Source organism: Burkholderia sp. MSMB1459WGS (genome assembly GCF_001534535.1).
In the GTDB taxonomy this organism is placed as follows: domain Bacteria; phylum Pseudomonadota; class Gammaproteobacteria; order Burkholderiales; family Burkholderiaceae; genus Burkholderia.
Window position 1 is genome coordinate 1 of the sequence record NZ_LPMU01000059.1, and the last position, 57,671, is coordinate 57,671.

Below are 57,671 nucleotides of genomic sequence, written 5' to 3' on the forward strand. Positions count from 1 at the left end.
CGCCCTCAGGAAATTTGAACAATAACGCGTGGAAAACCCGAACACCAATCCCGATTGACAGCGGGAGTCATATCAGCCGTTCAGCACGTACGGCTGCGTCATCACTTCGAGGAAGTGACCGTCCGGATCGTCGAAGTACACGCCGCGTCCGCCGTTGTGGCGGTAGATGTCATCGGCTTGCCGCTTCGCCGGATCGGCCCAGTGCGGCAACCCGCGTTCGCGGATGCGTGCGAGCACGCGATCGAAGCCGGCTTCGTCGATCAGGAACGCGTAATGCTGCGACCGGATCTCCCCCGCCTGTTCGTAAAAATCGAGCGACACGCCATTGTCGAGCGCGACGACCAGCATCGCGCCAAACGGCGTCGGCGGCGGCAATTCCAGCAGTTCGGTGAGGAAGCGGCTCGACGCATGCTTGTCGCGGCACCAGACGATCGTGTGGTTGAGCTGGACGTTCATGGCGGGTTCCCGGGAAGGGCGCGGCCGTGGGCATGCACACACGATAGCTGATTGCTGCCGGTGTTCAAGCGCGGAAAGCGCCCGCCTGGGCGGCGGCCGCTTTCCGTCACTCGCCGGCGACCGCCGGCCCGCCGGTATTGCCGCGGCGGTTGCGGCGCTTCTCGGCCCACACGCGCAGCCGGTCCATGTACAGGTAGACGACCGGCGTCGTATAGAGCGTCAGCACCTGCGACACGATCAGGCCGCCGGCGATCGCGATCCCGAGCGGCGCGCGCAGCTCGGCGCCGTCGCCGCTGCCGAACGCGAGCGGCAGCGCGCCGAGCAGCGCCGCCATCGTCGTCATCATGATCGGCCGGAAGCGCAGCAGGCACGCCTCGTGGATCGCATCGAACGACGACTTCCGGTTGTTGCGCGTCTGGTCGATCGCGAAGTCGACCATCATGATCGCGTTCTTCTTCACGATGCCGATCAGCAGGATCACACCGATCAGCGCGATGATGCTGAACTCGGTCTTGAACAGCAGCAGCGCGAGCAGCGCGCCGACGCCGGCCGACGGCAGCGTCGACAGGATCGTGATCGGGTGGATGTAGCTCTCGTACAGGATCCCGAGCACGATGTAGACGGCCAGGAGTGCCGCGAGGATCAGGATCGGCTGATCGTTCATCGATTGCTGGAACGCCTGCGCGGTGCCCTGGAAGCTGCCGACGATCGTCGGCGGCACGCCGATCTGCGCCATCGTCTGATAGATCACCTGGGTCGCCTGCGACAGCGACACGCCCGGCGGCAGGTTGAACGAGATCGTCGTCGCGACGAACAGCCCCTGGTGGTTGACCGACAGCGGCGTCGTGCTCGGCCCGAACGTCGCGATCGCCGACAGCGGGATCATCGTCGACTTCGACGTCGACACCGACGCGCCCGACGACGCGCTCGACTTGCCGCTCGCCGCGATCGCGTTGAGCGCCTGATTGCGCGCGGAATCGGATGCGATCGCCGCGGCGCTCTGCGTGGCCGTGCCCGCGCTCGACGTGCCGGCCGAGGTCGCGACGAAGGTGCCGGCGGCCGCGTTGGTGGTCTGCGAGCCGTTCGCGCTGCCGCCCGACGTGCTGATCCACACCTGGTTCAGCATCTCCGGGCTCTGCCAGTACTTCGGCGCGACTTCCATCACGACGTGGTACTGGTTCAGCGGGTTGTAGATCGTCGAGACCTGGCGCTGGCCGAACGCGTCGTACAGTGTGTTGTCGATCTGTGCGGGCTTGATGCCGAACCGTGCGGCCGTCGCGCGGTCGATCGTCACCATGGCCTCCATGCCGCCTTGCTGCTGGTCGGAGTTCACGTCGGTCAGCTCGGGGCGCTTCTGCAGCGCCTCGGTCAGGATCGGCCCCCACTTGTACAGGTCGGCGCTCGAATCGCCGAGCAGCGTGAACTGGTACTGCGCGTTGCTCTGCCGGCCGCCCACGCGAATGTCCTGCGCGGCCTGCAGGAACGTGCTCGCGCCTGCCACGTCCGCCAGCCGCGGGCGCAGTTGCTGGATCACCTGGTCGGCCGACAGCTTGCGCTCGGTGCGGCCCTTCAGCGTGACGAACATGAAGCCGGAGTTGGTCTGCGTGCCGCCGGTGAAGCCCGCGACGCTCTTCACGTTCGGGTTGGCCTGCACGATCCGCATCATCTCGGAGAACTTCAGCTTCATCGCCTGGAACGACGTCGACTGGTCGGCCCGAATGCCGCCGATCATCAACCCGGTGTCCTGCTGCGGGAAGAAGCCCTTCGGCACGACGACGTACAGGTAGACGTTCAGCCCGATCGTCGCGAACAGCGTCAGCAGGATCAGCAGCGGCCGGCGCAGCGCCCACGACAGCGAGCGCTCGTAGCCGCGCTGCATGCGCGCGAAGCCCCGTTCGAGGAAGCGCCCGAAGCGGCCCTCGTCGCGCGGGTCGTGCTTGTCGGGCAGCAGGCGCGCGCACATCATCGGCGTGACCGTGAGCGACACCGCGAGCGACACGGCGATCGCGAGCGACAGCGTCAGCGCGAACTCGCGGAACAGCCGCCCGACGATCCCGCCCATCAGCAGGATCGGCAGGAAAACCGCGACGAGCGAGATGCTCATCGACAGCACCGTGAAGCCGACTTCGCGCGCGCCGTCGAGCGCCGCCTGCATCCGCGACTTGCCGTTCTCGATGTGCCGCGCGATGTTCTCGAGCACGACGATCGCGTCGTCGACGACGAAGCCGGTCGCGACGATCAACGCCATCAGCGACAGGTTGTCGATGGAAAAGCCGAGCAGGTACATCGCGCCGAACGTGCCGACGATCGAGATCGGCACCGCGACGCTCGGGATCAGCGTCGCGCGCCAGTTGCGCAGGAACAGGAACACGACCATCACGACGAGGCTGATCGCGATCAGCAGCGTGTGTTCGGTGTCCTTCAGCGACGCGCGGATGGTGGTCGAGCGGTCGAGCACCGGCGTGACCGTGATGTCGGCCGGCAGCGACGCGGTGAGCTGCGGCAGCGCCGCGCGCACGCGATCGAGCGTCTCGATGATGTTCGCGCCGGGCGAACGGTAGAGGATCACGAGCACCGCGCGCTTGCCGTTCGACAGGCCGAGGTTGCGCAGGTCCTCGACCGAATCGACGACGTCGGACAGATCGGACAGCCGCACGGCCGAGCCGTTGCGGTACGCGACGACGAGGTCGCGGTATTGCGACGCCTGGGACGCCTGGTCGTTCGTATAGAGCTGGAAGCGCTGCGGGCCGAACTCGATCGCGCCCTTCGGCGCGTTGGCGTTCGCGGAAGCCAGCGCCGCGCGCACGTCCTCGAGGCCGATCCCGTAGTGGAACAGCGATTGCGGTTCGAGCTCGACGCGCACGGCCGGGTTCGCGGAGCCGCTCACGGTGACCTGGCCGATCCCGTCGATCTGCGACAGCGACTGCTGCAGCACCGTCGACGCCGCGTCGTACACCTTCGCCGGCGACGCCGTCTCCGACGTCAGCGACACGACCATGATCGGCGAATCGGCCGGGTTGACCTTGCGGTAGGTCGGATTGCTCTTCAGCGCGGCGGGCAGGTCGGCGCGCGCCGCGTTGATCGCGGCCTGCACGTCGCGCGCGGCGCCGTCGATGTCGCGGTTCAGGCCGAACTGCAGGATGATCCGTGCGTTGCCGACCGTGCTCGTCGACGTCATTTCGGAGACGTCCGCGATCGATCCGAGGTGCCGTTCGAGCGGGCTCGTCACGCTGGTCGCGACCGTTTCCGGGCTCGCGCCCGGCAGCGACGCCTGCACCGAGATCGTCGGGAAGTCGACCTGCGGCAGCGGCGACACCGGCAGCTTGATGAACGCGAACAGGCCCGCGAGCGCGACGCCGAGCGCGAGCAGCGTCGTCGCGACGGGGCGGTTGATGAAGGGGCGCGACAGGTTCATGTCGGCACTCGCTGGGCCGCCGCGTGTTCCGACGGATGCGTTTTCGGGAGATGGGGGGGCTGCGCCCCCCCACGCGAACGAAGTGAGCGTGGGGGTTGTTTCATTTACGCACCCGTGTGCTTGCCTGCATCGGCGCCCGGCCCGTGGCGTTCGAACCAGCCGCGCACGCGGCGCGCGAGCGAGTCGAAGCCGAGGTAGATCACCGGCGTCGTGAACAGCGTCAGCACCTGCGACACGATCAGGCCGCCGGCGATCGCGATCCCGAGCGGCTGGCGCAGCTCGGAGCCCGCGCCCGAGCCGACGATTAGCGGCACCGCGCCGAGCAGCGCGGCGAGCGTCGTCATCAGGATCGGCCGGAACCGCAGCAGGCACGCCTGGTAGATCGCCTCGCGCGGCGGCTTGCCTTCGACGCGTTCAGCCTCGAGCGCGAAGTCGATCATCATGATCGCGTTCTTCTTCACGATGCCGATCAGCAGCACGATGCCGATGATCCCGATGATGTCGAGGTCGTGCCCGGTGATCATCAGCGCGAGCAGCGCGCCGACGCCGGCCGACGGCAGCGTCGACAGGATCGTGATCGGATGGATGTAGCTCTCGTACAGCACGCCGAGCACGATGTACATCGTGACGACCGCCGCGAGGATCAGGAACAGCTGGTTCGACAGCGACGCCTGGAACGCGAGCGCCGCGCCCTGGAAGCGCGTCTGGAACGAGCCGGGTAGGCCGATGTCCTTCTCGGCGGCCTCGATCGCCTTGACCGCTTCGCCGAGCGACGCGCCTGGCGCGAGGTTGAACGAGATCGTCGTCGACGGGAACTGCGACAGGTGCGCGACCAGCAGCGGCGACGGCCGCTCGTGGAACGACGCGATCGACGACAGCGGCACCTGGCCGCCGCCGGCCGACGGCAGGTAGATGTCGTTCAGCGATTGCGCGTAGTGCTGCTCCTTCGGCTCCGACTCGAGAATCACGCGGTACTGGTTCGATTGCGTGAAGATCGTCGACACGATGCGCTGGCCGAATGCGTCGTACAGCGCGTTGTCGACGGTCGCCGGCGTGATGCCGAAGCGCGCGGCGCTCGCGCGGTCGATCTCGATGTACACCGACTGCCCGTTGCTCTGCAGGTCGGTCGCGACGTCGGCGAGCGACGGCTCCTGCTGCAGCCGCGCGACGAGTTTAGGCACCCAGGTCGCGAATTCGTCGGCGTTCGGGCTCGTCAGCATGAACTGGTACTGCGTGGGGCTGACAGTCGAGTCGATCGTCAGATCCTGCACCGGCTGCATGAACAGCGAAATGCCGGTGATGTTCGACACGCGCTGCTGCAGGTCGCGGATGATCTGCGCGGCGGTTTCGTTGCGTTCGTCGCGTGCCTTCAGGTTGATCAGCATCCGGCCGCTGTTCAGCGTGATGTTGCTGCCGTCGACGCCGATGAACGACGTGAGGCTGTCGACGTTCGGATCCTTCAGGATCTCGGCCGCGAGCGCCTGCTGGCGTTCGGCCATCGCGCCGTACGAGATCGACTGCGGCGCCTGCGTGATCGCCTGGATCACGCCGGTGTCCTGCGCGGGGAAGAAGCCCTTCGGCACGTAGACATAGAGCAGGGCGGTCAGCCCGAGCGTCAGCAGTGCGACGACGAGCGTCGAGCGCTGCCGGTTCAGCACCCATTCGAGCGCCACCGCGTAGCGCGCGATCACCCAGTCGATCGCGCGGTGCACGCGCGCCTCGAAGCGATGGCTCTCCGGCGGCGGCGAATGGCGCAGCAGCTTCGCGCACATCATCGGCACGAGCGTGAGCGACACGATCGCCGAGATCACGATCGTCACCGCGAGCGTGATCGCGAATTCGTGGAAGAGGCGCCCGACCACGTCACCCATGAACAGCAGCGGGATCAGCACCGCGATCAGCGAGACCGTCAGCGAGATGATCGTGAAGCCGATCTGCCGCGAGCCCTTCAGCGCGGCCTCGAGCCCCGATTCGCCTTCCTCGACGTAGCGCGCGATGTTCTCGATCATCACGATCGCATCGTCGACGACGAAGCCGGTCGCGATAGTGAGCGCCATCAGCGACAGGTTGTTCAGCGAGAAGCCGGCCATGTACATCACCGCGAGCGTGCCGATCAGCGACAGCGGCACCGACAGGCTCGGGATGATCGTCGCGTAGACGTTCGCGAGGAACAGGTACATCACCAGCACGACGAGCGCGACCGCGAGCAGCAGCTCGAACTGCACGTCGCGCACGGCCGCGCGGATCATCGTCGTGCGATCGGTGACGATCTCGACGTCGAGCGCGGCCGGCAGCGTCTCCTGCAGCTTCGGCAACTGCGCCTTGATCGCGTCGACAGTCGCGATCACGTTCGCGCCCGGCTGGCGCTGCACGTTGAGGATGATCGCGGGGTCCGAATTCACCCACGCGCCGAGCTTGGTGTTCTCCGAGCCGGCGACGACCGTCGCGACGTCGGTCAGCATCACCGGACGGCCGTTCTTGTACGCGACGACCGCGCTGTTGTACTGGTCGGCGCTCGTCAACTGGTCGTTCGCGTTGATCGTGTACGCGCGCGTCGGGCCGTCGAAGTTGCCCTTCGGCGTGTTGACGTTCAGGTTCGAGATCGTCGTGCGCAGGTCGTCGAGGTTCATCCCGTACTTCGCGAGCGCGGTCGGGTTCGCCTGGATCCGCACGGCCGGCCGGTTGCCGCCCGACAGGCTGACGAGGCCGACGCCGGCGATCTGCGAGATCTTCATCGCGAGGCGCGTGTCGGCCAGGTCCTGCACCTGCGTGAGCGGCAGCGTCTTCGACTTGACGGCGAGCGTCAGCACCGGCGCATCGGCCGGGTTCACCTTCGCGTAGATCGGCGGGGCCGGCAGATCGGACGGCAGCAGGTTGCCGGCCGCGTTGATTGCGGCCTGCACTTCCTGTTCGGCGATGTCGAGCGGCAGGTCGAGCGAGAACTGCAGCGTGATCACCGATGCACCGGCCGAGCTTTGCGACGACATCTGGTTCAGCGACGGCATCTGCCCGAACTGGCGTTCGAGCGGCGCGGTGACCGACGACGTCATCACTTCCGGGCTCGCGCCCGGATAGAAGGTCTGGACCTGGATCGTCGGGTAGTCGACCTCGGGCAGCGCGGCGAGCGGCAGGAACCGCAACGCGACGAGACCGGCCAGCATGATCGCCGCCATCAGGAGAGCGGTGCCGACCGGCCGGAGAATGAAGAGGCGGGATGGATTCATCGAGCGGCCCGCGCGTTACTGGGCCGCGGGGGCCGCTGCCTGCGACGCGCCGTGCCGGTGTCCGCCGCGATGACCGCCGGCGCCCGATGCGCCCGATGCCGCACCTGCGGCGTGCGCGCCCGACGCGCCTTTCGGCTTGTCGGCCGGAATCGAGATCTTCGCGCCTTCGCGCAGGCGATCCGAGCCGTCGGTCACCACGCGCTCGCCGAGCGCGACGCCGCTGACGATGCTCGTGCGTTCGCCGTCGACCGGGCCGACCGTGACCTTGCGCACCGTCACCGTGTTGTCGGGTTTCACGACGTAGACGAACTGGCCGATCGAGCCCGTCAGCACGGCGGAGGTCGGCACGATCGTCGCGTTGCGTATCACGTCGACGAGCAGCCGCGTGTTCACGAACTGATTCGGGAACAGCATGCCTTCCTTGTTATCGAAGTTCGCGCGCAGCTTGACCGTGCCGGTGCTCGTGTCGATCTGGTTGTCGAGCGTCGCGAGCGAGCCCGTCTCGAGCGGCACCGTGTTGTTGCGGTTGTAGGCGGTGACCGACAGCTTCCGGCCCGCGTTCACCTGCTTGAGAATCTGCGGCAGATTGTCTTCCGACGTCGTGAAGATCACGCTCATCGGCTGCAACTGCGTGATCACGACGATGCCGTTGGTGTCGCCCGGCGTCACGTAGTTGCCCGGGTCGACCTGGCGCAGGCCGACGCGACCGGAGACGGGCGCCGTGATGCGCGCATACGTGAGATTGAGTTTCGCGGAATCGATCGCGGCCTGGTCGGTTTTCACCGCGCCTTCGTACTGCTTGACGAGCGACGCCTGCGTATCGACGGTTTGCGACGCGATCGAGTCCTGCGACAGCAGCGTCTGGTAGCGCTTCAGGTCGAGGCGGGCCGTCGCGAGCAGCGCCGCGTCGCGGGCATGCGTGCCTTCGGCGTTCTCGAGCGCGACCTGGTACGGGCGCGGATCGATCTGCGCGAGCACGTCGCCCTTCCTGACGATCTGACCTTCCTGGAACGACACCGACTGCAGGTAGCCCGACAGTTGCGTCTTCACCGTCACGTTCGCGAGCGGCGTGACGGTGCCGAGCGCGGACAACACGATCGGCATCTCGCCCTGCGTCGCGGTGGCGACCTGCACCGGCTGCGGCACGTTCGCCATCGCAGCAGGGCCGCCGCGGCCGCGATGGCTGCCCGCAGCGGCGCTGGCGCCCGCGCCTTTCGCGGTGTTGCCTGCCGCCGGCGTGCGGTTCCACGGGTGCCACCACAACAGGCAGCCGATGACGACGACCGCGACGGTCCCGAGCAGCAGCGTGCGGCGCGGGCGGCGTGCGACGGTGGGTGCGGGGTCTTTCGAAGGGGGCGTGGGCTTTTGTTCGTTATCCATCGTGTTCTGTCAGGAAGACGGCGCGGCGGCCCGGAAATCGGGCTGCTCGGCTGCGCGTGGGGCGACGCGGCGGGGCGGCCCGGCTCGGTCCGGGGCCCCGCCGATCCGCGCGGGAAAAGAGCGGTGCACACCGCGAATGCGGTGCGACGATGGGCATGATCCTACGTGCCGTCCCCGTTACAGTCCAGCGGTCTATCTTTCAACGGGTTACGGTCGTTACACAACGCGACACGCCGATGACGAAACGATTACGAGCCGACACGCCGGGCCGGCGCGCCGCCGATTTCGCGGGTGATTTTCGCGATGCATTCGTGCAGCGCGGGCACGACGTGTTCCTGCAGCCATTCGGGCGGACACTGGTGCGACGCGCCGCCGCAATTCACCGAATAGCGCTGGCCCGACGGGCCGACGAAACCGGCCGCGACCGCGTTCAGGCCTTCGCGCCATTCGCCGATCGCGATCGCGTGGCCGTCGCGCATCGCATCGTCGAGCGCGGGCGTCAGGCGGGCGGACACGTGCGGCCAGTCGTCGCCGGCGGTGGTGCGCAGCGACTCGAGCAACTGGCGGCGCTCGTCGTCCTCGAGCGCGGCGAGATACGCGCGGCCCACGGCCGTACGTGCGATGTCCATCCGCGAGCCGATTTCGAGGCGCGTGACGAGCACGGCCGAACGCGGGCGGATCACGTCGATCGCGACCATGTCGAGCCGGTCGCGCACCGCGAGGTGCACGGACAGCGACGTGCGTTCGGCCAGCTCGATCATGAACGGCCGGGAACGCGCGCGGATGTCGAAGTTGCGCAGGAAGCCGTGGCTGAGTTCGAGCACCGACGCGGTCAGCACGAAGCGCTCGCTGTCGGGCAACTGGAACAGGAAGCCGGCGCTGACGAGCGTCGCGGTGATGCGCGAGACGGTCGGCTTCGGGATGCCGGTCAATTCGGTCAGTTCGCGGTTGCTGACGGGGGCGTCGGCAGCCGCGATGCGGCGCAGCACGGCGAGACCGCGGGCGAGGGCGGTGATCTCGTCGGGCGACGATTCACGGTCCCGCGACGCGGGAGAGGTTACAGTGGTCGACACGAGGGATTCTCTCTAATTCCGAAACTCGATTTCAATTTTGTTGGTATTGTAGGACTATTGCCAAAAGATGCATGTTCCGCGGGTGAATCGGTCATTGGATGAGATTTTACGGGTTCACCCTTGGTTTATTGGGAAAACACTCAAATGAGCGTTGTCGGAAAGTGCATGAACCGGTGCAAATACCGCTTGACTTGTCGGGCGGAAACGGAAAGAATGTCTCACGTTTTCGAAACATCGTTTCAAGAGTTTAACCGGCAACGATGTTTCGCGCAGTCTCTCAGGTTCTAGCACGGCCCTCGGAATGGCTAGAACTTTTTTAGCGCCACGGTCTCCGTGGCGCTTTTTTTTGCCCGTTTCCGACTGTCCGCCCGGACGCGTCAGGCCCGTATTATCCCCCGATCGCCGTAAACGCCCGTCTGGGCCAATTTCGTGGCTGCTTGCACGCGGGATTGACGTCGCTTGCACGAGATCCCCACGCGCAAAAAAAAGCGCGATGCCCGCAATGGGCATCGCGCGTGAAACGGCGTGGAGCGCCGACGAATGAACGGTGATGAAGAAAAGAAGCTTGCCCAGGGGCGCCCGGCCAGGCGCCCTGCAAGGAGCAACGCCCCTCGCGCGCGGCCCGTCAGCCCTTCGCGAGCTTGATGCTGGTCTGCTCCGCAGTCAGGTAGCCGACGCTCGCGCCGAAGCGATCCTTGTAGTTCGCGCGCACGAGCGGGTCGAGGGTCGGCTTGACCTTGTCGTGCAGCGGCGATTCCCAGTCGCCCGCGTGCTGGAAGTTGCTCATGATGTAAGTCCAGCCGTTGATCTCGTCGACCGCGTGCAGGCCTGTCGATTCGGCGCCCGCCGGGCACGACAGCACGCGCGCGAGCGACTTCGTGTCGACGTTGTAGGCCCACAGGAAGTTGTTCACGTGCATGCCCGAGTCTTCGCCGATGAACAGCGTGCGCAGCTTTTCGGAGAACTTCAGGTTGTCCGGGTTCGCGATCTTGTCCGGGTTCGCGAGGTTGCCGAGCGCGTCGGCCGCGGCGAGATCCTCGCCGACGAGCGCGGCGGGCGCGCCCATGTCGACCGGCACCCATTCGCTGTCGATCGCGCCGCCCGTCGTGTCGCGTTGGCCGCCCTTCAGGTTCAGCGCATAGACGGCGCCCGCGGCGATCTTCTTGTCGACCGCGACGTCGCGCGACACCGCGTTGCCCTTGACCATCGACGTTTCGATCCGCGACATCGCCGTGTAGACGATCTTGTCCTTCGCGTTCACGGTCGTGCCTTCGAGCTTCGTGAACGCCATGCTGCCGCCGAGCAGCGCCGCGTAGCGGTGCGTCTCGAGGAACGCGGCGGCCTTTTCCATCCCCGGCTTCACGCGTATCCAGTTGAACTTGCCGCCGAAGTGGATCTTCGTGTAGCTCGCATCGTTCGGATCGGCGGTCACCAGGTCCATGATGTCCGACGCCTTCAGCGTGTTCGCGAGCGTTTCGATTTCGCTGCTGGTCGCGTGGCCGATCTTGATCCACGTGAGCGTCGCGGTGCCCGCGCCCGCGGACGACGTCTGCGTCCACTTCGCGACGTACAGCGTGCCGGCCGACAGGTCGGCCGCCTTGTCCGCGACGAACATGAACAGGCCGCCGTTGGTCGCATCGTCGCCCATCATCACCGTGCGCTGGTCCGGCATCACCTGGATCAGCTCGTGCGAGATGCGGCCGAGGCAGTAGTGCTTCTTCACCGTGCCGGTGCCGTCCGGATTCACGGTGATCTCCGGCAGATGGCCGTAGTGATACGGATTCGCCTTCGTCTCGTCGCCGAACGTGTTCTTGCTGAACGCCTTGAACTGCGCGTCGGTCGCGGCCTTGGTCGCATCCGGCTCGTATTCCTCGCTCGACAGGTGCGTGCCCCACGGCGACAGGCTGGCGCCGCAGGTGATCCACAGGCCGTGCGCCTTCGACGTGTCGACGTTGTGGTACTTCACGACCTTCAGCGCGCCGGTGGCCGGATCCTGGTCGAGCGTGAGCACGGCGATCGGCGACGGCAGCTGGCCGTACTGCGACGCGCTGGCCTGGTCGCGCGTCGCGTATTCGAACTGCACGACCGCGAACACGGTGTTGCCCTTCACGCCGGGCACGTTCGCGTTCTTCAGCGTCAGCAGCGAGCTGCCGTCCGGGCAGTCCGAATAGAACTGGCGCTCCTTGCCGGCCACCGAGCGATCGATGATCGGCTGGTTGTTGATGTCGTAGTAGCCGCCCGCGAGCGTCGTGCCGCCGTTGCCGTCCGGCACCATGTCGCCCGTCACGAAGAACGGCCGGTATGCGAGCTTGAAGTTGCGCGACGAGCCGTCCGAGAACGACACCGACAGCGTCGAGCCGACCGTCGTCGTGGCCATCGCGGCCGCGTTGTCGAGCGTAGGCGCGGCCATCGTCGAGAATGCCGCCGACGTATAGGCAGCGGCGACCGGGGCCGGCGTCGACGCGGGATCGTCGTCGCCGCCGCAACCCGTCAGCAGGGCCGGCAGCGCGAGGCCGGAAAGGGGAAGCATGGGCGCGCCGGCGAGGATCTTCAGGGCCTGACGACGGGAAGCATTGGGCAACGCGGGCATGTGGAGTCCAGTTTCGGTTGTTGGAAGAATGGCCTTCGCGAAGCAGGCGAGCGGCAAGCTTCGCGAAGGCAAGTTGAAATCTGGACCGAAGTGTAGGGACGCTAGATGAAAGTTTTTTGAATTGGAAACGTAATGATGTGTCGGGCATCCGTCAGGCATGCTGCGGGATGCCCATCGGATGCTTGCTCGCGCTCAATCGCGCTCGGGCGTGGCCGAGATGCGGTGAATCGACAGGTCGGCGCCGTCGAATTCGGCTTCGCGATCGAGACGCAGGCCGAGGGTCGCCTTCAGCGCGCCGTAGACGAGCGTGCCGCCCGCGGTCGCGATCGCGATGCCGCCGAGCGTGCCGACGAGCTGCGACAGGAACGACACGCCGCCGAGACCGCCGAGCGCCGGCAGTCCGAACACGCCGGCCGCGAGGCCGCCGAGCGCGCCGCACATCCCGTGCAGCGGCCAGACGCCGAGCACGTCGTCGATGCGCCAGCGGTTCTGCACGCAGGTGAACATCGCGACGAACAGCGCACCGGCCGCCGCGCCCGTGACGAGCGCGCCGATCGGATGCATCACGTCGGAGCCCGCGCATACTGCGACGAGGCCCGCGAGCGGCCCGTTGTAGGTGAAGCCCGGGTCGTTGCGGCCGGCCATCCACGCCGCGAGCGTGCCGCCGACCATCGCCATCAGCGAGTTCACTGCGACGAGGCCGCTGATCTTGTCGAGCGTCTGCGCGCTCATCACGTTGAAGCCGAACCAGCCGACGGCGAGCACCCAGGCTCCGAGTGCGAGGAACGGGATGTTCGACGGCGGATGCGCGGCGATGCGGCCGTCCTTCGCATAGCGGCCGTGGCGCGCGCCGAGCAGCAGCACGGCCGGCAGCGCGACCCAGCCGCCGAACGCATGTACGACGACCGAGCCCGCGAAGTCGTGGAACGGCGCACCGAACGCGTGCGTGAGCCAGGCCTGCACGCCGAAGCGCTCGTTCCAGGCGATTCCTTCGAAGAACGGATAGATGAACCCGACGATGATCAGCGTCGCGACGAGCTGCGGGTTGAACTTCGCGCGCTCGGCGATGCCGCCGGACACGATCGCCGGGATCGCCGCCGCGAACGTCAGCAGGAAGAAGAAGCGCACGAGCGCGTAGCCGTTGTGCTGCGACAGCGTGCCGATGTCGTCGAAGAATTCGACGCCGTACGCGATCGTGTAGCCGATGAAGAAATACGCGAGCGTCGACACCGAGAAGTCGACGAGGATCTTCACGAGCGCGTTGACCTGGTTCTTCTTGCGGACCGTGCCGAGTTCGAGAAATGCGAAGCCCGCGTGCATCGCGAGCACCATGACGGCGCCGATCAACAGGAACAGTGTGTCGACGCCGGATTTCAGACCATCCATGCCCTGGCTTCCTTGCGCAAAAAATGGGCAAGGAACGCAAGTATCGAGCCAACCTGGTGAACGGCTGCGTGGAATTGGTGCCCGGATACCGCACGATGCGGTATTCCGGTGAATCGTGCACGGGATCGGGGCGGGGCGGATGCCGAAGGAGCGCCCGGTCCTCTGCACGCGTGTGGTGCGGTACGTGCCGAATCGGTGCGTGCGACGATTGAAGCGGTGCGCAATGCCGCGCCGCCGTGCACCGATCTGGCGCGTCAGTGGCGCGCGAACAGCGCGGGCGGCCGACGCAGCCGCAGCGCGCACGCCGACCAGTAGCCGGCGACAGTCGCCAGCCCGAGCGCGGCCAACGCGAGCGCCGCGAAGCCGGCGACGGACTGGCCGTCGCCGTCGGCGCCGAGGATGCCTTGCGCGACGATCAGCGCGGCCGTCCAGAAACCGATCACGGCCTGCGTGAGCAAGCGCGCGCAGGCGATGCGGCGCGGACGCCCGGATTCGGCAAGGCGGCGCGCCGACGGCGCGCGCAGGCTCATGAACAGGGTGGCGGCGAGCAGCGCGGCCAGGGCGATGAGCCAGTCGACGAGGAAAGCCATAACGAGAAAAAGAGGGCACGGAAGAAGCGAATTGAAGCGTGCCCACTTTAGAGGTGCGGCGCCCGCGATTGAATCAGACGAATCCGAAATTGAAAGGGATTTTTAATGGCGGGTCGTCATTGAGCCTGTTCCACAGGCGGTATCATCGAGACCGGTCCAACCACGAGGTCGTGCAACGCGCGGCCGGAGATTGCTGATGAACATGAAGACATCGCGGGCGCGTCGCGTGCCCGGGTCCGTGCTGGCGGCCGTGGCCGCCGGCGCGTTGCTGTTGCTCGCGGGCTGCGAGAAGTCCGGCACGCCGGCCGCGCAACCCGATACGGCCGCGAGCGCGGCCGCCGATGCGGCGAACAATGCGGCCAAGGCGCTCGACCAGGTGGCGAGCACCGTCAACCAGCAGATCAACGCGGCGAAGGCGGGCCTCGCATCCGCGGCGTCGGCCGTGCCGCCGTTGTCCGCAAGCGGCCTCGCGTCGGCCGCGCAGGCGCAGATCGACGCGGCGGCGTCCGCCGTCGTCGCGCATGCGGCTTCAGAAGCGGGCGCGAAGATCGCCGAAGCCGGCAAGAAACTCCAGCAGTGGAGCCAGCAGAACGCCGCGGGGGCGAAACCCGCGAGCGGCGAATGACGCGGGCTTGCACGATCTGCAAAATGTAATTATGATAGTTACACATGTCGCCGGCCGCGGGTCGGGCCGGTGTCGCCGAGTGAGTCAGGAATGAATACCAGCAGCCGGTTCGCGTTCGCCGTTCACGTGCTCGCCTTGCTGTCGATGCAGGAAGGCGTGCCGTTGTCGTCCGACGTCATCGCGGGCAGTGTGAATACGAATCCGGCGCTGATTCGCCGGTTGCTGTCGATGCTGGCAGCAGCCGGGCTGACCACGTCGCAGCTCGGTGCGGGCGGCGGTGCGCTGCTCGCGCGCGAGCCCGGCGAGATCACGCTGCTCGACGTGTATCGTGCGGTCGACGATGCGCAACTGTTCGCGCTGCACCGCGAGGCACCGAATCCGGCGTGTCTCGTCGGGCGGCACATCCAGGGCGTGCTGACCGGCTATATCGGCGACGCGCAGCGCGCGATGGAGGCTTCGCTCGCCACGCGCACGTTGGTCGACGTGACGGCCGACATGCTGGATCTGGAACAGCGCACGCAACGAGCGGCGCGCGCCGGCGGGTAAACGGCGGCGGGCAGGGCAGGAAGCCGGGCGGCGCGTATGCGCGCGACGATCGGCGCAACGGGGGCTTCGCCCCGTTTTTTTCGGTCTTATATGTAATTAATGGTGTTACATATTTTTATTTCTGGAGAATCATATGACGCAACGTTCGTTGAATATCGCGCTGTTCGGCGCCACCGGCATGATCGGCTCGCGCATCGCGGCGGAAGCCGTGCGGCGCGGCCACCGCGTCACGGCGCTGTCGCGCCATCCGGGCGCATCCGGCGACGGCATCACCGCGAAGGCGGCCGACCTGTTCGACGCCGCCAGCATCGCGGCCGCGCTGCCCGGCCATGACGTCGTCGCAAGCGCGTACGGCCCGAAGCAGGAAGATGCGGCGCAGGTCGTCGCGGTTGCGAAGGCGCTGGTCGCCGGCACGCGTCAGGCCGGGTTGAAGCGGCTCGTCGTAGTGGGCGGCGCCGGTTCGCTCGAAGTCGCGCCGGGCAAGCAACTCGTCGACACCGAAGGTTTCCCGGACGCGTACAAGCCGCAGGCGCTCGCGCACCGCGACGCGCTTGGCTACCTGAAGACGGTCGCCGATCTCGACTGGACCTTCTTCGCACCGGCTGCGCTGATCGCGCCGGGCGAGCGTACGGGCACGTTCCGCACCGGCATCGGCAAGCTGATCGTGGACGCGCAAGGCAACAGCAAGATCTCGGCGGAAGATTACGCGGTCGCGTTCGTCGATGCGCTGGAGCAGGGCAGCTTCGTGCGCGAGATCGCGACGGTCGCGTATTGAGCGGCGTGACGGCCGGCGGCGGGTAAGCGCCGGCCCGGGTGCGACGTGCAAGCGGCGACGCGCAGCCATTTCAGGCGATTCCGCCCTCGCGGGTGGCGTCGCCTGTTTCATTTGGCGCGCGAAAGCGTCGCATGCATGACGGATCGGTATTTACACCGGTCGACGCAACGAAGCAGTTTTCATATTGTTCCCCGTCGGACAGGATGAATAGAATAAATTTCTATCGACGAGGGAATGGAGAAATGGACGCCATCGATCGCAAGCTGCTGGAGCTGCTGCAGGCGGATGCCACGCTGCCGATCGCCGAGCTGGCGCAGCGCGTGAACCTGTCGCAGACGCCGTGCTGGAAGCGCGTGCAGCGGCTGAAGGAAACCGGCGCGATTCGCGCGCAGGTCGCGCTGTGCGATCCGCGCAAGCTCGGGGTCGGCACGACCGTGTTCGTCGCGATCCGCACGAACCAGCACACCGAGGAATGGGCGCGGCGTTTCACGCAGGCGGTGCGCGACATGCCGGAAGTGGTCGAGGTCTACAGGATGAGCGGCGAGACCGATTATCTGCTGCGCGTCGTCGTGGCCGGGATCGACGACTACGACCGCGTCTACAAGCAACTGATCCGCACGGTGCCGCTGTTCGACGTCAGTTCGTCGTTCGCGATGGAGCAGATCAAGTATTCGACCGCGTTGCCCGTGCGCGATCTGGCCGAGCCCGCCTGACGGACACGCCGCCGCGCCGGCGGCGCGGTGTCAGCGGCCGCGCGCGAGTGCGCGTGCGCGCTCGTCGGCCAGTGCGTCGCGGCGCACGAAATCCGCGACGAACGGGCTGGCCGGATGATGGTGCAGCGCGTACGGCGTATCCCATTGCGCGAGCCGGCCGTCTTTCATCACGCCGATCCGGTCGGCGATCGCGAACGCTTCCGCCTGATTGTGCGTGACGAGGATCGCGGTGTGCCCCGTGTGCTTCAGGATGTCGCGCAGCTCGAACGCGAGCCGCTCGCGCGTATCGACGTCGAGATTCGAGAACGGTTCGTCGAGCAGCAGCAATTCCGGCGACGGCGCGAGTGCGCGCGCGAGGGCGACGCGCTGCTGCTGGCCGCCCGACAGTTCGTGCGGATACGCGTCGCCGGAATCGGCGAGGCCGACGAGCTCGAGCATCTGCGCGACGCGCAGGCGCCGTTCGGCCTTCGGCCAGCGCCGCAGGCCGAACGCGACGTTGTCGGCCGCGCTCAGGTGCGGGAACAGCGCGTAATCCTGGAACATCATGCCGATGCGCCGCCGCTCGGGCGGCACGTCGAGCGACGGCGCCGCGACCGGCGTGCCGTCCAGCACGATGCGCCCTATGCGCACGGGTTCGAAGCCGGCGATCGCGCGCAGCACGGTGGTCTTGCCGCAGCCGGACGCGCCGAGCAGGCAGCCGATGTCGCCGCGCGGCAGCGCGAGGCTCAGGCCGTCGACGACGGTGCGGCGGCCGTGCGGCGTGTCGTAGGCGATGCAGAGGTCGTCGAGTTCGAGCAGGTTCACGGTATCAGCCTCCGATCTTGTGGCGGGTGCGTGCGAGCAGGATCACGGGCACGAGCCCGGCCAGCACGATCGCGAGCGCGGCGACCGCGCCTTCTTCATAGGTGCCGCGCGCGGCTTCCGCATACAGCCACGTCGCGAGCGTGTCGAAGTTCAGCGGGCGCAGCAGCAGCGTGGCCGGCAGCTCCTTCATCGCGTCGACGAACACCAGCAGCGCGCTCGTCGTGAGCGCGGGCCGCAACAGCGGCAGATGGACGCGGCGCAACGTGCCGCCGGCCGTCTCGCCGAGCGAGCGCGCGGCCTGTTCGAGCGATGGCGGAATGCGCGCGAGGCCGGCCTCGATGCCGCCGGCCGGAATCGCGAGGAAGCGCACGGTATAGGCGATCACGAGCGCGGTCGCGGAGCCCATCAGCAGCAGTCCGTCGCGGCCGAGCGCCACGCCGAACAGCCGGTCGGCCGCCGCGAACGGAATCAGCAGGCCGATCGCGAGCACGGTGCCCGGCACCGCGTACCCGAGGCTCGCGATCCGCGTGCACAGGCGGGCAGGGCCCGCACGCGCGCTGTCGCGCTGCGCGCGCGCGGCCCATGCGACGACGAGCCCGCATGCGAGCGTCGCGGCGGTGGCGGCGGTCGCGATCGTCAGCGTGTTCGCGAGCCCCGTCATCAGTTGCGCGGATACGCCGCCGACGAGGTGCAGCCGCTTGCCGGTCTCGACCGCGAGATAGGCGGCCGGCGCGCCGAAGCCGAGCAGGACGGGCAGCCAGCCGAGCGCCGCGGCGCCCAGCGCGGCCGTGCCGGCCAGGCGGCGCGGCGCGATCGGCCGCATGCGCCGGCCGTGCGCGTAGCGCTGGCGGCGGCGCCCGTAGCGTTCGAGCGCGATCATGCCGACGACGATCGCGAGCATCGCAAGGGCGATCTGCGCGGCGCCGGCGAGATCGGAGCGCGTGATCCACGTCGTATAGACGGACACGGTCAGCGTCTGCACGCCGAGAAATTCCGACGCGCCGATATCGTTCAGCGTTTCGAGCAGCGCGAGGCTCATGCCGACCGCGATCGCCGGCCGGGCAAGCGGCACGACGACGCGCCAGAATGTCGCGACGCGGCCGGCGCCGAGCGTGCGCGCGGCCTCGAGCAGGCTCGCGGACTGCGTGACGAACATCGCGCGCGTACTCAGATAGACGTACGGATACAGTACGAAGCCCAGCACGAAGATCGCGCCGGGCAGCGAGCGCAGATCGGGCAGGCGGAACTGGCGCGGGCTGTCGAAGCCGAGCAGCCAGCGGATCGCGCCCTGCACGGGGCCGATCGGATGCAGCAGGTCGAGATACGCGAACGCGACAATGTAGGTGGGCACCGCGAGCGGCAGCAACAGCGCCCAGGTCAGGATCCGGCGGCCGGGAAATTCGTACGCGGTGACGAGCCATGCGCAGCCGGTGCCGACGATCGACACGATCGTGCCGACGCCCGCGAGCAGCAGCAGCGTATTGACGAGCGCCTGCGGCAGCACGAATTCGGCGAGATGTCGCCAGTGCGCGAGATCGGCGTCGAACGCGGCGACCACGAGCACCGCGAGCGGCGCCGCGACCGCCGCGGCGATCGTCAGCGCCGCGAGCAGCCACAAGCTGCCCGCGCGCGGCCGCGACCGACGCGGCTCTCGATAGACGCGGGCAGGCGATGCGTCAGTTGTCAAAGCCGACCTTGTCGACGAGCTGGCTCGCCTGCTTGCGATGCTTCGCGATATCCGCCAGCGGCAGCGGGTCGATCTTCAGCGTGCCGAAGCTCGCGATCACCGGGTCGAGCTTCACGTTCGCGCGCACCGGGTATTCGTAGTTCGCCTGCGCATACAGCGCCTGCGCTTCCGGCGACACCAGGTATTCGAGCAGCTTCACCGCATTGGCCTTGTGCGGCGCATGCTTCGCCACCGTCGCGCCGCTGATGTTCACGTGCGTGCCGCCGCTCTTCGCGTTCGCGAACGTCGGGCGCACGACCTTGATCGCGTCGCCCCATTTACGCGCATCGCTGCCGGCTTCGGCATGCTTCATGTGGCCGACGTAGTACGCGTTCGCGAGCCCGACGTCGCAGATCCCGCCGAGGATGTCGCGTGCGACGTCGCGATCGCCGCCCGTCGCCTTGCGCGCGAGGTTCGCCTTCACGCCGCGCAGCCATTGCTCGGTCGCGGCCTCGCCGTCGTGCGCGATCATCGCCGCGACGAGCGCCGTGTTGTACGGATGCTGGCCCGACCGGATGCAGACCTTGCCCTTCCATTTCGGATCGGCGAGATCCTCGTAGCGGAACGCATCGACTTTCAGGTCCTTTTCGACGTACAGCACGCGGTCGCGCAGCGACAGCGCGTACCAGTCGCCGTTCGCGCCGCGCAGGTTCGCGGGAATCGCGTCGTCGAGCGCCTTCGAGCGCACCGGTTGCGTGACGCCGCCGTCGACGAGGTCGAGCAGGTTGCCGACGTCGACCGTCATCAGCACGTCGGCCGGCGACTGCGCGCCTTCCGCCTTCACGCGCTCGAGCAGGCCGTCCTTCACGAACACCGTGTTGACCTTGACGCCGCTCTGCTTCGTGAACGCATCGATGAGCGGCTGGATCAGCTTCGGCTCGCGGGTGGTGTACAGGCTCACTTCCTCGGCCGCCTGGGCAAGCGGCGCGAAGGTGGCCGCAGCCAGGGCGAGGGCGCCGGCGAGCGGCAGCAGGCGGGTGCGCGGATTCGACATGGAGAACTCCGGTGGGGCAGGTGGACGAGGAAGCGTTCCGGAGCGCGCCTGCCGCCCGAACGACCCGGAACATTACAAAATGAAAGATTGGCGATTCTAAATCGAAATGGGAATGATTAACAAACGAAAGCTTGCGGAAAGCGGCGGAGATGCACGGGGCGGGGATCGGCGAACGGGGCGGCGCAGCGCGGGCGCAAGCGCGTAGAATGCCCGCTTCGACGAATTTGACGGAGCCGCACCGACCATGAACGATCAGCGCAAGAAGAACCCTGTCCGCAACGTGAGCATCCTGATCGTCGTGGCCGTGCTGCTCGTGATCGGGACGATCCTGTACAACGCGATTTCGCAGAAGCACGCGTACGACGAGGCCCATCCGGCCGAGGCCGCGAGCGCCGCGTCGCACTGAGCGCCGGCGTGCATGATCGCTGCGCGGCGCGATGGGGCCGTGGGCGAGACGCAGGAAGCAGGAGGAGACGGGGGCGGCGCGACGCGTGATCCATCGCATCGCGCCGGACAGACGCAGGCGCCGAGGCCGGCGCGCCGCATGGAACAATCAGTCGAGCGTCATCGTGACGCAGGGGCGAACTTCGGGCGGATCCGTGCGTAGAACACGGCCGCGAGCAGCGCGAGCCACGCCGCGCCGACATACAGCGCGACGCGCGTATCGTCGAACCAGCCGAGCATCACGATCACGAAGCCCATGAATGCGATCGTCAGCGCGGGCGCCACGGGCCACAGCGGCACCTTGAACTTCAGCGCCGCGACTTCCGCGCCCGACAGGCGGCGACGCATCGCCACCTGCGACAGCAGGATCATCAGCCAGACCCACACGGTCGCGAACGTCGCGATCGCGGCGACCACCAGGAACACGTCCTTCGGCATCAGGTAGTTGAGCAGCACGCCGACCAGCAGCGCGCCGGCCATCACGAGCACCGTGACCCACGGCACGCCGTGGCGCGACGTCGTCATCAGCACGCGCGGCGCCTGACCCTGCCGCGCCATCCCGAACATCATCCGGCCCGCGCCGAAGATGTCGCTGTTGATCGCCGAGATCGCCGCGCTGATCACGACGAGGTTCAGGATCGTCGCGGCGGATTTCACGCCGAGCGCCGAGAAGATCTGCACGAACGGGCTGCCGTCGCTGCCGACGCCGGTCCACGGGCCGATCGACATCAGCACCACCATCGTCAGCACGTAGAACAGCAGGATGCGCGCGGGCACCGCGTTGATCGCGCGCGGAATCGCGCGCTCCGGGTCCTTCGCCTCGCCGGCGCTCATCCCGATCACCTCGATCCCGCCGTACGCGAAGATCACGACCGACAGCGACGCGATCAGCCCGCCGATTCCGTTCGGCAAGAAGCCGCCGTGGTTCCACAGGTTCGCGAACGTCGGCACGTCGGCGGAATGACCGAAGTGCATGCCGGTCAGCAGGATCGCGACGCCGCCGCCGATCATCGCGACGATCGCGCCGACCTTGATGATCGACAGCCAGAATTCGAGCTCGCCGAACACCTTCACGTGGCACAGGTTCAGCCCGCAGATGATCGCGACGACGCCGAGCACCCAGATCCATTGCGGGACATCCGGAAACCAGAAGCCCATGTAGATGCCGAACGCGGTGATGTCGGCGATCGCGACGATCACCATTTCGAGCGTGTAGGTCCAGCCGGTGACGAAGCCCGCGAACGGGCCGAGGTTCTCGGTCGCGTAGTGGCCGAACGAGCCCGCGACGGGTTCGCGCACGGCCATCTCGCCGAGCGCGCGCATCACCATGTAGACGGCCGCGCCGCCCAGGAGGTACGCGAGGATCACCGCCGGACCCGCGAGCTGAATCGCGGACGCCGACCCGTAGAACAGGCCCGTGCCGATCGCCGAGCCCAGCGCGAGAAAGCGGATGTGCCGCGCGCTCAGGTGGCGCTGCAAGTTTTTCATCGAGTCTCCGATATCGTTATGCGACGAACCGGGCGAGCGGGGCCGGCCCGATTGGCTCAAGTTGTCTATACAACTTGAATGTGAACGAATGATAACAAGCCGGGCCCGGTGACCGGAATCGGGTATTCCCTGACTGGCGCGGCGAGCGGAACGGCGCTTGGGGCATTCGTGCGCCCGCAGGCGCGGGCCGCGTGGCGCGGGTGGGGCATGCTTCGGGCAATCGTCAAGCCGGAGCGCGCCGATGGCCGAGCCGCGACGTGCGCGGGCCGGCCTGCCGACGCGGACATGCGGAGTCAGGCGGGCAGGCGGATCACGCTCGCATCCTTGCGGATCAGCAGCGACGACGCGAGCATCTGCTTGCACTGGTGCGCGAGCACCTTCAGGTCGTGCGTGAGCTCGGCGCCGACCGCGTCGGATTTTTCCGCGGACACGACCATCGCATCGAGATCGCGCGTGATCTGCTTCGACGTTTCGAGCTGGTCGGCAGGCGGGGGCTCGCCGGCTTCGGCTTTCTCGAGATTCTCGAGCACGGCGGCGAGGCCGCGCTGCAGTGCGTCGTCGTGGACGAGGCCGCCATCGGCCGCGCATGCGCTGCGAATCAGCGGTGCGGCAGCCGTGATCTGCGCGCCGAGCACGTGCGTCTGCACGAGCAGGTCGTTCAGTTCGGGCACGAAACGCTGGTGCGCCTTCGGCTCGATCATCATCCGCTGGAACGCCTGCCCGAGGTTCGCGAACGCGATGTGCACGTCCTTGCGGGCGAGGCGGTAGCGGTAGTCGTCGTCGAGCGTGCTGGCCGGCGTTTCGATCGCCGCGGCGACGACGGGTACGACGGCCGCGCCGTCGGCGGTCGGCACCGGCGGCGGCGACATGCCGCGCCCGGCGCGCCACACGGCCTCGAAATACTTGCGGGTGGACGTCAGCATGTCGGTGACGAGCTTGCCCATCAGCCGATATTCCCAGTACGGGAACAGCCGGCTCGCGGCGATCGCGATCATGCAGCCGACCACCGTGTCGATCGCGCGCTCGCCGATGATCCGCATGCTGCCCGGTGCGAGCAAGTGAAACATCAGCAGCACGTACGACGACGTGAACACGACGCTTGCCGCATAGTTGAACAGCAGCAGGCTGTAGCTCATCACCATCGACCCGAACATGATCGCGATCAGCAGGTGCGGCTCCTTCACCGTGTAGATCAGCGCGATGCTCGCCGCGCAGCCGATCAGCGTGCCGATGATCCGCTGTGCGTTGCGCTGCTTGGTCAGCGAGTAGCCGGGCTTCAGGATGATGATGGTGGTCATCACGATCCAGTACGCGTTCGTGAGCGGCAGCAGCCGGCCGATCCAGAAGCCGACCGCCACGGCGATCGTCACGCGCAGTGCATGCCGGAAGCTCGGCGAACGCATGTTCAGGTTCGAGAAGATCAGCAGCGGCGACATGCGGCGGCGCTGCAGGAAGCGTGTGAGCGCCTTGTCGATCTTCAGTTCGGTTTGCTGCGGATCGGCATGGCCCGACAGGTTGCGGCGCATCCGGTCGATCAGGCGCGTCGCGCTCCAGATGCGCCGGAACGTCGCGAGCACGGCCGCATACGCTTCCGCGTTGGTGGCCGCGAAGTTCTTCTTGCGCATCAACTCGATCTCGTACTCGATCGCGCGCAGCTCGGCCTTCACGCTGATGCGCGAATGCGGCGCGCGGTTCTCGAGCACCGCGAGGCCGATCTGCTCGAGATCGGCGGCGGCCTTGCGGATCAGGTCGCGGTAGAAAATGATGAGATCCGAGCCGCCGAACGTGTTGCGCACGAGCGGGTAATCGGTATGCGCGCCGACGAACAGCTCGTGCAGGTCGACGCTGTTGATGAACAGGTTGTACATCGTCGTGCGGCCGGGGTCGAGCTTGCCGCGCCGCAGCTTCGGCAGGTTGCGCAGCACGATGTCGCGCGCGGTTTCCTGCGTTTCGACCGCGGTGATCTGCCGGGCGACGAGATTGCGGTAGCACTCGTCGAGATCGGCGTCGAGATCGTAGAACTGCGCGCGCGCGAGCAGGTAGTCGGCACAGGCGAACAGGCTTTCGGCCAGCGCCTGCTGCTCGATCCGGCGCGCCTGCCATTGCGACACGAGCGTGGCCCAGTACGTGTACCAGAGGCCGCCCGCGAGAATCCAGCCCGCGTTGACGAACGCCTGCAGCGGCGTGAATTTCTCCTCGAGCGTCATCACCATCATGAACAGCGTCGCGAAGCTGATCTGCGGCCAGCGGTTGCCGTAGACGACGATCAGCGACAGCACGAACGTGAGCGGCACGATCGTGAGCCACAGCGCGAAGATGTTCGGTGTCGCGAGGCCGGTGGCGAGCGCGGCGAGGAAGCCGATCACGCTGCACGCGAGCATTTCGTTGTGCTTGTACTTAAGCGGGCCCGGCATGTCGACGACGCACGCGCCGAGCGCGCCGGTCGAGATCGTGAAGCCGAGCTCCCGGTTATGAAACACGATCAGGCACAACACGGCCGGCAGTGACACGCCGACCGCGATCCGCAGGCCGCCGAAAAAGTACTGGCTGTAGAAAAACTTTCTGATTTCGACCGAATAGCGCATCGATGGGCTGAATGGCAGACGAAGACGCCCGGGGGCGGCGTATTGACTGGCGACGAGTCTATCGTATTTCGCCGCTCGCAAAAGCTGGCTTTCCGGCCGAGGTTCGCGGCGGCGGCCCATTTGCTATCCTTGGTGATCCTGTTCGCCCGATCCCGCCGGTGCGAGGTTCCGACGCCCGCTTCATGCTCCATCTTTTCTATTCGAACCGTCACGAAACGCTGGCCGACGCGCTGCTCGAAGATCTGGCCGCGTTTCCGGCCCGCAACGGCCCGTGGGCGCCGCAACAGGTCATCGTGCCGAGCGCGGCGCTGCGCCGCCGCCTCGAGCTCGACATCGCCGCGCGCAACGGCGTGTGCGCGAACGTCGAGTTCACGTATCTCGCGCAGTGGCTGTGGGCGCAGATCGGCCGTGTGCTGACGGTGCCCGCGCGTTCGCCGTTCGCGCCCGACCGGCTCGTGTGGCGCTGCTACCGGCTGTTCGCGCAGGCGGCCGACGGTGCGCCGTGGCTCGCGTCGCCGCGGCTGGCCGCGTATCTGTCGGCCTCCGACGATGCGATGCGCTACGAACTGGCTCATCGCGTCGCGGCCGTGCTCGATCACTACCTGACCTATCGCCCCGAATGGCTGGCCGCGTGGCAGGCCGGCGAATCGGTGCTCGCGGGCGACGGCGCGCCGCGCGGGATCAGCGACGCCGCACGCGACGACGAGCGCTGGCAGGCCGCGCTGTGGCGCGCGCTGCTCGCCGAGCTGAGCGACAGCGGTACGCCGCCGGCGCACCGCTTCCTCGTCGAAGCGCGCCATCTCGATGCCGATGCGCTCGCGCGCGCCGACTGGCCCGAATCGGTCAGCGTGTTCGCGTTGCCGACGATGCCGCCGCTGCACGTCGCGCTGTTGCGCGAACTGTCGCGCTGGATCGACGTGCGCGTCTACGCGCTGAATCCGTGCCGCGAATTCTGGTTCGACATCGTGACCGCCGCGCACGCCGAGGCGCTCGATGCGGCCGGGCGGCGCGATTACCAGGAGGTCGGCCATCCGCTGCTCGCCGAATGGGGCAGGCAGACGCAGGCGCAATTGCACATGCTGCATGAACTGACCGAAAGCGCCGCGTCAGGCGATGCGTCGCGTTTCGTCGAGAATCCTGCGCCTACCTGGCTGGCGCGCGTGCAGAACGCGATCCTCGAACTGCAACCGGAGGCCGAACTCGGCGACACGCCGGTCGAGCGAGGGATCGAGGTGCACGTGTGCCACAGTCTCGCGCGCCAGCTCGAGGTGCTGCACGACCGGCTGCTCGCGTGGTTCGACGCCGATGCGAGCCTGCAGCCGTCCGACGTGCTCGTCGCGGTGGCCGATCTCGCCGCGGCCGGGCCGTTGATCGACGCGGTGTTCGGCACGGCCGGCGCCGGCGGTGCGCGGGTGCCTTACCGGATCACCGGCCTGCCGCCGTCGCAGGCGAATCCGGTCGCGCGCGTGCTGCTCGACTGGCTCGCGTTGCCGGAGCGGCAGGTCGGCGCGCCGGAGCTGGTCGAATGGCTGCGCGTGGATGCGGTGGCCGCGCGCTACGACATCGACGCGGCCGCGCTCGAAACGGTGCAGACCTGGCTCGCGGCCGCCGGCGCGCGGCGCGGGCTGTCGCCGCTCGCGAGCGACGACGCGGCCGTGCCCGCGCCGCGCCATACGTTCTCCGATGCGCTCGCGCGGCTCTTTCTCGGCTATGCGATGCCCGAAGGGGCGGCGCCGATCGGTGCGTGGCTGCCGATCGAGGCGGCCACGGGCAGCGAGGCCGAACTGCTCGGCCGGCTCGCACGGTTTACCGACGATCTCGACGGCTTCGCGCGGCGGCTCGCGGAGTCGCACACGCCGCGCGGCTGGAGTGAACTGTTTGCGGACACGCTCGCGCGCTTCTTCGACTCGGGCGCCGCGTATGCGGACGCGCTGGCCGGCGTGCGCGACGCGCTCGACGCGATGCTGGCCGCGATGACGGAGGGCGCGCCCGACGAGGCGTTGCCGGCGGCCGTCGTCCGCGCGGGGCTCACCGCGGCGCTCGACGATCCGGCCCGCGGCGGCGTGCCGTGGGGCGGCGTCACGTTCTCGTCGTTGACGAGCTTGCGCGGGCTGCCGTATCGCGTCGTCTGCCTGCTCGGAATGGATGACGGCGTGCTGCCGAGCCTCGCGCGCGCGGACGAGTTCGACCTGATGGCCGTGCTGCCGAAGCTGGGCGACCGGCAGCGCCGCGACGACGAGCGCAATCTGTTTCTCGACCTGTTGCTCGCCGCCCGCGACCGGTTGCTGATCGCCTATACGGGCCGCAGCATTCGCGACAACGCGCCGTTGCCGCCCGCGGCGCTGGTCGACGAACTGCTCGATCATCTCGCGGACGTCACGGCCGGGCCCGGCGCCGCACCGGACGCGGTCGATGCCGCGCGCCGCGCGTTCATCGTCGAGCATCCGCTGCAACCGTTCGCGGCCGCGTATTTCCAGCCGGGCAGCGGCCTCGTTTCGTATGACGCCGAGCGGGCGACGCTCGCGTCGCTGCTGGCCGCCGAGGCGTCGCGCGACGGGCCGCGCGAGCAGCCGTTCTTCGCGCAGCCGCTGCCGGCGGAGCCGGTCGAGCCCGTCGCGTTCAGCGAATTCGAACGTTTCTGGCGCCATCCGGCGCGTGCGTTGCTGCGCGGCCGGCTCGGCATCGTGCTGGCTGATGCGCAGGCCGAACTGCTCGATACCGAGCCGTTCGCGCTGGACTTCGCCGGCAGCGACGCGCTTGCCGAGCGCGTGCTGCCGCTCCTGATCGAAGCGGGCGACGGCGGCGTGCACGATCATGCGCTGCGCATTGCGGACGCGAGCCCCGAACTGCCCGGCGGCGCGACGGGCGCGGTGTGGCGCGATCAGGCGCTCGGTTCGATGACGCAGCTTGCGTCGAACGTGCGCCGTGCACTGGCCGACGGCATCGAGCGGCGGCCGTTCTCGCTCACCGTCGTGCCGGCGTGGCCCGATACCGAGCAGGCGCTGTTCGGCGCCGACGACGCAATGCTGGCGGCCGACGCGGTAGGCGCGCCGCTCGAATTGCATGGCACGCTGAATCGGCTGACGCCGGCCGGGCAGGTCATCTATCGCTATGCGCGGCCCAGTGCGCGCGATTACCTGTCCGCTTGGCTCGCGCATCTCGTCTACTGTGCGGTCGAGCCCGGCGGCCCACGCCGCACGCTGTGGTTCGGCAGCGGCGGTGCGTTCGAGCTGACGCCCGTCGCGGCGCCGCTCGAACGGCTCGCGCCGCTGGCCGCGCTGTTTCGCGCGGGGCGGCGCATGCCGCTGAGGTTTTTCCCGCGCAGCGCGTGGGCGCGGGTGTCCGACGGCGAGGCCAAGGCCGCGAGCGTGTGGATCAACGAGCGGGTGGTCAGCGAAGCCGACGATCCGGCCATCGCGATCGCATGGCGCGGCGCGCATCCGTCGCTCGACGAGCCGTTCGGCACGCTCGCACGGCTCGTGTTCGAGCCGCTCGTCGAGCATCTGAAGGAGGTCGCATGAGCGCCGTGTCGCAGCCGCAGGCGCTCGAACTCGACGTGTTCGCGTGCCCGCTCGACGGTGTCAACCAGATCGAGGCGTCGGCCGGCACCGGCAAGACGTGGAACATCTGCGCGCTGTATGTGCGCCTGCTGCTCGAAAAGGATCTCGGCGCGGACGAAATCCTCGTCGTGACCTTCACGAAAGCGGCAACGGCCGAACTGCACGAGCGGATTCGCAGCCGGCTCGCGCAGCTTGCGCATGCGCTCGACACGGGCGATGACGGCGGCGATCCGTTCATCGCGCGTCTGTGGGAGACCACGCTCGGCGTCGACGGCGCGCTCGATCCCGAGACGGCTGCGAAGCGGATCCGGCGCGCGCTGCGCGCGTTCGACCAGGCCGCGATCCATACGATCCACGCGTTCTGCCAGCGCGCGCTGCAGGAGGCGCCGTTCGCGGCGGCGATGCCGTTCGCGTTCGACATGGAGGCCGACGATGCGTCGCTGCGCTTCGAACTCGCCGCGGATTTCTGGCGCACGCGCGTCGAACCGGCAGCCGCGCGCTGGCCGGGCTTCGCGACCTGGCTCGTCGAATCGGGGGCCGGCCCGGCCGCGCTCGATGCGCAGCTCGCACGCCGGCTGAAGAAGCCGCTTGCCGCGTTGCGCTGGGACGGCGTGACCGAGCCGGACGAATCGGCCGAAGCGGCCGCAGCCGAATGCTTCGCGGAAGCCGCGCGCATGTGGGCTGCCGAGCGCGACGCGATCGATGCGCTGCTGCGCGCCGCGCAGCCCGCGCTCAATCAACGCTCGCACAAGCCCGACGCGCTTGCCGATGCGCTCGCCGCGTGGGCGGTGCATTTCGAGCAGGGCGATGCGACGGCCGCGCTGCCGAAAGCCGCACTGAAGCTCACGCAAACCGCGCTGACGAAGGCGACGAAAAAAGGCGGTGCGACGCCCGCACACGCGTTCTTCGAGGTGGCCGACGCGCTCGAAGCGGCCGTGGCCGCGGCCGAGGCCGCACAGCGCGCGCGCTGGCTCGCGTTGATCGCCGAATGGCTCGACATGGCGCCGCGCGAATTGGCCGAGCGCAAGCGCACGCGGCGCGTCGTGTCGTTCGACGATTTGCTCGCGAACCTGTATCACGCGCTGCACGCGCATCCGTGGCTCGCCGACACGCTGCGCGCACGCTATCCGGCCGCGCTGATCGACGAATTTCAGGATACCGATCCGCTGCAGTTCGCGATCTTCGACCGGATCTTCGCGCCGGGCGGCCCGCTGTTCCTCGTCGGCGATCCGAAACAGGCGATCTACAGTTTTCGCGCGGCCGATCTGCATACCTATCTCGCCGCGCGCGCACGGGCGAGTGCGTGCTACACGCTCGCGGTCAATCAGCGCTCGACGCCCGCGATCGTCGATGCGTGCAACCGCTTCTTCATGTCGAATCCGCGCGCATTCGTGCTCGACGGGCTCGACTATTACGCGGTGCGCGCCGGCACGCGCGTGCGGGCGCCGTTCGTCGACGAGACCGATCCGGGGCCGGCCGGCGATTTCCGGATATGGGCGCTGCCGGGCGGCGAAGGCACGTTGCTCAAGCGCGACGCGCAAGCGCAGGCTGCCCAGGCCTGCGCGGCGGAGATCGCGCGGCTGATGCGCGGCGCACGTGAAGGGCGCGTGCGGCTGGGGGGCACGCCGTTGTCGCCTGGCGACATCGCGGTGCTCGTGCAAACGCACCGGCAGGGTAGCCTCGTGAAGCGCGTGCTCGCGACGTGGGGCATCGGCAGCGTCGAGCTGGCGCAGGCATCGGTGTTCTCGACCGGCGACGCCGAGCAGCTCGAACGCGTGCTGGCGGCGATCGATGCGCCAGGCGACCTGCGGCGTTTGCGCGCGGCGCTCGCGTCCGACTGGTTCGGGCTCGACGCCGGCGCGCTGTGGCGCATGGAGCAGGGCGACGGCGATGCGCCACCCGGCGCGTCGGCGGCCGACAGCGCCGATGCGATGAGCTGGGTCGAGCGTTTCTCGCGGTATCGGCTGCTGTGGCGCGAACGCGGTTTCGCGGTGATGTGGCGCACGTTCACGCGCGAGCTGCGGATCGCCGAACGGCTGATGGCGGGGGCGGACGGCGAGCGCCGCGTGACCGACATCAACCATCTGGCCGAGTTGACGCAAGCGCGGGCATCCGCACAGCCCGGCATCGCGCCGACGCTGCGCTGGCTCGCCGCGCAACGGCTCGACGGCGGCGGCGAGGAAGCGCAACTGCGGCTCGAATCCGATCGCAACCTGGTGCAGATCGTCACGGTGCACAAGTCGAAGGGGCTCGAATACGCGATCGTGTTCTGTCCGTTCCTGAACGATGGCGGGTTGCGCGAGCCGCCGTCGTCCGCGCTGCCCGATGCGCGCGAGTATCACGACGACGCGGGCGATGCGGTGCTGCATTACGGATGCGACGACGAGGCGGCTGCACACGCGGCGCGGCAGGCGCTGCGCGAGCAGGCGGCGGAACGCGCGCGGCTCGTCTACGTGGCGCTCACGCGCGCGGTGTATCGCTGCTATGTCGTCGCCGGGCCCTACCTGTCGTCGCGCTCGACGCGCGAAGCGCGGCGCAGCGTGCTCAACTGGCTCGTCGCGGGTGCCGGCCATGCGTTCGACGCGTGGCTCGACGAGCCGCCCGACGAGGCCGCGCTCGATGCGGCATGGCGCGCGCTCGCGGGCGGCCCCGTGAGCATCGCGCCGCTGCCCGTGCCTGCGCGCCGCGAGCGTCTCGCGGCCGGGCACGATGCGTCGCAGACGCTCGCGGCGCGCCATGCGACGCGCATCCTGCGCGATGCGTGGCGGATGGCGAGCTTCAGCTCGTTGACCGCGTCGATGGCGCGCGAGGAGGCGGGCGTCGCGGCCGTGCCCGACGACGAATTGCGGCCCGATCACGATGCGCTTGCCGCGGTGGCGCCGGACGGCGAACCGATACTGGCCGACACGGTGACGGCTCCGCCTGACGACGACATCCTCATGTTCCCGCGCGGTGCGGCGGCCGGCGAATGCTTGCACCGCCTGTTCGAACTCAGCCGGTTCGCGGAGCCCGAATCGTGGCACAAGGCCGCGCTCGGCGCGCTGCACGACCGTCCGGTCGAGGCCGAGCCGGCGCTTGCGGCACGCCTGCCGGCGATGATGGCGCGGCTCGTCGACGACGTCGTGCACACCGAACTCGTGCCGGGCATGCGGCTCGCCGATCTCGATCCGGCCAGGCGGCTCGACGAAATGGGTTTCCTGTTCCCGGCGCCGTCGCTCGACCTGACGGCGCTGCGCCGGCTGCTGGTCGCGCACGGCTATCCGGACGTTGCACTGGAGGCGGGCACGCTCGCCGGTTTCATCAAGGGTTTCATCGACATGATCGTCGAACACGACGGCCGTTTCTGGATCGTCGACTGGAAGTCGAACCACCTCGGCACGACGCCGGATGCCTATGGCCCGCGCGCGCTCGATGTCGCGATGGCCGATCACGCGTATCACCTGCAGGCGCTGCTCTATACGGTCGCGCTGCATCGCTACCTGCGCGGCCGGCTGCCCGATTACGACTACGACACGCACATCGCCGGTTACCTGTACCTGTTCGTGCGCGGCGTGCGGCCCAGCTGGCGCAGCGGAGGCGAGCCGGCCGGCGTGCACGCGCGGCGGCCCGCGCGTGCACTCGTCGACGCACTCGACCGGATGATGGAAGGGGGCCGCGCATGACCGCGTCCGACGACATGCTCGAATTCACCGGCGGCCTCGTCGCGCGGCTGCCCGAGCCGGCCGATTTCGGCATCGCGCTCGCGGAAGGCTTCGCGCGCCGCATCGGCGACCTCGCGCGCCGTGCCGGTGCGCCGGCCGCGGCGGCGCGCTGGGCCGCGCGCGCCGCGTTCGCGACGAGCCGTGCGACCGCCGGCGGCCACGTGTGCGTCGCGCTTGGTGCGCTCGCGCAGCGCTACGAAGCGTCGCTCGACGAGGTGCGCGCGGCGCTGGCCGCGAGCGGCGTGGTCGCGTTCGGCACGCTCGCACGCGGCGACGAGCGGCCGCTGATCGTCGACCGGCTCGATCATCTGTACCTGTCGCGCTATTTCGACTACGAACGGCGGCTCGCCGATGCGCTCGTCGCGCAGGCCGGTGTCGCCGCGCCGGACGAAAGCCTGTCGCCCGACCGGTTGCGCGACAGTCTCGCTCGTTACTTCGGGCCGGCCACCGGCGAAGTCGACTGGCAGCGCGTGGCGGCGATCGTCGCGCTGACCGGCCGCGTGACGATCGTCAGCGGTGGGCCGGGCACGGGCAAGACGACGACCGTCGTCGGCGTGCTGGCCTGCCTGCTGGATGCGCATCCGGGGCTGCGCATCGCGCTGGCCGCACCGACCGGCAAGGCCGCGCAGCGGATGCAGGAGGCGCTGCACGCACGCGCCGGCGATTTGCCGCCCGAACTCGCGGCGCGCCTGCCCGACACGTCTTATACGCTGCATCGGCTGCTGGGCGGCGGCGGGACGGCCGGCTTCCGGCATCATCGCGACAATCCGTTGCCGTACGATCTGATCGTCGTCGACGAGGCGTCGATGATCGACGTCGCGCTCGCCGCGCATCTGCTCGACGCGCTCGCACCGGGCGCCCGGCTCGTGTTGCTGGGCGACAAGGATCAACTGGCCGCGGTCGAGGCCGGCGCCGTGTTCGCGGAGCTGAGCGCACGGCCGGCATTCACCGCCGCGGCCCGCAAGCGCATCGCGCAGGCGCTGGACATCGACGAGGCGGCATTCGTCGCGGCGTTGCCGGTGCCCGACGAAGCCGCGCCGGCAGCGGATGCGCGCGCGCATCCGGCATCCGCTTCCGCACGGGCTTCGGCGTTGCCATCGGTATCCGCGCCTGTTGCGCGCAAATCGGCGCCTCGGCCGAAAGTCGATGCGCGACAGGCGTCGCTCTTCGACGACGAACCGCAGGATGCCGAAGCGTCGTCGGCCGACATCGCGCCGTCGCCGTCATCCGAGTCGGCACCGGCCGATGCCGGCGCACCGGGCAATGCGCCGGCCTGGATCGAGGCCGACGAACTCGCTTGGCTCGATACCGTCGAGCTGGCGCCGTTCCACGCAGACGATGCGGCGCTGGCGTCGGCGACGGCGGTCGCATCGCCATTGGCCGGCGAAGCCGCTGCCGCGTCCCCCGGCACGCCCGCTCCGGCACCGCTCGCGGACTGCGTCGTGTGGCTCGAACGCAATTACCGCTTCGGTCTCGATTCGCCGATCGGCCGGCTGTCGCTCGCGATCCGCCGCGGCGACGTGCAGGCGGCGCTCGATGCGCTGCCCGCCGACGACTCGGCAGCCGCATCGTTTCACGACGATGCGGGCGACACGCTGGCGTCGTCGACGGTCGAGCGGCTCGCGCGGCGTTTCGGCGCATACCTCGATGCATTGCGCGACGCGCTGGCCGCGCCGGCGCCCGATCCGCTACCGCTGTTCGACGCGCTCAACCGGTTCCGGATCCTGTGCGCGACCCGCAGCGGCTCGCGCGGGGCGGAACACGTCAATGCGCTGGTGGCCGCGCACGTGCGGCATGCGGCACGCGTGCCGCTCGCGGTCGGCGCGCACTGGTTCACCGGGCGGCCGATCATGGTCACGCGCAACGACTATGCGCTCGGGCTGTTCAACGGCGACATCGGCATTGCGCTGCCCGACGCGCACGGTGTGCTGCGCGTGTGGTTCCGGCGTGCGGACGGCGCCGCGCGTGCGGTGTCGCCGGCCGCGCTGCCGCCGCACGAAACGGCGTTCGCGCTGACGGTGCACAAATCGCAGGGCTCGGAATTCGACGAAGCCGCGCTCGTGCTGCCTGCGTCGTTCGGCCGGGTGCTCACGCGCGAGCTCGTCTATACGGCCGTCACGCGCGCACGCACGCGCGTGCAGGTGATCGGGCCGCGGCGCGTGCTGGCGCAGGCGGTCGCGACGCGCACGCAGCGCGATTCGGGGCTCGCGGCCCGCGTCGACGAGGCGCTCGCCCGGCGCCGTACGGAGGCTTCGCGATGATGATTCGCTACACGCTCGATCCGGCCGAGGTCGAATGGACGGCCGTGCGCGCGCAGGGCGCGGGCGGGCAGAACGTGAACAAGGTGTCGAGCGCGATTCATCTGCGCTTCGACATCCGCGCGTCGTCGCTGCCGCCGGTCATCAAGGAGCGGCTTCTCGCGTTGTCCGACCAGCGCATCACGCGCGACGGCATCGTCGTGATCAAGTCGCAGGAATATCGGACGCAGGAGAAAAACCGCGAGGCCGCGCTCGCGCGGCTCGATGCGCTGATCGGCAGCGTCGCGTACACGCCGCGTGCCCGGGTCGCGACGCGGCCGACGCGTGCGTCGAAGGAGCGGCGGCTCGAGCACAAGTCGCGCCGCAGCGTGGTGAAGTCGGGGCGCGGGAAGGTGGTCGACTGACCAATGATCGCAGACGCGCGTCGCATGCGATCGTCCGCCGCGCGCGGCGGCTAACGCATCACGGTTCCCGCACTGTCGAGCACGAAGTCGACGCAGAACACGACGAGTCGGCTCTGCGCGCGGATCGCGACGGCGGCCGTATAGCAGTCGCGACCTTCCGTCAGCGAGAAGTGAGGGCCCATCAGCGCGACACGCCCGGGGGCGGCGATCGCGCGCTGGAAATACGGGCGCCGCGACCAGTTGCTGTGGGTTTCCGGGAATAGCGGCGCGAGGCGGGTCACGCTCGCCTGGCTGTCGTCGGGCGGTGCGCCGATCGAAGGCAGGAACTGTTCGCCGGTCTCGTCCGTGACGAACACGCGTCGCGCCGCCGGCACCGCGAACACGCGTTGCGCGGCGTCCTGCAGGTTGCCGCTCGCCGAAAACGCCGCCGCACCGGTGAGCACGAGCCGTTCGATCGCGTCGAAGCCCGGCTGCTGGGCGATCACCGGCGTGTGCCGGCGGGCGATGAAGCGCCGCCACGCGGCATCGAGCATCGCGGGCGCCGCCGCGCTCGCGTGCGCGATCGATGCATCGGGCTGGCCGAACTGGAAACCCTGCACGAAATCGATGTCGGCTTCCATCAGCGCCTGCAGTGCGTCGTCGCTTTCGACGCCTTCGGCCAGCACCATCGCGCCGGCCTGGTGCAGCATCGACACGAGGTGATGCATGATGCGGCGATCGTCGGCCGAGGCGGTCGAACGCTCGACGAGCGAGCGGTCGAGCTTCACGATGTCGGGCCGCGCCCGCCACACGCGGTCGAAGTTCGAGAACCCCGTGCCGAAATCGTCGATCGCGATCAGGAAATCGCGATGCTGGATCATGTCGATCGTGCGGGCAAGCGCGGCTTCGTCGCGTGCCGGCTGCTCGACCACTTCCAGCACGATGCGGTTCGGCGGCAGGGCGAAATGCCGGCACAGCGCCTCGACGAACTCGCGCTGCACGAGGCCCGTGTCGAGCACGCGCGGCGTCACGTTCAGGAATAGCCAGCCGTCGCCGATTCCTTGTGTGACGAAGTTGGCCGTGTGGAGGCAGCGCGCGAGCCGGTCGAGCAGCAGCGCGTCGGCGTCGCCGCGCGTCTTGTCGAACAGGGCGGTGGGCGACACCAGCGCACCGTTCCCGTCGACGACGCGCAGCAGCGCCTCGTAGCCGACGACGCGCTTGTGCGTGATCGACAGCACGGGCTGGAACACGCTGCGCAATGTCGTGGTGCGGTAGGTGGCGAGCCAGCCGTGAGGCGTCGGCGTGAGACGTTCGAGCAGGGCGTCGAGCGACAGGTCGCGGGAGGACTTCATGTCAACGGTGCCCGGGAGCGGGCGGCGGCGTACCGCCACGCCGATGCAGCCGCATGCGCTGGCGGACGCGAAAGAACGGGAGGCATCGAGACCGCCTTCTGCGGATGAGTGTTCCGAGTGTAACGGGATTGCCGCGGCGCGCGTATCAGGGTAACTCCAGACGCAAACGGTACACCGCGATTGCGGCTCGCGCGCTGCGGCGCGGCGACCGGCCCCGCGTGCATGCGTACGGTGCATGACCGTTGCGAAACGAAGCGCGCCGCGGCGGCGGATGACGATCCCGCCTCCTGCCACTGGGCGGCGGCATGACCGTGCGTCGCTGCCGCCCGATGCGCAGGCCGATGCGGGAAATCCCGGCGGCCGGCCGCTGCCGTCAGACGAATGAGTCGAATGCCCGCGCGCCGCGGTGCGACCGGCGGCGCGTTAGCGCACCCGCGTCGCGTCGCCATCGGCATGGCCGCGGAGCGGCCGGCGATTTCTGCGCGCCGGGCGCGCCGATCGTCACGCCGCTTCGCCGCCGCGCGGTCGGACGCCGGGAATCCGCTTGATCACGCCGGTTGCGAGCGCGGTGCCGACGAGCACGATCGCACAGCCTCCGATCATCACGGCCGACACGTGTTCGCCGAGGAACAGCGCGCCCCACAGCAGCCCGAACACCGGGATCACGAACGTCACGGTAATCGCGCGGGCGGGCCCGATATGCGCGATCAGGTAGAAGAAGATGAAATACGCGATGCCCGTGCACGCGATGCCGAGGGCGAGCACCGCGCCCCATGCGTGCGCGCCGACCGGCGCGGCCGGCCACGTCGCGATCGCGAACGGCAGCAGCAGGACGGTCGAGCCGATCATGCTGCCGGTTGCGTTGACGAGCGGATCGACGCCGCCGAGCTTGCGTTTCGTATAGTTGGCCGCGATGCCGTACAGCAGCGTCGCGCCGAGCGCGGCCGCCGCAGCGAGCGCGGTCGCGCTGGCGCCCGTGTCGCCGTGCGCGTTCGCGATCTGGTTCCATACGAGCGTGAGCACGCCGGCAAACCCGATGACGAGGCCGAGCGCGCGCGGCAGCGACAGCTTGTCCTTCAGCCACAGGTAAGCGACGAGTGCGCCCCACAGCGGCGTCGTCGCGTTGATCACCGACGTCACGCCGGCCGACAGCGTCAGCTCGGCGAACGCGAACAGGCAGAACGGGATGCCCGAATTCAGCGCGCCGACGACGAACAGCGGCCACGCATGACGGCGCAGCCGGGCGCCGAGATCGGCGGGTTTGAAGCGCGTCAGCGCGAAGCCCGCGAGAAACAGCGCGCCGATGCCTACACGCAGCGCCATCAGCGGCGCGACGCCGAAATCGACCACGCCGATCCGGATGAACAGGAAGGATGCGCCCCACAGGGCGGCGAGCACGGTCAGCAGGAAAGCGTTCTTGGGCGACATCGATCGGCGAGGGCGGGGACGGGATGCGACGAATCTTACACCGCGTTACCGCACCGTCGTTTCACGATCGAATGAAACGACAAGAAACGGGAATTCCGCCGTTTGGCACCGGCGGCGGACGGCCACACGTACGCGGCGCGGTCGATCAGTGATGACGCCAGCCGCCGCGTCCGCCGAAGCCGAAATTGAGCGACAGCGCGGGGCCCCAATAACTGCCCCACGCGGGCGCATACGCCGGGGCCGGATAGTAGTAGGCGGGGCCAGGATCGACATACACGGGCGCGGGCTGTACCGGCACCGGCGCCGCCGTGTAATAGCCGCCCGGATAGTAGCCGTACGGGTAATAGCAGCCGGCGAGCGTCGTGCAGGCGAGCGCCGCGGCGACGAAGGTCCTGTTCATGATGTGTCTCCGGCGAAAGCCGGCCATCGGCAGATGCTTGAAGCTTAGGCCGAGTACCGATGACACGGTATGAGAAACGGTAACCGATCATTTCCGGGGCGCGGCCGGGCCGGCTGCGATGCCGCATGCGAAAACGGCGCTTCCGCAGTGCGGAAACGCCGTTTGAACCGACCTACCGATGGCTGGGCGACGCCCAACCGGCCGGTGCGACTGCTTTACTTGCCGACCTGGTTACCGATGATGCCGCCGGCCGCCGCGCCGCCCAGCGTCGACAGCGCGTTGCCGCCGATCGCCGCGCCGGCGACGCCGCCGACACCCGCACCGATTGCCGTATCGCGCTGGCGTCGCGACATCGAATCGCAGGCCGACAGGCTGGCCACCGTCGCGACGAGGAGCGCGCATACCCCAAAACGCCGAATCGAGTTCATGATCGTTGTCCTTGTGGTAGTGAACGGAAGGCACACGGCCGGCTGGCGGCCGCGCATGTCCCCAATCTACGCGCCGTCCCGCGACGCTGCTGTAAGGACTTGTTAAGGCTCGCGCGGTTTCGTAATCAATTGTTTCGTATGGGCCGGCAGGCACGCGACATGCGCAAAAAAGCCCGCTCGGAAAGCGGGCTGCGTGCATCGCGATGCGGCTCGCGGCGCGCTTACTGACGGTGGTAGATTTCGGCGCCGGTCTTCACGAACTCGACCGCCTTGACCTCCATCCCTTTCTTCAGCGCCTCGGTTTCCGACACGCCCTGCTGGGCCGCGAATTCGCGCACGTCCTGCGTGATCTTCATCGAGCAGAAATGCGGGCCGCACATCGAGCAGAAGTGCGCCACCTTGGCCGAATCCTTCGGCAGCGTCTCGTCGTGGAATTCGCGCGCCTTGTCCGGGTCGAGACCGATGTTGAACTGGTCTTCCCAGCGGAACTCGAAACGCGCTTTCGACAGCGCATTGTCGCGCACCTGCGCGCCCGGGTGACCCTTGGCGAGGTCGGCTGCGTGCGCGGCGAGCTTGTACGTGATGATGCCTTCCTTCACGTCGTCCTTGTTCGGCAGGCCAAGGTGCTCCTTCGGCGTCACGTAGCACAGCATCGCGGTGCCGAACCAGCCGATCATCGCGGCGCCGATGCCCGACGTGATGTGGTCGTAACCCGGCGCGATGTCGGTGGTCAGCGGCCCGAGCGTGTAGAACGGCGCTTCCTTGCACCAGTCGAGCTGCAGATCCATGTTCTCCTTGATCAACTGCATCGGCACGTGGCCGGGGCCTTCGATCATCACCTGCACGTCGTGCTTCCACGCGATCTGCGTGAGCTCGCCGAGCGTCTTCAGCTCGCCGAGCTGCGCTTCGTCGTTCGCGTCGTAGATCGAGCCGGGGCGCAGGCCGTCGCCGAGCGAGAAGCTCACGTCGTACGCCTTCATGATCTCGCAGATCTCTTCGAAGTGTTCGTACAGGAAGCTTTCCTTGTGATGCGCGAGGCACCACTTCGCCATGATCGAGCCGCCGCGCGACACGATGCCCGTCATCCGGTTCGCGGTGAGCGGCACGTACTGCAGGCGCACGCCCGCGTGGATCGTGAAGTAGTCGACGCCTTGCTCGGCCTGTTCGATCAGCGTGTCGCGGAAGATTTCCCACGTCAGGTCCTCGGCCTTGCCGTTGACCTTCTCGAGCGCCTGATAGATCGGCACCGTGCCGATCGGCACCGGGCTGTTGCGGATGATCCACTCGCGCGTTTCATGAATGTGCTTGCCGGTCGACAGATCCATCACCGTGTCGCCGCCCCAGCGGATCGCCCACGTCATCTTGTCGACTTCCTCGCCGATCGACGACGTGACGGCCGAGTTGCCGATGTTCGCGTTGATCTTCACGAGGAAGTTGCGGCCGATGATCATCGGCTCGGATTCCGGGTGGTTGATGTTCGCGGGAATGATCGCGCGGCCGCGTGCGACTTCGTCGCGCACGAACTCGGGCGTGATCTCGGCGAGCGCGTTCGCGCCGAAGGCCGCGGCGCCGAACGCCTGGCCGGGGTGCTGGCGGCCCATCATCGCGGCGAGCTTCGCGCCGTTCGGGCCGCTCGACTTCAGGCTCTCGATGTACTCGGCGCGGCGCTGGTTCTCGCGGATCGCGATGTATTCCATTTCCGGCGTGACGATGCCCTGGCGCGCGTAGTGCATCTGCGTGACGTTCTTGCCGGCCTGCGCGCGGCGCGGGTTGCGGTGCAGGCCCGGAAAGCGCAGGTCGGCGGTGGCCGGGTCGGCCGCGCGCTCGAGGCCGTACCGGCTCGACAGGCCGGGGAGCACCTCGGTGTCGCCGCGCGCTTCGATCCAGCGCTGGCGCAGCGCGGGCAGGCCCGCGCGGATGTCGATCTTCGCGTCCGGATCGGTGTAGGGGCCCGACGTGTCGTACACGTAGATCGGCGGATTCTTTTCGCCGCCGAAGCCGGTCGGGGTGTCGGCCTGCGTGATTTCACGCATCGGCACGCGGATGTCGGGCTGCGAGCCGGTTACATACACCTTTCGCGAATTGGGCAGCGGCGCGACGGCAGCGGCGTCGACGTGGGCGTCGGCGGACAGAAACTTCGGATTGGCGTTCATGCAATCTCCTGTGTGAGCGCCGGACAGGCGCTTCGGCGCTTGCCCGGAGCCCTTGACGAATGTGGGGCTCGAGCTAAGCAGGAGACGAGGCTTGGTGAGGCGGCGGATTTCGTCAGAAGGATGGCGGCGAAACCCGTACGCTTCCCTGCGCTGGCATTATCCAGATCAGGTTCAAAGGGTATTTCTCACCCGCAATGCCGGTCGTTCGACCGAACGCATTGCAGGACCCCCGCGTTAGCAAGGGCACACGATACACCGGCTTGCCGGCGGTTTCAACCGGGTGCGAAGCCGATGGCGCCGGGCGGCCGGCGGATCGCGACCGCCGGTGCGCGCACGGTGCGCCGCAGCAAGCGCTGCCGTCGATCCGCCATGTCGTCCGGGACGGAAGGGGCGGGCAGTGCAGCATTTCCATCCCGTGTTTCCGGCTTCAAAAAATTTTTCGACATCGCTGTCATTTCCGGCGGCGTCCTCCGTCTATTCGGCTCCCAAACCCATGTATCGGAGAGATGTCATGAAAAACGTATTCCTCGCCGCCTGTGTCGCCGCGCTTGCCACGATCGCAACGGGCGCCCACGCGCAGAACGACGCAATGTCGAAGGACGGCATGTCGATGTCGAAGGACGCGATGGCGAAGGACGGCGCGATGAAGAAGGACGGCATGAAGAAGCATGCGATGAAGAAGGACGCGATGGGCCACGACGCGATGAAGAAGGACGACGCGATGAAGAAAGACGCGATGAGCCCGTCGAACTGACGAATGCGTGCGCGGGGCGCGACCGGCCGGTTGCCGGTGCGCACCGCGTCCCGCCGCTTCATCCCCGGAGTCATCATCATGCAAACGGTTCCTGTCACGGATCGCGCGGGCGTGCCGCCGCCCACGCCGACGATCCATCCGCGCTGGGTGCGCGCGAGCCACTGGCTCAACGCGCTCGCGGCGATCCTCATGGTGTTGTCCGGCTGGCGCATCTACGACGCGTCGCCGATCTATCCGTCGTTCACGTTCGCGCACGGCATCACGCTCGGCGGCTGGCTCGGTGGCGCGCTGCAATGGCATTTCGCGGCGATGTGGCTGCTGGTCGGCAACGGGCTGTTCTACCTCGCGATGTCGATCGCGACGGGGCGCTTCGCGCGCAAGTTGCTGCCGGTGACGCCTGCGTCGGTGTGGCGCGACGTGCGCGCCGCGCTCGGCGGCCGGCTGTCGCACGACGACCTGAGCGTCTACAACGCGGTGCAGCGTGCCGCGTACCTGACCGCGATCGTCGATCTCGTCGTGTTGGTGCTGTCGGGCCTGACGATCTGGAAATCCGTGCAATTTCCGCTGTTGCGCGAGCTGTTCGGCGGTTACGACGACGCGCGCATCGTGCACTTCTGGGCGATGTCGCTGCTGGTCGCATTCGTCGTCGTTCACGTCGCGATGGCGTTGCTGGTGCCGCGCTCGCTGCTCGCGATGCTGCGCGGCCACTGACCCGCGCGTGGCGGGCGAAGGAAATCATCATGTCGGAATCCGAAAAAAACCGCGGCGAGTCGCGCTGGACGCTCGACCGGCAGTCGCTCGAACTCGACGTGCGCCGCACGCTCGAGATGCCGTCGCGACGGCTCTTCAACCGGCGCGTGCTGACGCTCGGCGGCCTTGCGATGCTGACCGGCTGCACGTTGCAGGACGACGCGTCGGTCAACACGTTCCTCGAGAAAGTGTCGCGCATGAACGATCGCGTGCAGGCGTGGCTGTTCAGCTCCGACCGGCTCGCGCCGACCTACACCGAAGCCGACATCACGCGGCCGTTCCCGTTCAATGCGTACTACGGGATCGACGACGTGCCGCACGTCGACGAATCGACGTATCGGCTCGTGCTGTCCGGCCGCGTGACGGGCAAGCGCGTGTGGACGCTCGACGAGCTTCGGGCGCTGCCGCACGCAGAACAGATCACGCGGCATATCTGCGTGGAAGGGTGGAGTGCGATCGGCCGCTGGGGCGGCACGCCGTTCGGCGCGTTTCTCGCACGCGCGGGTGCCGATACCGGTGCGAAATACGTCGGCTTCAAATGTGCGGACGATTACTACGAAAGCATCGACATGCCGACCGCGCTGCATCCGCAGACGCTGCTCGCGTTCGACTACGACGGCCGCCGGCTGCCGCCGGAATACGGTTTCCCGATGAAGCTGCGGATGCCGACCAAGCTCGGCTACAAGAACCCGAAGCACATCATGGAAATCTTCGTGACCGATACGTTTCCGGGCGGCTACTGGGTCGATCAGGGGTACAACTGGTTCGGCGGCTCGTGACCGGCGCATGCGCGCCGAGATGCATCGCGCATCGGCGTCATGCGGATTCCCGCACCTGAAGCTCGACGTGCAGGCCGGCCGCCGCCGCCATGTTGACGAGCGCGTCGAGTGCGAACAGGTTGATCTTGCCGCGCATCAGGTCGGACACGCGGGGCTGCGTGACGCCCAGCAGTTTCGCGGCCTGTGCCTGGCTGAGTTCGAGCTGCGCGAGGCGTTGCTTGAGCGCGATCATCAGTTCGGACCGCAGCTTCATGTTCTCGGCCTCGGCGGGCTGCTCTTCGATCGCGTCCCAGATGCTCTTGTAGCGTTCGTTGGTCATCGTTTCCACTCCGTCAACAGGGCGCGATAGCGCCGGGCGGCCAGTTCGATATCGGCCTTGCTCGTGCGCGCCGATTGCTTCCGGAAGCAATGCAGCACATAGACCGCGTCGGCAAACGTCGCGACATAGACGATCCGGAATGCGCCGCTCGCGTCGCGCAGGCGAATCTCCCGAACGCCGACGCCGATGGTGCGCATCGGTTTCCAGTCGTCGGGCGCCAGGCCGCGCTGCACCTGGTCGATCTGATGACCGGCTTCGCGTCGTACGGCAGGCGGGAAATCGCGAAGCGCGTCGAGGGCGCTACCGATGAAAACGACCGGCTTCGGCGGGAGAATGGGAAGATTATACAAAATTTTGTATGGCGTGAAGATGCAGTTCGAACGGAGCGCGCGGCGCGCAGCACGCGTCGCCCCGTCACGATAAGGGCGAAACGGCGACGGCCATGTACAACTGGCCGTTCGGCCGACGGCTCGCGTGCGATGGGCCGAACGCGGCACGGGCGGCAATGTCGAGCCCCATTTTTCAGCCGCCGCTTTCATCCGGCGTCGCGCGAAAAATGTCGCGCCGAAACATCAGTCGATATGCTTTCAGACAGGTCCGACGATGCTTTCGAATCCTTGATGCCATAATGCCGAGCGTGTGCAGCCGATACGGTTGCGCACGTTTTTTTTGCCTTTTGCCGCCGCTCGCCGGTTCTCTTTCGTCGCCGTTCGCACTGCCATGTCGTTCCGCACGTTCGCTCTGCCTTCCCGGTCCCGCGTGGGCCGTTTGCCGGCATCGCCGGCGTCTTTCAGCGGAGCGCGCGGCGTGACGTGCGGGCGGGCCGCACGATGACGCCGCTCGACCGCCTCCTCGATTTCCTCGCCCGCTTTTCCTTCCGGATCCGCCTGCCGCAAAGCCGCGGCGGCCGCGTGGCGCTCGCGCTCGTCTTCATCTATTTCGTCTGGGGCTCGACCTACAGCGGGCTGCATTTCGCGCTGCAGTCGTTCCCGCCGCTGTTGCTGTCGGGGCTGCGCAACCTGCTCGGCGGGGTTGGCCTCTTCATCTTCGCGCTGCGGCGCAAGCCCGAATGGCCGACGCTGCTGGAAATCCGCAACGCGGCGATCGTCGGCACGATGCTCGTCGCGTTGTCGTCCGGCACGATCGCGCTCGGCATGCGCACGGTCAGCAGCGGTTCGGCCGCGGTGATGGTGGCCACGGTGCCGTTGTTCGCGACCGTGATCGCGGCGGTCGCCGGGCGGCCGGTGACGAAGGGCGAATGGGCGGCCGTCGCGCTGGGGATGGTCGGCATCGTCGTGCTGAATTCGGGCGGCGCGGCCGCCGCGAACTCGGCGCTCGGCACGATCTGCGTGCTGGCCGGCGCACTGTTCTGGGCAGGCGGTGCACATCTCGCGACGCGGCTCAAGCTGCCGTCCGACCTGTTTCTGTCGACGTCGCTGCAGATCGGCCTCGGTGGGCTGATGTCGACGATCGTCGCGTGGCTGCTCGGCGAACGCGTCGAACAGCTGGCCGTCGGGTCCGTGTTTGCGTTCGTGTACCTGATGGTGTTCTGCACGATGGCCGCGTACGTCGCGTACGGCTATCTGATCCGCCACACGAGCCCGATCATCGCGAGCAGTTGCATGTACGTGAATCCGATCGTCGCGGTCGCGCTCGGTGCGTTGCTGCTGGGCGAACCGGTGACGATGGCGACCGTGGTCGCGACCGTCGCGATCCTCGGCAGCGTCGGGTTGTCGTTCGTGTTCGATCCGGCGCGCCGGCCCGCGGCGGCGGCCACGGCCACAGGCTCGCCGGCCGTCGCGGCCGAGCAGGCGGGTGCGGCGGACGCTTCCGCCGTCGCCGAGCAGATCGCCACGCCGGATGCGGCGCCGATCCTCGCGCCTTCCGCTGTCCCGCTCGCGGTGCCGGCACCCGCGGCGGTGATGGATCCCGGCGCGGTGATCGACCCGGCTCCGGCGTTCGCGCCGCCGCCCGCGGCCGAGCCGGCCGCCTCGCGCACCGACGCGTGACGCCGCGGTGGCCGGCCGCGCTCAGCCGCGCCGGCCGCCGCGATGGTGGAACCAGCCGGCGAGCGCGGTAAACAGCAGGCCGGCAGCGCACATGCCGGTCCAGCCGAACGCGCGCCATGCGGCGACGCCGGCCGACGAGCCGAGCGCGCCGCCGATGAAATAGCACACCATGTACACCGTGTTGACGCGGCTGCGCGCGTCGGGCTTCAGCGCATAGATGCGCGACTGGTTCGAGATCTGCGCGGCCTGTACGCCCACGTCGAGCACGACCACGCCGATCACGAGCCCGACGAGGCTCGACCCCGACAGCGCGAAGATCACGAACGACAGCGCGAGCAGCGCGATCGCGAGCGAGATGATCGCCCGCGGGCCGCGCGTGTCCGCGAAGCGGCCCGCATACGGCGCGGCGAGTGCGCCCGCGGCGCCGACGATCCCGAACAGGCCGGCCGCCTGCGGGCCGAGATGGAACGGCGCGCCGGCGAGCAGCAGCGTGAGCACCGGCCAGAACGCGCTGAACGCCGCGAACAGCGCGGCGCCTGTGAGCGACGCCTCGCGCAGCCCGCGCAGTTCGACGGCCAGGTGCCACATCGAGCCGAGCAGCTTGCCGTACGACAGCGTCGACGTCGGCGAGCTGCGCGGCAGCCGCAGCACGATCACGACGGCGAGCGCGACGAGCGCCGCGACCGATGCGGCGAACACCGCGCGCCAGCCGAAATACTCGGCGACGAAACCGGCGGCGGTCCGCGCGAGCAGGATGCCGAGCAGCAGGCCGCTCATCACGGTGCCGACCGCGTGGCCGCGCTCGGCCGGCGGCGCGATCTCGGCGGCGAACGGCACGGCCTGCTGCGCGATGGTCGCGAGGATGCCGATCGCGAGGCTCGCGGCCGCGAGCACGGCCAGCGACGGCGCGGTGGCCGCCACGATCAGTGCGATCGACAGCCCCGCGATCTGCAGCAGGATCAGCCCGCGGCGATCGAAGCGGTCGCCGAGCGGCGCGAGCAGGAACATGCCGGCCGCATAGCCGAGCTGCGTCGCGGTCGGTACCGCGCCGATCCACGATGCGCCGTCCGGAAAGGCCGAGCGGAAGCTGTCGAGCAGCGGCTGGTTGTAGTAGATGTTCGCGACCGACACGCCCGCGATCGTCGCGAGCAGCAACAGCAGGCTGCGCGAGTAGTGGGGCGAGGCGGCGTCGGTCGGGCGGTCGGTGGAGGCGGTGGACATGGCGGCAGGCACGGAGTGGGGCGGCGCGGCAGGCGGCGCACGCGTCGGGTGCGCAGGCGGGCCGGGCGCCGGTCGAGGTTGCCGATCATACCGGAGCGACGTGAATCCTGCCGGCGGCGAACCGGCGAACCGGCGAACCGGCGAACCGGCGAACCGGCCCAACGGCCCAACGGCCCAACGGCCCAACGGCCCAACGGACCGGCCGCCGCCTGTCACGGCACGCGCTTCACGTCGTTCAGTCGACCAGCTCGCCGGTCGGCTCATAGAACGGATACGGTCCCGCCCCTTCGTCCACGTAGACGTGATGCGACGTCATCCCCGTCTCGGGTGCATGGCGATGGACCGCGAACGCCGGCGGTTCGAGCCGGAATGCGGACGGCGCATCGGCTCGCAGGTCGAAGGCGACCTGGTGCGCGGGCGACGGCACCGCGCACGCGAGCGTGCCGCCGAAGCGCGTGAACATCGTGCGGTGCACGTGGCCGCACAGCACGCGCTCGACGTTCGGATGACCGCGCAGCAGCGCATCGAGTTTCGCGGCGGCGGCGGGCGCGAGACGCAGCTTGTCCATGTGGCCGATGCCCGACGCGAACGGCGGGTGATGCAGCGCGACGATCGCGGGCCGGTCGCGCGCGGCGTCGAGCTGCGCGGCGAGCCACGCGAGCCGCGCGTCGCACAGGTCGCCGTGGCTCGCGCCCGGCACTTGCGAATCGAGCGCGAGCACGCGCACCGTACCGACGTCGAGCGCGTACTGCACGAATTCGCCGTTCTGCAGCTCGGCGCGATCGGCGAACGCGCGGCGCAATCCGGCGCGGTCGTCGTGATTGCCGATCATCAGGTAGTACGGAATCTCGAGCGCCGCGAGCAGCCCGCGCAGGTTGCCGTACTCTTCATCGTGGCCGAAGTCGGTCAGGTCGCCGGTGACGAGCACGGCGTCGGGGCGTGGCACAAGCGCGTTCAGCTTCGCGATGCAGCGGGCGAGCGCGGCCGCCGTATCGACGCGCCGGTACGCGAGCTGGCCCGGGCGCTTGATGTGGAGATCGCTGATTTGAGCAAGCAGCATCGTCGTTCCTCGGAATCGTCTGGTTGTTGTCCCGGCGGCGCGCGCCGCCGTGGGGTGTTGCGTGAATGTTGCCCGATCGAAGGCTTACGCGCCGAGCGCGATCAGGCCTTCCGGCGCGATCGTGAGGCCGACCGCCGTACCGCGTGCGAGCGCGATGCGGCCCGGCACGTCGATCACGAGCGCGTCGGGCGCCGCGTGCTCGATCGTGAGCCGCGTGCGCTCGCCGAGGAACGCGCACGCGCCGACGGCGCCGCGCAGCGGCGCATGGGCGGGATCGGCGAGCTGCGCATCCTCGGGGCGGAAGAACCATTCGTCGGCCGCATGCGGCGTGACGATCGCGCCGCCCGTCGTTGCGAGCGCGCCGTCGCGCCACTGGCCCGCGAGCCGGTTCAGCGTGCCGATGAACTGCGCGACCGTCCGGTTCGCGGGGTGGTAGTAGATCTCGCGCGGCGTACCGATCTGCTCGATGCGGCCCGCGCCCATCACGACGATCCGGTCGCCGAGCTCCATCGCTTCGGCCTGATCGTGCGTCACGTAGACGGTCGTTACGCCGAGCGCGCGCAGCAGCGTGTTCATGTCGCGGCGCAGCACGTCGCGCAGCTTCGCGTCGAGCGCGGTCAGCGGTTCGTCGAGCAGCAGCACGCGCGGGCGCACCGCGAGCGCGCGCGCCAGCGCGACGCGCTGACGCTGGCCGCCCGACAGTTGATCGACCGGTTTGTCCGCATGCGCATCGAGCCGCATCATCGCGAGCAGCTCGTCGACGCGTTCGCGCAACGCGCGCGGTTCGGTCTTGCGGATCTTCAGCCCGTAGCCGACGTTGCCGCGCACCGTCAGGTTCGGAAACAGCGCGTAGTTCTGGAACACCATGCCGACCTGCCGGCGCTCGATCGGCAGCAGGGTGACGTCGTCGTCGCCGAATGCGATCTTGCCGCCGGCGTCCGGCGTGTCGAGGCCCGCGATCAGGCGCAGCGTGGTCGTCTTGCCGCAGCCCGATGGCCCGAGCAGCACGAGCGTTTCGCCGGCGCCGATCGACAGGTCGAGCGGTTCGAGCACGCGGGTGCCGCGGAACGTCTTCGCGCAGCCGGTCAAGGTGATGGGAATGGAATCGAGTTTCATGTCTGCAAGAAATCAGCGCGGGCGCTTCTTCGGCGCGCGCGTACCGGACGGATCGACGCCGAGCCACTGCATCGCGACGAGCAGCGGCAGCGTCATCAGCAGGAACAGGATCGTGTACGCGCTGCCGACTTCGAGGCGCAGCGACGCATACGTATCGGCGAGCCCGACCGGCAGCGTCTTGGTGTCGGGCGTGTGCAGCATCCACGTGAGATTGAATTCGCCGATCGACAGCGTGAGCACCGCGAGCGCGCCGGCGACGATCCCGGGCCGCAGGTTCGGCAGCACGATCGTGACGAAACGCGTGACGAACGACGCACCGAGGCTCGCCGCGCCTTCTTCGAGCGTGCGCAGGTCGGCGCCGGCCGCGACGGCCGCCACCGCGCGCACCATGAACGGCAGCGTGAACACGACGTGGCCCACGACGATGAACCACAGGCTCATCCGGAATGCGGTGAAGCCGCCGTACACGACCAGCAGCGCGAGCGCCGAAGCCAGCCCCGGCAGCGCGACCGGCAGCACGAGCGCTTCCTCGATCGCACGCGCGATGCGGCTCTTGCTGCGCGCGAGCGCATAGCCGGCCGGCACGCCGACGACGAGCACGATCGCGAGCGTCGCGAACGCGACGTAGAGCGACAGCGCGACCGAGCCGTGATACTGCTGCCACACTTGTTCGAGCCAGCGCAGCGTGAGGCCGCTCGACAGGCCGCGGAAATAGTTGACGGTCAGCCCCGCGAGCACCGACATCACGACGGGCACGATCAGGAACGCGCACAGCAGCAGCGTGACGCCCCATTGCAGTGCGGCGATCGCACGCGCGCCGGCGCCGCGCGGCGCATGCCGCGCGGCACGCGTCGTTTGCAACGGAGCCGGGACGGGGGCCGGCGACGGCGCGGAAGAGCCGGAAAGCGATTGCATGCGGGAGTCCTCAGGCCGCGGCAGCGGCGGTGTGGCCGGTGAAGCGGCGCGCGAGCGCGAGCACGGCCCAGGTGACGATGCCGAGCACGATCGACAGGCCGGCCGCCGTCGCGATGTTCGCGTTCAGCGTGAATTCGGTATAGATCGTCATCGGCAGCACGTTCAGATCGGTGGCGAGCGTGAACGCTGTGCCGAACGCGCCCATCGCGGTCGCGAAGCAGATTGCGCCGGCCGCGATCAGCCCCGGCGCGAGCGCGGGCAGCACGATGTCGACGAAGATGCGCCACGGCGACGCGCCGAGCGAACGCGCGGCTTCCTCGAGCGACGCGTCGAGCTTCGACGCGGCCGCGATCACGGTGACGATCACGCGCGGAATCGAGAAGTACAGGTAGCCGACGAACAGGCCCGCCACCGAATAGGCGAACACCCATTTGTCGCCGACGAGCTTCGCCGACAGCATGCCGATCAACCCCTGGCGCCCCGCGAGCATGATCACCATGAAACCGACGACGACGCCCGGGAACGCGAGCGGAAACGTGAGCAACGCGAGCAGCACGCGCTTGCCGGCGAATTCGCGGCGCGCGAGCAGCAGGCCGGAAACGGTCGACAGCGCGAGCGTCGCGAGCGTGACGCCCGCGGACAGCGCAACCGTCTCGCCGAGGCTCTTCATGTAACGCGCGTTGCCGAGCAGCGCCGCGTAGTGCGAGAAGAAGGCGCCGTCGGCGGACACCTGCACGAGCGCAGCCATCGGCAGCAGCCAGAACGCGGCGAATACCGCCAGCGCCGGCGCGACGAGCGCGACGCGCCAGCGCAGCGGGAAAGTCAGGTCGAGCATGACGTGGGACCGGCCGCTTACTGCATCACCTGCAGGTACTGCTGGCCGAACGCCTGCTGGCCGGCCGCCATCTTGCCGAAGTCGACCGACTTCGCCCGCGCGTATTCGCTCGCCGGCAGGAACTTCGCGGCGACGTCGGCGCCGAGCGCCTGCGCGCGCACCGGGCGCAGGTACGCGTTGGCCCACAGCTTCTGGCCTTCGTCGGACAGCACGAAGTCGAGCACCTTCTTGCCGTTCGCGTCGTGCGGCGCACCCTTCACGAGGCTCATCACGTACGGCACCGCGATCGTGCCTTCCTTCGGGATCACGAACTCGACGTTCGCGTTGTCCTTGTATTTCGCGCGATACGCATCGAAGTCGTAGTCGAGCAGGATCGGAATCTCGCCGGACAGCACGCGTGCATACGCGGTCTGCTTCGGCACGATCGGCGCGTTCGCCTTCAGCTTGCGGAACCAGTCGAGGCCCGGCTTGAAGTCGTCGAGGCTGCCGCCGAGCGCCTGGTTGACGGCGACCGCGCCCGCATAGCCGACGAACGCGCTCGACGGATCGAGATAGCCGACCATGCCCTTGTATTCGGGCTTCAGCAGATCGGCCCACGAACGCGGCACCGGCTTGCCGTCGAGCGCGTCCTTGTTCACGAAGAAGCCGAGCGTGCCCGAGTGGATCGCGAACCAGTAGCCTTGCGGGTCCTTCAGGTTCGCGGGAATGTCGTTCCAGTGTGCGGGCTTGTACGGCGCGATCACGCCCTTGTCCTTCGCCTGGAACGCCGACGACACGCCAAGATAGACGACGTCGGCCACCGGGCTCTTCTGCTCGGCGATCAACTGCGCGATCGACTGGCCCGAATTCTTGTTGTCGAACGGCACGCGGATGCCGGTCTTCTGCTTGATCGCGGCGATCTGCGCGGCCCAGTCGGCCCATTCGGGCGGGCAGTTGTAACAGATTGCCGTTTCGTCGGCGTGGGCCGCAGGGGCGCAGGCGACGAGCGCGGCAAGGGCGAGCGGCGCGGCAAGCGCGCGCAGCAGCGAGGTCAGGCGAAAGGACACGGTGAGTCTCCGGGCGAGTGGGTGTAGCGCTGGGGGGGATATCGGTATGCGTGGCGGCGGCCTGCGATCACGCCTCGCGCAAGTGCAGCTCGGCAGCCGGCGGCGCAACCGTCGCGCCGTCGCGCACCGCATGCGGCAAGATCATCGACGTGCGCTCGATCGCCGCGCCGCCGATGCATTCGACGAGACGCTGCCACGCTTGGCGGCCGATGTCGCGGTTCGGCGTCGCGACGCTCGCGAGCGGCGGCGCGAGCAGCTCGCCGATCGCGATCCCGTCGAAGCCGAGCACCGACAGGTCGTCGGGGATCGAGAAACCCGCGCGGCGCAGGCCGCGCATCACGACCATCGCGAGCAGGTCGTTGCTGCAGAAGAGGGCGGTCGGCCGCGTGGCGTGCGCGGTGAGATGCGCGAGCACCGCATCGGGCAGCTCGGGCGCGGTGAAGTCGACTTCGACGGGCGGCAGCGGTGCGACGCCGGCTTCGTCGAGCGCTTGCGCATAACCGAGATGACGCTGGCGTGCGCGATCCGACGCCGCGAGCGAACCGGCCAGCATCAGCACGCGGCGGTGGCCGCGCGCGGTCAGCATCTTCACGCCGTCATAGGCCGCGCGGCGGTTGTCGACCGACACCGACGGGCGGCGCTGCGTGTCGTTGTGCATCAGCACGTAGTGCGGACCGTCGCGGTCGAGCATGTCGAGCAGCGGATGCGTGTCCGCGTCCGCGACGGTGAGGATCAGCCCTTCGACGCGCTGCTCGCGCAGCGTCTCGATCGCATGACGTTCGCGCGCCGCGTCGTATTCGGTCGTCATCAGGATCAGCTTGAAACCGGCCGCGGTCGCGAGCGCGTCGATGCCTTGCAGGCAGTCGGCGAACACCGGGTTCGACAGCGTCGGCACGACGACGCCGACGAGCCGCGTGCGCTCGCCGCGCAGTTGCCGGCCGAGCGGGCTCGGGCGGAACTGCAGCGTGTCGATGGCGGTGCGGATCGTCTGCAGCGTGGCGGGGCTGACGGTATGCGGCGCGTTGATCGCACGCGAAACGGTGGCGATCGAGAAGCCCGCGAGGGCGGCGACGTCCTTGATGGTCGAGGTCATGAAGTCATGCGATGTAAACGTTTTCGGCCGGGGAATTATCGAAAACGTTTGTGACTTCGCGATGACGCATGCGACGTTGTTTCGCGACAAGCACGATACAAACGTCAGACGGTTGAGGCCGTCGGACACGCGCGGTCGATTGTATCGGCACGAAGGTGCGGCGCGGGACGAAATCGTCGGCCGTGTGGTATCGGTGTCGTATCGGTGTCGAATGCGCGGGAGGAAACGGTGCGACGATGGCCGGTGTCGCGATGCGGCGCGGCGGAATGAGGGAACGCATGCGCCAAGCAATGGTAGAATCGCGTCCGCCCTCTTGCCGGGGTGATGAAATTGGTAAACATAGCGGACTTAAACGATTGAGTGCCCGGCCGGAAACGGTCGGTGCAGAACCCTTCAAATTCGGCGAAACCCCTGATGTACGCATCGAGGCAACGCCGAGCCAAGCCTCGCGGCACTCGCGAGGAAGGTGTAGAGACTAGACGGGGGGCACCTAAGGCACACGGGCAGCGGTCACGCCCGCGCGCGATGGTGAAGGCATAGTCCAGCGCACGAACGGTTCGCGCATGCGACGCCGGCTTCGAAAGAAGCAGTGTGACGAAAATCCGCCGCCTTAATTGGCTTGCCGGTTCAAGTCCGGTCCCCGGCACCATCGATTGCGCCGATTCGATCGATGAAGGTGTGAAAAACCCGCGAGAAATGCAGCGCTCGCGGGTTTTTTTGTTTGGTGCGGATGCATGCAGCGCCACGCGCTGCGCGTCGATGCGACGAAAGCGACGCCATGTGATACTTGGCACGCGCTTCTTACCGACGCATTCCAACGCAGTTCGCCTCTCGCAATCCCATCCGTCATGACCGACTCGACCCATCACTATTACGAACCCTCGCAAGGCCACGGCCTGCCGCACGATCCGTTGAACGCGATCGTGGGCCCGCGCCCGATCGGCTGGATCTCCTCCCGCGGCAGCGACGGCACGCTCAATCTCGCGCCGTACAGCTTCTTCAACGCGTTCAACTATCGCCCGCCGATCATCGGCTTTTCGAGCACCGCCGCGAAGGACAGCGTGCGCAACGTGCAGGAGACCGGCGAGTTCGTGTGGAATCTCGCGACACGCGATCTCGCCGAGCAGATGAACCAGACCTGCGCCGCCGTGCCGTACGACGTGAACGAATTCGAACTGGGCGGCTTGACCGCGGTGCCGTCGCGCCTCGTCGACGTGCCGCGCGTCGCGGAAAGCGGCGTGAACTTCGAATGCAAGGTGACCGACGTGATCCGGCTGCGCGATCATCGCGGTGTCGAGACGCCGGCCACGCTGGTGCTGGGCGAGGTCGTCGCCGTTCATATCCGCCATGACCTGCTGAAGGACGGCATTTTCGACACGTTTGGCGCGGGCATCATTCTTCGTGCGGGCGGCCCGTCGGCCTACGTGCACGTGACGCCCGACAGCCGCTTCGACCTGTTCCGTCCCGACGCGTGATCGATCGCGCGTCGCAGTAAGCTGGCAAGCGGGCGCACGCGCGCCCAAACCTGAAAGACCCCGCAGAGATCGAGGATTTCGCGGGGTCTTTTGCTTCGTACCCTCACATGATCGGGACGCGCCGATCCGTCGGCGACGCCCGATCGTCGCCCGCCCGACGACCCTGCACCGCAAAACCCGTGCTGCGCCGACTCCGCCGGCCGCACCTCACGCACTGCGGCGATCCGCCATGGCAAATCTGCTCACCGCGAACGAGCGGCTTGGGCATCGACGTCCGCCGCTGCAAGGCATAGATTTCCAAGGTTGACGTGCTTATCCGCGCGTCAGCTCGCGCGCAGGCCGGCAACCGGCCTGCGCGTTCCCAAACAGCGTGAGACACAATCGAGCGTGGAGACGACACGATGAGCCTGTCAGAGCCATTGCGTCTGCATGTGCCGGAGCCCACCGGGCGCCCGGGCTGCAAGACGGACTTTTCCTATCTGCATCTATCGCCGGCCGGCGCCGTCCGCCGCCCGCCGATCGACGTAGCCGCGGCGGACACCGCCGATCTCGCCCGCAGCCTCGTGCGCGTGCTCGACGACAACGGCAAGGCCGTCGGCCCGTGGGCGCCCGATCTCGACGATGCGCGCCTGATCGCCGGGCTGCGCGCGATGCTCAAGACCCGCATTTTCGACGCGCGCATGATGATCGCGCAGCGCCAGAAGAAAATCTCCTTCTACATGTTGAGCCTCGGCGAGGAGGCGATCGGCACAGCGCACGCGATGGCGCTGCGCGACGGCGACATGTGCTTTCCGACGTACCGGCAGCAGAGCATCCTGATTGCACGCGACGTGCCGCTCGAACGGATGATCTGCCAGCTGATGTCGAACGAGGGCGATCCGCTGAAGGGCCGCCAACTCCCGGTGATGTACTCGGACCGCGAAGCCGGTTTCTTCTCCATTTCCGGCAATCTCGCGACGCAGTTCATCCAGGCGGTCGGCTGGGCGATGGCGTCGGCGATCAAGGGCGACACGAAGATCGCGTCCGCGTGGATCGGCGACGGCGCGACGGCCGAAGCCGATTTCCACACCGCGCTCACGTTCGCGCACGTGTACCGCGCGCCGGTCGTATTGAACGTGGTCAACAACCAGTGGGCGATCTCGACGTTCCAGGCGATCGCGGGCGGCGAGGGCACGACCTTCGCCGGACGCGGCGTCGGCTGCGGGATCGCGTCGCTGCGCGTCGACGGCAACGACTTCCTCGCGATCTACGCGGCGTCGAGCTGGGCGGCCGAACGCGCGCGCCGCAATCTCGGCCCGACGCTGATCGAGTGGGTGACCTACCGCGCGGGCGCGCATTCGACGTCGGACGATCCGACCAAGTACCGGCCGAGCGACGACTGGTCGCATTTCCCGCTCGGCGATCCGATCGAGCGCTTCAAGCGTCACCTGATCGCGAAGGGCATCTGGTCGGACGGCGCGCACGATGCGCTGACGGCCGAACTCGAGGCCGAGGTGATCGCCGCGCAGAAGGAAGCGGAGAAGTACGGGACGCTGGCCGACGACCGGATTCCGTCGCCGGCCTCGATGTTCGACGACGTATACAAGGAGCTGCCCGCGCACCTGCGCCGTCAGCGCCAGGAACTGGGAGCGTGATCATGGCGCAACACGAGACAGGGACGGCGACGCAGCCGATGACGATGATCCAGGCGCTGCGCTCCGCGATGGACGTGATGCTCGGGCGCGACAGCGACGTGGTCGTGTTCGGGCAGGACGTCGGCTACTTCGGCGGCGTGTTCCGCTGTACCGAAGGACTGCAGAACAAATACGGCAAGTCGCGCGTGTTCGATGCGCCGATCTCGGAAGGCGGGATCGTCGGCGCGGCGGTGGGGATGGGCGCGTACGGGTTGCGCCCCGTCTGCGAGATCCAGTTCGCCGACTATTTCTATCCGGCGTCCGACCAGATCGTGTCGGAAGGCGCGCGGCTGCGCTACCGCTCGGCCGGCCAGTTCACCGCGCCGATGACGATCCGGATGCCGTGCGGCGGCGGCATCTACGGCGGGCAGACGCACAGTCAGAGCCCGGAGGCGATGTTCACGCAGGTGTGCGGGCTGCGCACGGTGATGCCGTCGAATCCGTACGACGCGAAAGGGTTGCTGATCGCGTCGATCGAGAACGACGATCCGGTGATCTTCCTCGAACCGAAACGGCTGTACAACGGCCCGTTCGACGGCCATCACGAACGGCCCGTCACGTCGTGGCTCAAGCATCCGGCGAGCGCGGTGCCCGAAGGCTACTACACGGTGCCGCTCGATGCGGCCGCCGTCGTGCGCCCCGGCAACGACGTGACGGTGCTCACGTACGGCACGACGGTGCACGTGTCGCTCGCCGCGGCCGAGGAGACGGGCATCGACGCGGAAGTGATCGACCTGCGCACGCTGTGGCCGCTCGATCTCGACACGGTCGTCGCGTCGGTGCGCAAGACCGGGCGCTGCGTCGTGGTGCACGAAGCGACGCGCACCTGCGGTTATGGCGCGGAGCTCGTGGCGTTGGTCCAGGAGCACTGCTTCTACCACCTCGAAGCGCCGGTCGAGCGCACGACGGGCTGGGACACGCCGTATCCGCATGCGCAGGAGTGGGCGTACTTTCCGGGCCCGGCCCGGGTCGGTGAAGCGTTGCGACGCGTGATGGAGGCGTGAGATGGGGATTCATGTCATCAAGATGCCGGATATCGGCGAAGGGATCGCCGAGGTCGAGTTGGTGGCCTGGCATGTGGAAGTCGGGCAGACGATCAAGGAAGACCAGCCGCTCGCCGACGTGATGACCGACAAGGCGGCGGTCGAGATTCCGTCGCCGGTGGCGGGCAAGGTGATCGAGCTGGGCGGCCGGATCGGCGAGATGATGGCGGTCGGCAGCGAGCTGATTCGGCTGGAAGTCGAAGGCGACGGCAATCTGAAGGCAGCGCCACCGGTGCGGGAAACAAAGGTAGCAACCGCACCGGTCGCGGCGGCGGCGCCGTCGAAGCCGGCGGCCGACGCGCCGGCCGAGCCGCCTGCGCAGCCCGCAGCGCCGCGCGCACCGGCGAAACCGCGCCGCGACGAACCGGCCGCGCAGCCGCGCGCGGCGCTTGCGCCCGGAGAGCGGCCGCTCGCGTCGCCGGCCGTGCGTCAGCGCGCGTGGGACATGGGCATCGAGTTGCGCTACGTGCGCGGCACCGGCGAAGCCGGGCGGATCCTGCATGCGGATCTCGACGCGTATGCGCGCACCGGCGGCAGCTCGGCGCACGGATCGCAACCGCGCGGCTACGACGAACGCCACGACGAAACCGAAGTGCCGGTGATCGGTTTGCGGCGGGCGATCGCGCGCAAGATGCAGGAAGCGAAGCGCCGCATCCCGCATTTCAGCTACGTCGAGGAGATCGACGTCACCGAGCTCGAATCGTTGCGCACGGAACTGAACCGCCGCCACGGCGACACGCGCGGCAAGCTCACGCCGCTGCCGCTGCTGATCCGCGCGATGGTGATCGCGCTGCGCGACTTCCCGCAGATCAACGCGCGTTTCGACGACGAAGCGGGCGTCGTCACGCGCTACGGCGCGGTGCACATGGGCGTCGCGACGCAGACGGACGGTGGCCTCACGGTGCCGGTGCTGCGGCATGCGGAAGCGCGCGACGTGTGGTCGATCGCGGCGGAAATCGCGCGGCTCGCCGATGCGGTGCGCGCGAACCGTGCGCAGCGCGACGAGCTGAGCGGCTCGACGATCACGATCTCGAGCCTCGGCGCGCTCGGTGGCATCGTGTCGACGCCGGTGATCAATCATCCGGAAGTCGGCATCGTCGGCGTGA

Annotated in this window: 45 protein-coding genes and 1 riboswitch (1 of these 46 running past the window's edge); of the genes, 17 read left to right on the plus strand and 28 right to left on the minus strand. The window is 68.4% G+C overall.

The features are described from left to right. Window positions 1-72 precede the first annotated feature (72 nt). The 8 genes from WT97_RS21410 to WT97_RS21445 all read right to left on the minus strand — a co-directional run bounded on the left by WT97_RS21410 (window position 73) and on the right by WT97_RS21445 (window position 14,114). Window positions 73-456 carry a VOC family protein gene (locus tag WT97_RS21410; protein ID WP_060354364.1) on the minus strand — a complete coding sequence of 128 codons (384 nt, stop codon included), beginning with the start codon at window positions 454-456 and terminating at the stop codon, window positions 73-75. Between the two features lie 106 nt (window positions 457-562). After that, window positions 563-3,871, minus strand: coding sequence for an efflux RND transporter permease subunit (locus tag WT97_RS21415; RefSeq protein WP_060354365.1), 3,309 nt, complete (start codon window positions 3,869-3,871; stop codon window positions 563-565). Between the two features lie 104 nt (window positions 3,872-3,975). After that, a complete protein-coding gene (locus tag WT97_RS21420; RefSeq protein WP_060036318.1) occupies window positions 3,976-7,095 on the minus strand; it encodes an MdtB/MuxB family multidrug efflux RND transporter permease subunit in 3,120 nt (1,039 codons plus the stop codon). Between the two features lie 15 nt (window positions 7,096-7,110). Then, a complete protein-coding gene (locus WT97_RS21425) occupies window positions 7,111-8,475 on the minus strand; it encodes an MdtA/MuxA family multidrug efflux RND transporter periplasmic adaptor subunit (protein ID WP_060354366.1) in 1,365 nt (454 codons plus the stop codon). 248 nt (window positions 8,476-8,723) lie between these two features. Continuing rightward, window positions 8,724-9,548, minus strand: coding sequence for an IclR family transcriptional regulator (locus WT97_RS21430; protein WP_059501840.1), 825 nt, complete (start codon window positions 9,546-9,548; stop codon window positions 8,724-8,726). Between the two features lie 625 nt (window positions 9,549-10,173). Next, on the minus strand, window positions 10,174-12,138 hold the full coding sequence (locus WT97_RS21435) for a PhoX family phosphatase (RefSeq protein WP_060354367.1): 1,965 nt from the start codon (window positions 12,136-12,138) through the stop codon (window positions 10,174-10,176). Between the two features lie 192 nt (window positions 12,139-12,330). Continuing rightward, a complete protein-coding gene (locus WT97_RS21440) occupies window positions 12,331-13,524 on the minus strand; it encodes an ammonium transporter (protein WP_059792314.1) in 1,194 nt (397 codons plus the stop codon). 254 nt (window positions 13,525-13,778) lie between these two features. Beyond that, window positions 13,779-14,114 (minus strand): hypothetical protein, encoded by a 336-nt coding sequence (locus tag WT97_RS21445; protein ID WP_059501846.1) that lies wholly within the window; start codon window positions 14,112-14,114, stop codon window positions 13,779-13,781. A 196-nt stretch (window positions 14,115-14,310) separates the two neighbouring features. Between WT97_RS21445 and WT97_RS21450 the strand changes: the two genes are divergently transcribed. The 4 genes from WT97_RS21450 to WT97_RS21465 all read left to right on the plus strand — a co-directional run bounded on the left by WT97_RS21450 (window position 14,311) and on the right by WT97_RS21465 (window position 16,773). Beyond that, window positions 14,311-14,739, plus strand: coding sequence for a hypothetical protein (locus tag WT97_RS21450; protein WP_059501848.1), 429 nt, complete (start codon window positions 14,311-14,313; stop codon window positions 14,737-14,739). 90 nt (window positions 14,740-14,829) lie between these two features. Next, window positions 14,830-15,285, plus strand: a complete 456-nt coding sequence (locus WT97_RS21455; RefSeq protein WP_059501849.1) for an Rrf2 family transcriptional regulator — start codon at window positions 14,830-14,832, stop codon at window positions 15,283-15,285. Between the two features lie 133 nt (window positions 15,286-15,418). Continuing rightward, window positions 15,419-16,060 (plus strand): NAD(P)-dependent oxidoreductase, encoded by a 642-nt coding sequence (locus WT97_RS21460; RefSeq protein ID WP_060354368.1) that lies wholly within the window; start codon window positions 15,419-15,421, stop codon window positions 16,058-16,060. Between the two features lie 242 nt (window positions 16,061-16,302). Then, window positions 16,303-16,773: an Lrp/AsnC family transcriptional regulator gene (locus WT97_RS21465; protein WP_060354369.1), complete on the plus strand. Its 471-nt coding sequence runs from the start codon at window positions 16,303-16,305 to the stop codon at window positions 16,771-16,773. Between the two features lie 30 nt (window positions 16,774-16,803). Here the strand turns inward: WT97_RS21465 and WT97_RS21470 are convergent, their stop codons facing one another. The 3 genes from WT97_RS21470 to WT97_RS21480 are packed head-to-tail and all read right to left on the minus strand — an operon-like array spanning window position 16,804 to window position 20,297. Next, a complete protein-coding gene (locus WT97_RS21470) occupies window positions 16,804-17,577 on the minus strand; it encodes an ABC transporter ATP-binding protein (protein WP_060354370.1) in 774 nt (257 codons plus the stop codon). Between the two features lie 4 nt (window positions 17,578-17,581). After that, on the minus strand, window positions 17,582-19,264 hold the full coding sequence (locus WT97_RS21475; protein ID WP_060354371.1) for an iron ABC transporter permease: 1,683 nt from the start codon (window positions 19,262-19,264) through the stop codon (window positions 17,582-17,584). Then, a complete protein-coding gene (locus tag WT97_RS21480; protein ID WP_060354372.1) occupies window positions 19,254-20,297 on the minus strand; it encodes a Fe(3+) ABC transporter substrate-binding protein in 1,044 nt (347 codons plus the stop codon). The genes WT97_RS21475 and WT97_RS21480 overlap by 11 nt, the downstream gene beginning before the upstream one ends. Before the next feature lie 244 nt (window positions 20,298-20,541). Between WT97_RS21480 and WT97_RS34240 the strand changes: the two genes are divergently transcribed. Continuing rightward, window positions 20,542-20,703, plus strand: coding sequence for a hypothetical protein (locus WT97_RS34240; protein WP_006476417.1), 162 nt, complete (start codon window positions 20,542-20,544; stop codon window positions 20,701-20,703). Window positions 20,704-20,861: 158 nt separating this feature from the next. Here WT97_RS34240 and WT97_RS21485 read toward each other — a convergent pair whose 3' ends face one another. Then, window positions 20,862-22,229 carry an amino acid permease gene (locus WT97_RS21485; RefSeq protein WP_060354373.1) on the minus strand — a complete coding sequence of 456 codons (1,368 nt, stop codon included), beginning with the start codon at window positions 22,227-22,229 and terminating at the stop codon, window positions 20,862-20,864. Between the two features lie 293 nt (window positions 22,230-22,522). Further along, window positions 22,523-24,814 carry an FUSC family membrane protein gene (locus tag WT97_RS21490; protein ID WP_059501861.1) on the minus strand — a complete coding sequence of 764 codons (2,292 nt, stop codon included), beginning with the start codon at window positions 24,812-24,814 and terminating at the stop codon, window positions 22,523-22,525. A 182-nt stretch (window positions 24,815-24,996) separates the two neighbouring features. On the opposite strand from WT97_RS21490, the gene recC reads away from it, so the two are divergent. Genes recC through arfB form a run of 4 tightly spaced genes read left to right on the plus strand, consistent with a single transcriptional unit; the run spans window position 24,997 to window position 34,737 of the window. Beyond that, window positions 24,997-28,335: an exodeoxyribonuclease V subunit gamma gene (gene recC / locus WT97_RS21495; RefSeq protein WP_060354374.1), complete on the plus strand. Its 3,339-nt coding sequence runs from the start codon at window positions 24,997-24,999 to the stop codon at window positions 28,333-28,335. Then, window positions 28,332-32,036, plus strand: coding sequence for an exodeoxyribonuclease V subunit beta (gene recB, locus WT97_RS21500; protein WP_060354375.1), 3,705 nt, complete (start codon window positions 28,332-28,334; stop codon window positions 32,034-32,036). Before recC ends, recB begins: the two co-directional genes overlap by 4 nt. Further along, window positions 32,033-34,336: an AAA family ATPase gene (locus WT97_RS21505; protein WP_060354376.1), complete on the plus strand. Its 2,304-nt coding sequence runs from the start codon at window positions 32,033-32,035 to the stop codon at window positions 34,334-34,336. The genes recB and WT97_RS21505 overlap by 4 nt, the downstream gene beginning before the upstream one ends. Then, window positions 34,333-34,737, plus strand: coding sequence for an alternative ribosome rescue aminoacyl-tRNA hydrolase ArfB (arfB, locus tag WT97_RS21510; protein ID WP_060354377.1), 405 nt, complete (start codon window positions 34,333-34,335; stop codon window positions 34,735-34,737). The genes WT97_RS21505 and arfB overlap by 4 nt, the downstream gene beginning before the upstream one ends. Window positions 34,738-34,787: 50 nt before the next feature. Here the strand turns inward: arfB and WT97_RS21515 are convergent, their stop codons facing one another. The 6 genes from WT97_RS21515 to WT97_RS34245 all read right to left on the minus strand — a co-directional run bounded on the left by WT97_RS21515 (window position 34,788) and on the right by WT97_RS34245 (window position 40,923). Further along, entirely contained in the window at window positions 34,788-36,068 is a 1,281-nt protein-coding gene (locus tag WT97_RS21515) for an EAL domain-containing protein (RefSeq protein WP_059502103.1), read from the minus strand. Window positions 36,069-36,569: 501 nt separating this feature from the next. Beyond that, a complete protein-coding gene (locus tag WT97_RS21520) occupies window positions 36,570-37,496 on the minus strand; it encodes a DMT family transporter (RefSeq protein ID WP_059501871.1) in 927 nt (308 codons plus the stop codon). Between the two features lie 145 nt (window positions 37,497-37,641). After that, window positions 37,642-37,896, minus strand: a complete 255-nt coding sequence (locus WT97_RS21525; RefSeq protein ID WP_027784015.1) for a hypothetical protein — start codon at window positions 37,894-37,896, stop codon at window positions 37,642-37,644. 215 nt (window positions 37,897-38,111) lie between these two features. Further along, window positions 38,112-38,324: a glycine zipper 2TM domain-containing protein gene (locus WT97_RS21530; RefSeq protein WP_011545020.1), complete on the minus strand. Its 213-nt coding sequence runs from the start codon at window positions 38,322-38,324 to the stop codon at window positions 38,112-38,114. Window positions 38,325-38,545: 221 nt separating this feature from the next. After that, window positions 38,546-40,477 (minus strand): phosphomethylpyrimidine synthase ThiC, encoded by a 1,932-nt coding sequence (gene thiC / locus WT97_RS21535; protein ID WP_060354378.1) that lies wholly within the window; start codon window positions 40,475-40,477, stop codon window positions 38,546-38,548. Window positions 40,478-40,601: 124 nt separating this feature from the next. Next, a riboswitch (TPP riboswitch) is annotated at window positions 40,602-40,718 on the minus strand. 31 nt (window positions 40,719-40,749) lie between these two features. Continuing rightward, the gene (locus tag WT97_RS34245) at window positions 40,750-40,923 is read right to left on the minus strand and encodes a hypothetical protein (RefSeq protein WP_156440305.1); all 174 of its coding nucleotides are present in this window, start codon (window positions 40,921-40,923) and stop codon (window positions 40,750-40,752) included. Window positions 40,924-40,988: 65 nt separating this feature from the next. Between WT97_RS34245 and WT97_RS21540 the strand changes: the two genes are divergently transcribed. The 3 genes from WT97_RS21540 (at window position 40,989) to WT97_RS21550 (ending at window position 42,760) form a co-directional block, all read left to right on the plus strand. Continuing rightward, window positions 40,989-41,231: a pentapeptide MXKDX repeat protein gene (locus tag WT97_RS21540; RefSeq protein ID WP_060354379.1), complete on the plus strand. Its 243-nt coding sequence runs from the start codon at window positions 40,989-40,991 to the stop codon at window positions 41,229-41,231. A gap of 78 nt (window positions 41,232-41,309) precedes the next feature. Continuing rightward, window positions 41,310-41,942, plus strand: a complete 633-nt coding sequence (locus WT97_RS21545) for a cytochrome b/b6 domain-containing protein (protein WP_060354456.1) — start codon at window positions 41,310-41,312, stop codon at window positions 41,940-41,942. Window positions 41,943-41,971: 29 nt separating this feature from the next. Further along, complete coding sequence (locus WT97_RS21550) at window positions 41,972-42,760, plus strand: molybdopterin-dependent oxidoreductase (RefSeq protein ID WP_060354380.1); 789 nt, start codon at window positions 41,972-41,974, stop codon at window positions 42,758-42,760. A 37-nt stretch (window positions 42,761-42,797) separates the two neighbouring features. Here WT97_RS21550 and WT97_RS21555 read toward each other — a convergent pair whose 3' ends face one another. Continuing rightward, window positions 42,798-43,079 (minus strand): helix-turn-helix domain-containing protein, encoded by a 282-nt coding sequence (locus tag WT97_RS21555; protein WP_034206864.1) that lies wholly within the window; start codon window positions 43,077-43,079, stop codon window positions 42,798-42,800. Then, window positions 43,076-43,429: a type II toxin-antitoxin system RelE/ParE family toxin gene (locus WT97_RS21560; RefSeq protein ID WP_059501875.1), complete on the minus strand. Its 354-nt coding sequence runs from the start codon at window positions 43,427-43,429 to the stop codon at window positions 43,076-43,078. The genes WT97_RS21555 and WT97_RS21560 overlap by 4 nt, the downstream gene beginning before the upstream one ends. Before the next feature lie 480 nt (window positions 43,430-43,909). Between WT97_RS21560 and WT97_RS21565 the strand changes: the two genes are divergently transcribed. Then, window positions 43,910-45,088, plus strand: a complete 1,179-nt coding sequence (locus WT97_RS21565) for an EamA family transporter (RefSeq protein WP_059502113.1) — start codon at window positions 43,910-43,912, stop codon at window positions 45,086-45,088. A 21-nt stretch (window positions 45,089-45,109) separates the two neighbouring features. On the opposite strand, the gene WT97_RS21570 is transcribed toward WT97_RS21565, so the two are convergent. The 7 genes from WT97_RS21570 to WT97_RS21600 form a co-directional block, all read right to left on the minus strand. Then, window positions 45,110-46,309 carry an MFS transporter gene (locus WT97_RS21570; RefSeq protein WP_059501877.1) on the minus strand — a complete coding sequence of 400 codons (1,200 nt, stop codon included), beginning with the start codon at window positions 46,307-46,309 and terminating at the stop codon, window positions 45,110-45,112. Window positions 46,310-46,544: 235 nt separating this feature from the next. Continuing rightward, window positions 46,545-47,369, minus strand: a complete 825-nt coding sequence (locus WT97_RS21575) for a phosphodiesterase (RefSeq protein WP_060354381.1) — start codon at window positions 47,367-47,369, stop codon at window positions 46,545-46,547. A gap of 84 nt (window positions 47,370-47,453) precedes the next feature. Next, window positions 47,454-48,485, minus strand: a complete 1,032-nt coding sequence (locus WT97_RS21580; protein WP_060354382.1) for an ABC transporter ATP-binding protein — start codon at window positions 48,483-48,485, stop codon at window positions 47,454-47,456. A 12-nt stretch (window positions 48,486-48,497) separates the two neighbouring features. Continuing rightward, window positions 48,498-49,400 carry an ABC transporter permease gene (locus WT97_RS21585; protein ID WP_060354383.1) on the minus strand — a complete coding sequence of 301 codons (903 nt, stop codon included), beginning with the start codon at window positions 49,398-49,400 and terminating at the stop codon, window positions 48,498-48,500. Window positions 49,401-49,410: 10 nt separating this feature from the next. Then, on the minus strand, window positions 49,411-50,235 hold the full coding sequence (locus WT97_RS21590) for an ABC transporter permease (protein ID WP_059501884.1): 825 nt from the start codon (window positions 50,233-50,235) through the stop codon (window positions 49,411-49,413). Between the two features lie 17 nt (window positions 50,236-50,252). Continuing rightward, the gene (locus tag WT97_RS21595; RefSeq protein ID WP_060354384.1) at window positions 50,253-51,281 is read right to left on the minus strand and encodes an ABC transporter substrate-binding protein; all 1,029 of its coding nucleotides are present in this window, start codon (window positions 51,279-51,281) and stop codon (window positions 50,253-50,255) included. 67 nt (window positions 51,282-51,348) lie between these two features. Beyond that, window positions 51,349-52,374: a substrate-binding domain-containing protein gene (locus WT97_RS21600; RefSeq protein ID WP_060354385.1), complete on the minus strand. Its 1,026-nt coding sequence runs from the start codon at window positions 52,372-52,374 to the stop codon at window positions 51,349-51,351. A gap of 848 nt (window positions 52,375-53,222) precedes the next feature. On the opposite strand from WT97_RS21600, the gene WT97_RS21605 reads away from it, so the two are divergent. The 4 genes from WT97_RS21605 to WT97_RS21620 all read left to right on the plus strand — a co-directional run. Beyond that, on the plus strand, window positions 53,223-53,849 hold the full coding sequence (locus WT97_RS21605) for a flavin reductase family protein (RefSeq protein WP_059501889.1): 627 nt from the start codon (window positions 53,223-53,225) through the stop codon (window positions 53,847-53,849). Window positions 53,850-54,250: 401 nt separating this feature from the next. Continuing rightward, window positions 54,251-55,483 (plus strand): 3-methyl-2-oxobutanoate dehydrogenase (2-methylpropanoyl-transferring) subunit alpha, encoded by a 1,233-nt coding sequence (locus WT97_RS21610; RefSeq protein WP_060354386.1) that lies wholly within the window; start codon window positions 54,251-54,253, stop codon window positions 55,481-55,483. Between the two features lie 2 nt (window positions 55,484-55,485). Beyond that, window positions 55,486-56,526 (plus strand): alpha-ketoacid dehydrogenase subunit beta, encoded by a 1,041-nt coding sequence (locus WT97_RS21615; RefSeq protein WP_060354387.1) that lies wholly within the window; start codon window positions 55,486-55,488, stop codon window positions 56,524-56,526. A 1-nt stretch (window position 56,527) separates the two neighbouring features. Further along, window positions 56,528-57,671: the 5' portion of a dihydrolipoamide acetyltransferase family protein gene (locus WT97_RS21620; protein ID WP_059501894.1), read on the plus strand. 170 nt of this gene lie beyond the right edge of the window; 1,144 of the gene's 1,314 nt are visible here — the first part of the coding sequence; its start codon is at window positions 56,528-56,530; its stop codon lies off the right edge, out of view.

Coding starts and splice junctions, on each gene's coding strand:
- WT97_RS21555 (WP_034206864.1), bottom strand. CDS start 43,079: ATGACCAACGAACGCTACAAGAGCATCTGGGACGCGATCGAAGAGCAG.
- WT97_RS21570 (WP_059501877.1), bottom strand. CDS start 46,309: ATGTCCACCGCCTCCACCGACCGCCCGACCGACGCCGCCTCGCCCCAC.
- WT97_RS21545 (WP_060354456.1), top strand. CDS start 41,310: ATGCAAACGGTTCCTGTCACGGATCGCGCGGGCGTGCCGCCGCCCACG.
- WT97_RS21530 (WP_011545020.1), bottom strand. CDS start 38,324: ATGAACTCGATTCGGCGTTTTGGGGTATGCGCGCTCCTCGTCGCGACG.
- WT97_RS21420 (WP_060036318.1), bottom strand. CDS start 7,095: ATGAATCCATCCCGCCTCTTCATTCTCCGGCCGGTCGGCACCGCTCTC.
- WT97_RS21410 (WP_060354364.1), bottom strand. CDS start 456: ATGAACGTCCAGCTCAACCACACGATCGTCTGGTGCCGCGACAAGCAT.
- WT97_RS21450 (WP_059501848.1), top strand. CDS start 14,311: ATGAACATGAAGACATCGCGGGCGCGTCGCGTGCCCGGGTCCGTGCTG.
- WT97_RS21465 (WP_060354369.1), top strand. CDS start 16,303: ATGGACGCCATCGATCGCAAGCTGCTGGAGCTGCTGCAGGCGGATGCC.
- WT97_RS21435 (WP_060354367.1), bottom strand. CDS start 12,138: ATGCCCGCGTTGCCCAATGCTTCCCGTCGTCAGGCCCTGAAGATCCTC.
- WT97_RS21600 (WP_060354385.1), bottom strand. CDS start 52,374: ATGACCTCGACCATCAAGGACGTCGCCGCCCTCGCGGGCTTCTCGATC.
- WT97_RS21460 (WP_060354368.1), top strand. CDS start 15,419: ATGACGCAACGTTCGTTGAATATCGCGCTGTTCGGCGCCACCGGCATG.
- WT97_RS21490 (WP_059501861.1), bottom strand. CDS start 24,814: ATGCGCTATTCGGTCGAAATCAGAAAGTTTTTCTACAGCCAGTACTTT.
- WT97_RS34245 (WP_156440305.1), bottom strand. CDS start 40,923: ATGTCGAAAAATTTTTTGAAGCCGGAAACACGGGATGGAAATGCTGCA.
- WT97_RS21615 (WP_060354387.1), top strand. CDS start 55,486: ATGGCGCAACACGAGACAGGGACGGCGACGCAGCCGATGACGATGATC.
- WT97_RS21440 (WP_059792314.1), bottom strand. CDS start 13,524: ATGGATGGTCTGAAATCCGGCGTCGACACACTGTTCCTGTTGATCGGC.
- WT97_RS21610 (WP_060354386.1), top strand. CDS start 54,251: ATGAGCCTGTCAGAGCCATTGCGTCTGCATGTGCCGGAGCCCACCGGG.
- WT97_RS21580 (WP_060354382.1), bottom strand. CDS start 48,485: ATGAAACTCGATTCCATTCCCATCACCTTGACCGGCTGCGCGAAGACG.
- WT97_RS21455 (WP_059501849.1), top strand. CDS start 14,830: ATGAATACCAGCAGCCGGTTCGCGTTCGCCGTTCACGTGCTCGCCTTG.
- WT97_RS21520 (WP_059501871.1), bottom strand. CDS start 37,496: ATGTCGCCCAAGAACGCTTTCCTGCTGACCGTGCTCGCCGCCCTGTGG.
- WT97_RS21525 (WP_027784015.1), bottom strand. CDS start 37,896: ATGAACAGGACCTTCGTCGCCGCGGCGCTCGCCTGCACGACGCTCGCC.
- WT97_RS21425 (WP_060354366.1), bottom strand. CDS start 8,475: ATGGATAACGAACAAAAGCCCACGCCCCCTTCGAAAGACCCCGCACCC.
- WT97_RS21605 (WP_059501889.1), top strand. CDS start 53,223: ATGACCGACTCGACCCATCACTATTACGAACCCTCGCAAGGCCACGGC.
- WT97_RS21590 (WP_059501884.1), bottom strand. CDS start 50,235: ATGCTCGACCTGACTTTCCCGCTGCGCTGGCGCGTCGCGCTCGTCGCG.
- WT97_RS34240 (WP_006476417.1), top strand. CDS start 20,542: ATGAACGATCAGCGCAAGAAGAACCCTGTCCGCAACGTGAGCATCCTG.
- WT97_RS21540 (WP_060354379.1), top strand. CDS start 40,989: ATGAAAAACGTATTCCTCGCCGCCTGTGTCGCCGCGCTTGCCACGATC.
- WT97_RS21575 (WP_060354381.1), bottom strand. CDS start 47,369: ATGCTGCTTGCTCAAATCAGCGATCTCCACATCAAGCGCCCGGGCCAG.
- arfB (WP_060354377.1), top strand. CDS start 34,333: ATGATGATTCGCTACACGCTCGATCCGGCCGAGGTCGAATGGACGGCC.
- WT97_RS21565 (WP_059502113.1), top strand. CDS start 43,910: ATGACGCCGCTCGACCGCCTCCTCGATTTCCTCGCCCGCTTTTCCTTC.
- recC (WP_060354374.1), top strand. CDS start 24,997: ATGCTCCATCTTTTCTATTCGAACCGTCACGAAACGCTGGCCGACGCG.
- WT97_RS21445 (WP_059501846.1), bottom strand. CDS start 14,114: ATGGCTTTCCTCGTCGACTGGCTCATCGCCCTGGCCGCGCTGCTCGCC.
- WT97_RS21480 (WP_060354372.1), bottom strand. CDS start 20,297: ATGTCGAATCCGCGCACCCGCCTGCTGCCGCTCGCCGGCGCCCTCGCC.
- WT97_RS21515 (WP_059502103.1), bottom strand. CDS start 36,068: ATGAAGTCCTCCCGCGACCTGTCGCTCGACGCCCTGCTCGAACGTCTC.
- WT97_RS21585 (WP_060354383.1), bottom strand. CDS start 49,400: ATGCAATCGCTTTCCGGCTCTTCCGCGCCGTCGCCGGCCCCCGTCCCG.
- WT97_RS21550 (WP_060354380.1), top strand. CDS start 41,972: ATGTCGGAATCCGAAAAAAACCGCGGCGAGTCGCGCTGGACGCTCGAC.
- WT97_RS21415 (WP_060354365.1), bottom strand. CDS start 3,871: ATGAACCTGTCGCGCCCCTTCATCAACCGCCCCGTCGCGACGACGCTG.
- WT97_RS21505 (WP_060354376.1), top strand. CDS start 32,033: ATGACCGCGTCCGACGACATGCTCGAATTCACCGGCGGCCTCGTCGCG.
- thiC (WP_060354378.1), bottom strand. CDS start 40,477: ATGAACGCCAATCCGAAGTTTCTGTCCGCCGACGCCCACGTCGACGCC.
- recB (WP_060354375.1), top strand. CDS start 28,332: ATGAGCGCCGTGTCGCAGCCGCAGGCGCTCGAACTCGACGTGTTCGCG.
- WT97_RS21485 (WP_060354373.1), bottom strand. CDS start 22,229: ATGAAAAACTTGCAGCGCCACCTGAGCGCGCGGCACATCCGCTTTCTC.